The 57671-nt window shown below is 70.4% G+C and carries 48 protein-coding genes and 1 pseudogene (2 of these 49 only partly in view); 18 read left to right on the top strand and 31 right to left on the bottom strand.

Translation table 11 applies throughout. The features are described 5' to 3' along the window. From ABD987_RS33870 to lgt, 4 genes are all read left to right on the top strand, one after another. On the top strand, positions 1–25 hold the final stretch of the coding sequence (locus ABD987_RS33870) for an APC family permease (protein ID WP_345403619.1). The gene continues 1415 nt to the left of window position 1, outside the view; the window shows 25 of its 1440 coding nt (coding positions 1416–1440); its start codon lies off the left edge, out of view; its stop codon occupies positions 23–25. Then, on the top strand, positions 22–1164 hold the full coding sequence (locus tag ABD987_RS33875; protein ID WP_345403622.1) for an amidohydrolase family protein: 1143 nt from the start codon (positions 22–24) through the stop codon (positions 1162–1164). The genes ABD987_RS33870 and ABD987_RS33875 overlap by 4 nt, the downstream gene beginning before the upstream one ends. Then, positions 1161–2345, top strand: coding sequence for a M20 metallopeptidase family protein (locus tag ABD987_RS33880; protein ID WP_345403625.1), 1185 nt, complete (start codon positions 1161–1163; stop codon positions 2343–2345). The genes ABD987_RS33875 and ABD987_RS33880 overlap by 4 nt, the downstream gene beginning before the upstream one ends. A 94-nt stretch (positions 2346–2439) precedes the next feature. Further along, the gene (lgt, locus tag ABD987_RS33885; RefSeq protein WP_378214338.1) at positions 2440–3444 is read left to right on the top strand and encodes a prolipoprotein diacylglyceryl transferase; all 1005 of its coding nucleotides are present in this window, start codon (positions 2440–2442) and stop codon (positions 3442–3444) included. A 376-nt stretch (positions 3445–3820) separates the two neighbouring features. On the opposite strand, the gene ABD987_RS33890 is transcribed toward lgt, so the two are convergent. The 3 genes from ABD987_RS33890 to ABD987_RS33900 are packed head-to-tail and all read right to left on the bottom strand — an operon-like array spanning position 3821 to position 6378. Further along, on the bottom strand, positions 3821–4546 hold the full coding sequence (locus tag ABD987_RS33890) for a hypothetical protein (RefSeq protein WP_345403631.1): 726 nt from the start codon (positions 4544–4546) through the stop codon (positions 3821–3823). A gap of 26 nt (positions 4547–4572) precedes the next feature. Beyond that, entirely contained in the window at positions 4573–5946 is a 1374-nt protein-coding gene (locus ABD987_RS33895) for a hypothetical protein (protein ID WP_345403634.1), read from the bottom strand. Positions 5947–5967: 21 nt separating this feature from the next. Beyond that, positions 5968–6378 carry a hypothetical protein gene (locus tag ABD987_RS33900; RefSeq protein ID WP_345403637.1) on the bottom strand — a complete coding sequence of 137 codons (411 nt, stop codon included), beginning with the start codon at positions 6376–6378 and terminating at the stop codon, positions 5968–5970. Between the two features lie 412 nt (positions 6379–6790). On the opposite strand from ABD987_RS33900, the gene gltB reads away from it, so the two are divergent. The 6 genes from gltB (at position 6791) to ABD987_RS33930 (ending at position 18192) form a co-directional block, all read left to right on the top strand. Then, on the top strand, positions 6791–11350 hold the full coding sequence (gene gltB, locus ABD987_RS33905; protein WP_345403640.1) for a glutamate synthase large subunit: 4560 nt from the start codon (positions 6791–6793) through the stop codon (positions 11348–11350). Positions 11351–11418: 68 nt separating this feature from the next. Next, entirely contained in the window at positions 11419–12927 is a 1509-nt protein-coding gene (locus tag ABD987_RS33910; RefSeq protein ID WP_345403643.1) for a glutamate synthase subunit beta, read from the top strand. Between the two features lie 262 nt (positions 12928–13189). Further along, entirely contained in the window at positions 13190–14128 is a 939-nt protein-coding gene (locus ABD987_RS33915) for a trypsin-like serine peptidase (protein ID WP_345403646.1), read from the top strand. 92 nt (positions 14129–14220) lie between these two features. Further along, on the top strand, positions 14221–15618 hold the full coding sequence (locus tag ABD987_RS33920; protein WP_345403649.1) for an alpha/beta hydrolase: 1398 nt from the start codon (positions 14221–14223) through the stop codon (positions 15616–15618). Positions 15619–15706: 88 nt separating this feature from the next. Beyond that, entirely contained in the window at positions 15707–17098 is a 1392-nt protein-coding gene (locus ABD987_RS33925; protein ID WP_345403652.1) for a class II 3-deoxy-7-phosphoheptulonate synthase, read from the top strand. A gap of 308 nt (positions 17099–17406) precedes the next feature. Then, positions 17407–18192, top strand: a complete 786-nt coding sequence (locus ABD987_RS33930) for a transposase family protein (RefSeq protein WP_345404008.1) — start codon at positions 17407–17409, stop codon at positions 18190–18192. 123 nt (positions 18193–18315) lie between these two features. Here ABD987_RS33930 and ABD987_RS33935 read toward each other — a convergent pair whose 3' ends face one another. The 5 genes from ABD987_RS33935 to pknB all read right to left on the bottom strand — a co-directional run bounded on the left by ABD987_RS33935 (position 18316) and on the right by pknB (position 24386). Continuing rightward, positions 18316–19641 carry a wax ester/triacylglycerol synthase family O-acyltransferase gene (locus ABD987_RS33935; protein WP_345403655.1) on the bottom strand — a complete coding sequence of 442 codons (1326 nt, stop codon included), beginning with the start codon at positions 19639–19641 and terminating at the stop codon, positions 18316–18318. A gap of 141 nt (positions 19642–19782) precedes the next feature. After that, complete coding sequence (locus tag ABD987_RS33940) at positions 19783–20583, bottom strand: hypothetical protein (protein WP_345403658.1); 801 nt, start codon at positions 20581–20583, stop codon at positions 19783–19785. 5 nt (positions 20584–20588) lie between these two features. Next, positions 20589–22133 carry an SPFH domain-containing protein gene (locus ABD987_RS33945; RefSeq protein ID WP_345403660.1) on the bottom strand — a complete coding sequence of 515 codons (1545 nt, stop codon included), beginning with the start codon at positions 22131–22133 and terminating at the stop codon, positions 20589–20591. Between the two features lie 70 nt (positions 22134–22203). Next, positions 22204–22413, bottom strand: coding sequence for a hypothetical protein (locus ABD987_RS33950; protein WP_345403663.1), 210 nt, complete (start codon positions 22411–22413; stop codon positions 22204–22206). Continuing rightward, positions 22410–24386, bottom strand: coding sequence for a Stk1 family PASTA domain-containing Ser/Thr kinase (gene pknB, locus ABD987_RS33955; protein ID WP_345403666.1), 1977 nt, complete (start codon positions 24384–24386; stop codon positions 22410–22412). The genes ABD987_RS33950 and pknB overlap by 4 nt, the downstream gene beginning before the upstream one ends. Positions 24387–24489: 103 nt before the next feature. Here pknB and ABD987_RS33960 point away from each other — a divergent pair, with 103 nt between their 5' ends. Continuing rightward, positions 24490–24858: an Rv2175c family DNA-binding protein gene (locus tag ABD987_RS33960; protein ID WP_345403669.1), complete on the top strand. Its 369-nt coding sequence runs from the start codon at positions 24490–24492 to the stop codon at positions 24856–24858. A gap of 207 nt (positions 24859–25065) precedes the next feature. Here the strand turns inward: ABD987_RS33960 and ABD987_RS33965 are convergent, their stop codons facing one another. Genes ABD987_RS33965 through ABD987_RS33990 form a run of 6 tightly spaced genes read right to left on the bottom strand, consistent with a single transcriptional unit; the run spans position 25066 to position 30196 of the window. Next, complete coding sequence (locus tag ABD987_RS33965) at positions 25066–25668, bottom strand: energy-coupling factor transporter transmembrane component T family protein (RefSeq protein WP_345403672.1); 603 nt, start codon at positions 25666–25668, stop codon at positions 25066–25068. After that, positions 25665–26339, bottom strand: coding sequence for an energy-coupling factor ABC transporter ATP-binding protein (locus ABD987_RS33970; RefSeq protein WP_345403675.1), 675 nt, complete (start codon positions 26337–26339; stop codon positions 25665–25667). The genes ABD987_RS33965 and ABD987_RS33970 overlap by 4 nt, the downstream gene beginning before the upstream one ends. Then, a complete protein-coding gene (locus ABD987_RS33975) occupies positions 26336–27460 on the bottom strand; it encodes a thiolase family protein (protein ID WP_345403678.1) in 1125 nt (374 codons plus the stop codon). Before ABD987_RS33975 ends, ABD987_RS33970 begins: the two co-directional genes overlap by 4 nt. Continuing rightward, positions 27457–28764: an AMP-binding protein gene (locus tag ABD987_RS33980; protein WP_345403681.1), complete on the bottom strand. Its 1308-nt coding sequence runs from the start codon at positions 28762–28764 to the stop codon at positions 27457–27459. The genes ABD987_RS33975 and ABD987_RS33980 overlap by 4 nt, the downstream gene beginning before the upstream one ends. Then, positions 28764–29372 carry a biotin transporter BioY gene (locus ABD987_RS33985; RefSeq protein WP_345403684.1) on the bottom strand — a complete coding sequence of 203 codons (609 nt, stop codon included), beginning with the start codon at positions 29370–29372 and terminating at the stop codon, positions 28764–28766. Before ABD987_RS33985 ends, ABD987_RS33980 begins: the two co-directional genes overlap by 1 nt. 53 nt (positions 29373–29425) lie before the next feature. Next, entirely contained in the window at positions 29426–30196 is a 771-nt protein-coding gene (locus tag ABD987_RS33990) for an IclR family transcriptional regulator (protein ID WP_345403687.1), read from the bottom strand. Positions 30197–30338: 142 nt separating this feature from the next. Here ABD987_RS33990 and ABD987_RS33995 point away from each other — a divergent pair, with 142 nt between their 5' ends. Both ABD987_RS33995 and dhaL read left to right on the top strand, forming a co-directional pair. After that, complete coding sequence (locus ABD987_RS33995) at positions 30339–31343, top strand: dihydroxyacetone kinase subunit DhaK (RefSeq protein WP_345403690.1); 1005 nt, start codon at positions 30339–30341, stop codon at positions 31341–31343. An 11-nt stretch (positions 31344–31354) separates the two neighbouring features. Next, positions 31355–31960 (top strand): dihydroxyacetone kinase subunit DhaL, encoded by a 606-nt coding sequence (gene dhaL / locus ABD987_RS34000; protein ID WP_345403693.1) that lies wholly within the window; start codon positions 31355–31357, stop codon positions 31958–31960. Between the two features lie 243 nt (positions 31961–32203). Here dhaL and ABD987_RS34005 read toward each other — a convergent pair whose 3' ends face one another. From ABD987_RS34005 to merB, 5 genes are read right to left on the bottom strand one after another with little or no spacing between them, the layout of a single operon-like run. After that, positions 32204–32992, bottom strand: coding sequence for an LLM class F420-dependent oxidoreductase (locus ABD987_RS34005; protein ID WP_345403696.1), 789 nt, complete (start codon positions 32990–32992; stop codon positions 32204–32206). A gap of 15 nt (positions 32993–33007) precedes the next feature. Further along, entirely contained in the window at positions 33008–33925 is a 918-nt protein-coding gene (locus tag ABD987_RS34010; RefSeq protein WP_345403699.1) for a phytoene/squalene synthase family protein, read from the bottom strand. Further along, on the bottom strand, positions 33922–35409 hold the full coding sequence (gene crtI / locus ABD987_RS34015) for a phytoene desaturase family protein (RefSeq protein ID WP_345403702.1): 1488 nt from the start codon (positions 35407–35409) through the stop codon (positions 33922–33924). Before crtI ends, ABD987_RS34010 begins: the two co-directional genes overlap by 4 nt. Position 35410: 1 nt before the next feature. After that, positions 35411–36502 (bottom strand): polyprenyl synthetase family protein, encoded by a 1092-nt coding sequence (locus ABD987_RS34020; RefSeq protein WP_345403705.1) that lies wholly within the window; start codon positions 36500–36502, stop codon positions 35411–35413. Between the two features lie 60 nt (positions 36503–36562). Next, positions 36563–37243 carry an organomercurial lyase gene (gene merB / locus ABD987_RS34025; protein ID WP_345403708.1) on the bottom strand — a complete coding sequence of 227 codons (681 nt, stop codon included), beginning with the start codon at positions 37241–37243 and terminating at the stop codon, positions 36563–36565. A 116-nt stretch (positions 37244–37359) separates the two neighbouring features. On the opposite strand from merB, the gene ABD987_RS34030 reads away from it, so the two are divergent. Further along, positions 37360–38244: a methylenetetrahydrofolate reductase gene (locus ABD987_RS34030; RefSeq protein ID WP_345403710.1), complete on the top strand. Its 885-nt coding sequence runs from the start codon at positions 37360–37362 to the stop codon at positions 38242–38244. A 54-nt stretch (positions 38245–38298) separates the two neighbouring features. Further along, positions 38299–39984 (top strand): DUF885 domain-containing protein, encoded by a 1686-nt coding sequence (locus ABD987_RS34035; protein WP_345403712.1) that lies wholly within the window; start codon positions 38299–38301, stop codon positions 39982–39984. A 362-nt stretch (positions 39985–40346) separates the two neighbouring features. On the opposite strand, the gene ABD987_RS34040 is transcribed toward ABD987_RS34035, so the two are convergent. Beyond that, complete coding sequence (locus ABD987_RS34040) at positions 40347–41060, bottom strand: sigma-70 RNA polymerase sigma factor region 4 domain-containing protein (RefSeq protein WP_345403715.1); 714 nt, start codon at positions 41058–41060, stop codon at positions 40347–40349. A 154-nt stretch (positions 41061–41214) separates the two neighbouring features. Here ABD987_RS34040 and ABD987_RS34045 point away from each other — a divergent pair, with 154 nt between their 5' ends. Together ABD987_RS34045 and ABD987_RS34050 are read left to right on the top strand one after the other, a co-directional pair. Further along, on the top strand, positions 41215–44781 hold the full coding sequence (locus ABD987_RS34045) for a TIR domain-containing protein (protein ID WP_345403718.1): 3567 nt from the start codon (positions 41215–41217) through the stop codon (positions 44779–44781). A gap of 412 nt (positions 44782–45193) precedes the next feature. Then, positions 45194–46102 carry a DMT family transporter gene (locus ABD987_RS34050; protein ID WP_345403721.1) on the top strand — a complete coding sequence of 303 codons (909 nt, stop codon included), beginning with the start codon at positions 45194–45196 and terminating at the stop codon, positions 46100–46102. Positions 46103–46446: 344 nt separating this feature from the next. Here ABD987_RS34050 and ABD987_RS34055 read toward each other — a convergent pair. The 11 genes and pseudogenes from ABD987_RS34055 to ABD987_RS34105 form a co-directional block, all read right to left on the bottom strand. Then, positions 46447–46665 (bottom strand): annotated as a pseudogene (locus ABD987_RS34055) (transposase family protein); the annotation flags it as partial. A gap of 53 nt (positions 46666–46718) precedes the next feature. Beyond that, positions 46719–48026 (bottom strand): alkaline phosphatase family protein, encoded by a 1308-nt coding sequence (locus ABD987_RS34060; protein WP_378214339.1) that lies wholly within the window; start codon positions 48024–48026, stop codon positions 46719–46721. A 50-nt stretch (positions 48027–48076) separates the two neighbouring features. Next, a complete protein-coding gene (gene eboE, locus ABD987_RS34065) occupies positions 48077–49231 on the bottom strand; it encodes a metabolite traffic protein EboE (RefSeq protein WP_345403724.1) in 1155 nt (384 codons plus the stop codon). Between the two features lies 1 nt (position 49232). Next, entirely contained in the window at positions 49233–50090 is an 858-nt protein-coding gene (locus ABD987_RS34070) for a TatD family hydrolase (protein ID WP_345403727.1), read from the bottom strand. A gap of 2 nt (positions 50091–50092) precedes the next feature. Next, positions 50093–50701 (bottom strand): EboA domain-containing protein, encoded by a 609-nt coding sequence (locus tag ABD987_RS34075; protein WP_345403730.1) that lies wholly within the window; start codon positions 50699–50701, stop codon positions 50093–50095. Then, positions 50698–51558, bottom strand: a complete 861-nt coding sequence (locus tag ABD987_RS34080; protein WP_345403733.1) for a sugar phosphate isomerase/epimerase family protein — start codon at positions 51556–51558, stop codon at positions 50698–50700. The genes ABD987_RS34075 and ABD987_RS34080 overlap by 4 nt, the downstream gene beginning before the upstream one ends. After that, positions 51555–52382, bottom strand: coding sequence for an SCO3242 family prenyltransferase (locus ABD987_RS34085; protein WP_345403736.1), 828 nt, complete (start codon positions 52380–52382; stop codon positions 51555–51557). Before ABD987_RS34085 ends, ABD987_RS34080 begins: the two co-directional genes overlap by 4 nt. Continuing rightward, entirely contained in the window at positions 52379–53521 is a 1143-nt protein-coding gene (locus ABD987_RS34090; protein ID WP_345403739.1) for an inositol-3-phosphate synthase, read from the bottom strand. The genes ABD987_RS34085 and ABD987_RS34090 overlap by 4 nt, the downstream gene beginning before the upstream one ends. 37 nt (positions 53522–53558) lie before the next feature. Continuing rightward, complete coding sequence (locus ABD987_RS34095; RefSeq protein WP_345403742.1) at positions 53559–55157, bottom strand: tryptophan halogenase family protein; 1599 nt, start codon at positions 55155–55157, stop codon at positions 53559–53561. Further along, on the bottom strand, positions 55154–56482 hold the full coding sequence (locus ABD987_RS34100) for a cation:proton antiporter (protein ID WP_345403745.1): 1329 nt from the start codon (positions 56480–56482) through the stop codon (positions 55154–55156). The genes ABD987_RS34095 and ABD987_RS34100 overlap by 4 nt, the downstream gene beginning before the upstream one ends. A gap of 60 nt (positions 56483–56542) precedes the next feature. Continuing rightward, positions 56543–57106 (bottom strand): flavin reductase family protein, encoded by a 564-nt coding sequence (locus tag ABD987_RS34105; protein ID WP_345403748.1) that lies wholly within the window; start codon positions 57104–57106, stop codon positions 56543–56545. A gap of 358 nt (positions 57107–57464) precedes the next feature. Between ABD987_RS34105 and ABD987_RS34110 the strand changes: the two genes are divergently transcribed. Further along, positions 57465–57671 carry the beginning of an AfsR/SARP family transcriptional regulator gene (locus tag ABD987_RS34110; protein WP_345403752.1) on the top strand. The gene runs 1899 nt beyond the window's last position, so the window shows 207 of its 2106 coding nt (coding positions 1–207); its start codon is at positions 57465–57467; its stop codon lies beyond the right edge, outside the window.

Below are 57671 nucleotides of genomic sequence, written 5' to 3' on the forward strand. Positions count from 1 at the left end.
GGCGGTGGCCGGAGGGGAGCGATGACCGAACTGCTGCCGTTCGTGGCGGACCTGCCCCTGGTGGATCACCACTGTCACGGTGTGGTCACCCACGATCTGGACCGTATGGGGTTCGAGCGGATGCTCACCGAGGCCGACACCGTGTCCCCGCTGGGCACGAGCCTGTTCGACTCGCTGATCGGGCTCGCCGTGCGGGCGCGGTGCGCGCCGGTGCTGGACCTGCCCCGGCACGCGCCGGCCGACGACTACCTCGCCCGCCGCGCCGAACTGGGCGCGGCCGAGGTCAACCGGCGGTTCCTGCGGAGCACCGGGATCACCCGGTTCCTGCTCGACGGCGGGTTCCTGCCCGAGCCGCTCACCACGACCGGCGAGTTCGCGGCGCTCGCGGGGAGCCCGGCCGAGGACATCGTGCGGTTGGAACAGGTGGCCGAGGACGTCGTGCGCGCCGGGACCGGCGCCGAGGGGTTCGCCGCGGAATTCGCGGGCGAACTGGCGAAGCGCACCGCGAACGCCGTCGGGGTCAAGTCGATCGCCGCCTACCGGGTCGGCCTGGAACTGTCCGGCGAGCGGCCGTCGCCGGGCGAGGTCACGGCGGCGGCCGGGCGCTGGCTCGCCCGCGTCGAGGCGGGGGAGCCGGTCCGGCTCGCCGACGAGGTGCTGCACCGGTTCCTGATCTGGTCGGGTATCGACGCCGGGCTCCCGGTGCAGTTCCACGTCGGCTACGGCGATTCCGATGTGGACCTGCACCGCTGCGACCCGTTGCTGCTGACCGGGCTGCTGCGGGCGACCCGGGCGAGCGGGGTGCCGATCCTGCTGCTGCACAACTATCCGTTCCACCGCAACGCCGCCTATCTCGCGCAGGTCTTCGAGCACGTGTTCGTGGACACGGGACTGATCACGCACAACGCCGGGTTCCGCGCACCGGCCGTGCTCGCCGAGGTCCTGGAGCTGGTGCCGTTCGGCAAGCTGCTGTTCTCGACCGACGCGTTCGGGCTCGCCGAGCTGTACCATCTCGGCGCGGCACTGTTCCGGCAAGGGCTTTCGGACTTCCTGCACGGCGCGCTCGCCGCGGCCGCACTGTCCGAAGTGGACGCGATCCGGCTGGCGGCGCTGGCCGGCCATGAAAACGCCGCGCGTGTGTACGGTTTGGAGGGACGCGGGTGAGCGAGCTGTGGGAGCGGTGGCGGCGGGCCGTCGCGGACGAACTGCCCGCGGCGGTCGAGCTGCGGCACCGGGTGCACGCCGATCCGCGCGGCTCGGGCGACGAGGAGGACACCGCCAGGCTCGTCGCCGAGGCGCTGGGCGCCGGTGAAGGGATCCGGGTCGCGAAGACCGGGCGCGCGATCCCGGTGCCGGGCACGGGGGACGGCGCCGCGGTGGCGCTGCGCGCTGAACTCGACGCGTTGCCCGTGCTCGAACGCACCGGTGCCGGCTGGGCCGCGGAGAACGGCCTGATGCACGCCTGCGGGCACGACGTCCACCTCGCGGCGCTGGTCGCGGTGTGCCGGGCGGCGGCGCGGATCGGGGTCCCGCGGCCGATCCTGGCGGTGCTGCAGCCGCGTGAGGAGACCTCGCCGTCCGGGGCGCTGGACGTCGTCGGGTCCGGGGTGCTCGCCGAGTACCGGGTCGACGCGGTGATCGGCGCGCATGTGCAGCCGCGCCTCGCCGAGGGCGTGGTCTCGGCCGCGCCGGGCCCGGTCAACGCCTCGACCGACGAGTTCGAGGTGGTCATGCACGGTCAGGGCGGGCACGCCGGGTACCCGCATCTGCTGCGCGATCCGGTCCTGGCGCTGAGCCAGCTGGTGGTGAGCCTGCAGCAGCTCGCGAGCCGCCGGGTGGACCCGGTGTTCGGCGCGGTGTGCTCGATCGGCCGGATCCGGGCCGGGACCGCGGCGAACGTGGTGCCGAACCAGGCGAGCGCGTTCGGTTCGCTGCGGCTGATGCGCGCGCAGGACCGCGACCGGGCGCTCGACGGGCTCGCGGAGATCGTGCACGGGACCGCGCGGGCGCACGGCTGCACCGCGGAGCTGCGGATCAGCCCGTGCGAACCGGTGCTGCACAACGATCCGGCGCTGGCGGCCGGTGCCCGGCGGTGGCTGCTGCTCGGGCAGTCCGAAGTGGACGTCGAGTTCCGGTCCTTCGGCGCCGACGACTTCGCGCACTACTGTGCTACCGGGGACGGCGAGGGCACCAGGGGGCTGATGATGTTCGTCGGCCTCGGGGACACCGCCGGGGCGCCGAGCCTGCACGACGAGCGGTTCCTGCCCGGTGACGGCGCCGTCGCGCAGGTGGCGGGCGCGCTGGTCGCGGGGTACCTCGCCGCGCTGGACGCCCGCGAACCGTGACGCGTGGTGAACACCGCGTGACCGAACGGCGGCTCCTGGACGGCACCCACCCGGTACGCGCTACGGTGACCTCGTGTATTCCGCCTCGGCATTCGTGCTCGCCACCATCCCCAGCCCCGATCGGGGCGTCTGGCACCTGGGGCCCATCCCGATCCGCGCGTACGCGCTGTGCATCATCGCCGGCATCATCGTGGCGATCTGGTGGGGTGAGCGGCGCTGGGTGGCCCGGGGCGGCACGAAGGGCACGGTCATCGACGTCGCGGTGTTCGCGGTGCCGTTCGGCCTGGTCGGCGGGCGGTTGTACCACGTCATCACGGACAACCAGCTGTACTTCGGGCCGGGGAAGAACCCGCTCAACGCGCTGAAGATCTGGGACGGCGGCCTCGGCATCTGGGGCGCGGTCGCGCTCGGCGCGGTCGGCGCGCTGATCGCCTGCCGCCGCAAGGGGATCCCGCTGCCGGCGATGGCGGACGCGGTCGCGCCGGGCATCGTCGTCGCGCAGGCGATCGGCAGGCTCGGGAACTACTTCAACCAGGAGCTCTACGGCGCGCACACGACGTTGCCGTGGGGCCTGGAGATCTACCAGCGTTTCAACCCGGACAACCCCGACGACCTGCTCAACGGCGTGGCGGTGGGCCACATCCCGCTGCCCGACAGCCCGGTGCACCCGACCTTCCTCTACGAGCTGATCTGGAACCTCGGCGTCGCGCTGCTGGTCGTCTGGGCGGACCGGAAGTTCAAGCTGGGCCACGGCCGCGCGTTCGCGCTGTACGTCGCCGGGTACACCGCGGGCCGCTGCTGGATCGAGCTGATGCGGACGGACAACGCGAACCACATCCTCGGCCTGCGGGTCAACGTGTGGACCTCGATCCTGATGTTCGCCGGGGCCGTCATCTACTTCGTCGTCGCCGCGAAGCGGGGCCCGCGTGAGGCGCCGGAGGCCCTCGTGGGCAACCAGCCCGCTTCCGGCACGGACGCGTCGACGCCGGAAGGTGCCACTGAACGGGAACATGCGGACGTCGCCGCCGACAACGGGGACTCCGCGTCCCCGGCCGCGAGTTCGCCAGGGGACGAGAAGAAGCCCGAAGGCCAGTCCTAGCCGAGAGCATTCCCGAGGAGTGCCGTGAAGGCCCCCTTACCGGCACTGAGCGCCGGTAAGGGGGCCTTCACGGCATGTCGGGGAGTAGGGCCTTCGCGGGTCCACAAAGGACGGTTGGCGCGGTGTCCCGAACGCGTCGGTGGGGACCTGTCATTTGTGGGCGCGCTTCGTCAGCGTGGCGTGGTGCCCGAGGGACGCCCTGGTTGCGTTGGATGCACCAAGGGCGTCCCTCGCTGCGTTGGATGCACTGAAGGCGTCCCTCGGCACGACCGGGCCCAGCGGCAGGAGACTCGATGTTCCGAACGCTCCGTTCGGGAGGTTCGGCGTCTCGTACGCTCCGTTCGGGACACGCCGTGCCGCCGGAACGCCGGGAAGATCAGCCGCGCAGGTGATCGCCGCCGCTGAAGTAGTCGTCATCGTCGACCGGCGACGACTCGGACCGCCGTGGCGCGCGCCGCGGCTGCTCCGGCGCGGGACGGCTCGGCGGCGCCGGACGCGACGGCGGAGGCGGCGCGGGCTCCTCGTCGGCGAGCGGGTCGGCGTAGTAGTCCTCGTCCGCCACCGGCCTCGGCCGCGCGGGAGGTGCCGGGGGCGGCGGAGGCGTGGGCGGGCTCGGCGGCGGTGGCTCCCGGTGCGTGGCCGGGGGCGCGTCCTGGGCCGGGGTGGTGAGCGGCCCGGACAGCGGATCGCCGGTGGCGCCGCCGCTCCTGGCCTCGATCACCTCGTCCAGGGTGGCGCCCTCCTGGAACGCCTTGAAGGTCTCACGCGCGCCGCCGCCGAGTTTCGCCCCGGCGAGCCTGCGCACGTCCGGGTCGGCGAACGCGCGGCCCTCGGCGACGTCCTTCCAGGACAGTTCGCCCGCGTCCACCTTGCGCTTGACGAGCCGCAGTTCGGCGGGCGCGTCGGGCTTCGACGCGGCCGCCTTCAGCGCCTCCTGCTGTTCCGGCGAGGAGGTGAGGTTCGCGGGCGGGATCTGGACCTTGTCGATTTCCTTGAGCAGGTCCCGGGATTTCGCCAGCGAACGGTCCAAATCGGACTCCGCCTCGCGGATCTCCTTGGTCTTCCACGAATCTTCCGGCGCCACGCCGGACGGTGAACTCATCGGTCGCTCCTACTCGCCCGAGCCGGTCAGCGTTTGCATTTGGGGCACTTACCCGACTTGAGTGCCGAGCCGCATCTGGTGCACCTGTTCTTGGTGCGGCACGTGGGGCAGAGGTGGGAAGAGCCCCAGTCGCCCGTCTTGCCGCACTTGGTGCACTTGCTGGCCGACTTGTCGTTGGGCGGCGTCTTGTCGCACTGGGGACACTTGCCGTGGGACAGTTTGGTGCCGCATTTCCTGCATTCGCCACTCTGCGGAGGGTGACAGCGCAGGCACCTGCCCTTGCCGACCGGAGCGCCGCACCTCGAGCACCTGGGGCCGACATCGCAGTTCCCGCACTTGCCGTTGGCGCGCTTGCCGCCGCATTTGGGGCACTTTTCCTCGGTGTGCGGCGGTTTTTCGTCCGATCCGGACGGCGTCGTGTCGTCGCCACCACGGCTCGGCGGTGGATCGTTGTCCTCGCGCCGTTTCGGCGGGGGCTGCGGGTCGTCCCCGCCGCCGTCGCCGGAGGGCGCCGTGGTGCCTCCGTCGTCGCCGGACGGGGCCGTCGTGTCGCCACCCTTACCGGTGACAATGTCCTTGATCTGCTTCAGCTGCGAGCCGATGTTCTGGATCGACTCCCACAGCTGCTGGACCTTGCCGATGATGTCCTCGATCATCTGGATCACGCTGAGGATCAGGTTCAGCAGCTGGAACGCTCGCCAGACGGTGGTCACCTCGGCGACCCAGCCCACGACCGGGACACAGGCCTTGGCGGCGATTTCGAGCAGCGTGTCGATGAGCTTCGCCAGCAGGTCCAGTGCCTTCGCGGCGAGCTTGCGCGAGCCGTCGGCCAGTGCGTCGAAGCCCTTCCCGATGGCTTTGGCGATCCCGGCCTCGGCCATCAGCCCGGCTCGCCAGCCGACGTTCACGTACGTCGCGTGTGCCGTCGAGGACGGCCCTTCCCAGTGCTCGCCGACGATCTCGGCGTTGCGCACCATGACCTCGGAAAACTGCTTCATCGCGTCCGCGATGGTCCGCCACGCCTCGGCGTCCGAGGCGATCTTGGTGAAGTCGCCGGTGATCGGCTTGATGACGAGGTCGATCAGGCTTTCCCCGGCGATCTCCTGGAACACCCAGTCGACCATCCGGACCTTGACGTCGGCGTCGGCCAGCAGCGACTCGATGTCGCCCGAGGCGTCGGTCGCGGGTGGTTCCAGCAGGGCGATGACGCCGCTGCCGTCGTCGAGGCCGTACGCGCCCTGTCCGCCCGGCGGCGACTCCGGCTTCGGGGTCGCGTCGGGAAGCTGGGGAAGGTGTCTTTCCTTGCCCTTCTTGTCCTTGTGCTCGTCCTCGTGTCCTTTTTGCTGCTTCTTCCGGTCCGGATGCTTGTCGTGTCCCGGCCCTCCATGGTGTTTGGCCACGGACCCCCTCCTTAGCAGTACTTAGTAGACCGGCTCGTGTGAGCGACGGGACGGGCCGTCCTCCGGCGCGGCGGCGATCTGCTTGTCCAGCTCCCGCAGCAGGGCCTCGAGCCGCTTCACGACGCTGTCTTCGTGCACCTGGTAGCGCTGCGCGGCGTCGGTGATGCCGGCGGCCATCGAGGCCAGCCGCTCGTGCCCGAACCTGAGCGTCTCGTCGTAGAGCGAGCCGACCAGGTCGACCACCGGCCGCAGCACCATGAACAGCCCGGTGAAGCCGGACTTGTCGCAGGCGGTGGTGTGCAGGTATTCGCTGATGCTCGTGATGACCGAATGCAGTGCCTTGAGGTTCTCCGCGTAGGCACGCAACACTTCCGGGTCGATCCGGACGGGCTTCCCGCCCGCTCCACCGCCACTGGCCGGTCTGCTGGTCATGAAAGATCCCCTCGTATCTCCCGCCGTGCCGAACACGTGGACACACGGTCCGCGAACACTATGCCACCAGACGGTCACCGCTCGTGGGCGGTTCGGGGAAGTCGCTGATCGTGACGGTGCGGGAGCGCGTGGTACGGGCGGCTCCCGGCGGGCGGCCCGCGTGCCGCCGCAGTAAACTCGGGGTGGGCCTGCGGGCATATACTTAGCGGAGCCAACTACCGTGACGCCATCAGGAACTATGTCGTTCCGCGCAGCCAGATCGTTACCGTTCCTCGCTGTCCGGGGCACTCCGAACGGATGCCGGCATGTTTCCTAGGTGTTAAAGTCGCGTCAACGAGCGGGCCATCGTCGTCCCGTGCGCACCATTTCGGCCGGTTTTCCGGCCATCGCACGACGACGAAGGAGGTCCTTCATGATCTTCTCCGCCATTCCCGGCAAGCAGGGTCTTTACGACCCGGAGACCGAGCAGGACTCCTGCGGTGTGGCCATGGTGGCCGACATCCGCGGGCGCCGTTCGCACGGCATCGTCACCGACGGTCTCTCCGCGCTGACCAACCTCGACCACCGCGGCGCCGCGGGCGCCGAACCCACGAGCGGGGACGGCGCGGGCATCCTGGTGCAGCTTCCCGACGAGCTGCTCCGGGCCGAGGCGGGGTTCGCGCTGCCGGAACCGGACGGAACAGGGCAGCACCGCTACGCGGCGGGGATCGCCTTCCTGCCCGCGGACGACGACCAGCGCCGCAAGGCGGTGGCGCTGGTGGAACGCGTCGCCGCCGAGGAGGGCCTGGACGTGCTCGGCTGGCGCGAGGTGCCGGTCGACGCGGACCGGGCGGGCCTCGGGCCGACGGCGCGTTCGGTGATGCCGCACTTCTCGATGCTGTTCGTCACCGACCACGGCGCCGCCACGGCCGGGGTCGAACTGGACCGCCTGGCCTTCTGCCTGCGCAAGCGCGTCGAGCACGAGAGCCGCAACGCCGACTGCGGCACGTACTTCCCGTCGCTGTCCTCACGGACGATCGTCTACAAGGGCATGGTCACCCCCGGTCAGCTGCCCGCGTTCTTCGCCGACCTCACCGACGAGCGGCTGGCGAGCGCGATCGCGCTGGTGCACTCCCGCTTCTCCACCAACACCTTCCCGTCGTGGCCGCTGGCGCACCCGTTCCGGTTCGTCGCGCACAACGGCGAGATCAACACCATCCGCGGCAACCGCAACCGGATGCGGGCCCGCGAGGCGCTGCTCGAATCGGACCTGATCCCCGGCGACCTGACCCGGCTGTTCCCGATCTGCTCCGCCGACGCCTCGGACTCCGCCTCGTTCGACGAGGTGCTGGAGCTGCTGCACCTCGGCGGCCGGTCGCTGCCGCACGCGGTGCTGATGATGATCCCGGAGGCGTGGGAGAACCACTCCACAATGGACGCCGAGCGCCGCGCGTTCTACAAGTTCCACGCGAGCCTGATGGAGCCGTGGGACGGCCCGGCGTGCGTCACCTTCACCGACGGCAGCCTGGTCGGCGCCGTGCTCGACCGCAACGGTCTCCGCCCGGCCCGATGGTGGCGCACCGCCGACGACCGTGTCGTGCTGGCCAGTGAGGCCGGCGTGCTCGACGTCGCGCCCGAGGACGTCGTCGCGAAGGGGCGGCTCAAGCCGGGCCGGATGTTCCTGGTGGACACCGTCGAAGGCCGGATCGTCGACGACGGCGAGATCAAGTCCGCGCTCGCGCGCGAGCTCCCGTACGAGGGCTGGCTGCACGCCGGCCTGCTCAAGATCGCCGAGCTGCCCGACCGCGACCACGTCGTGCAGAGCCACGACTCCGTGCTGCGGCGCCAGCTTTCCTTCGGCTACACCGAGGAGGAGCTGAAGATCCTGCTCGCGCCGATGGCCGCCAAGGGCGCCGAGCCGATCGGGTCGATGGGCTCGGACACCCCGCCCGCGGTGCTGTCGAAGCGGTCGCGGCTGCTCTACGACTACTTCAAGCAGAACTTCGCGCAGGTGACCAACCCGCCGCTGGACGCGATCCGCGAGGAACTGGTCACCTGCATGGCGCGGATCATGGGCCCGGAGCGGAACCTGCTCACCCCGGGACCCGCGTCGTGCCGCCACATCAAGCTGCCGTACCCGGTGATCGACAACGACGAGCTGGCGAAGCTCATCCACATCAACGACGACGGGGATCTTCCCGGCTTCGCCTGCAGCGTCCTTTCCGGACTGTACGAAGTGGATGGTGGCGCGGAAGCGCTCGCCGACGCGATCGAACGGGTCCGGCGCGAGGCGTCCGAGGCCATCGCGGCGGGCGCGCGCACGCTGGTGCTGTCCGACCGCGACTCGGACCACCGGATGGCGCCGATCCCGTCGCTGCTGCTGGTGTCCGCGGTGCACCACCACCTGGTGCGCACCAAGGAAAGGCTGCGGGTCGCTCTCGTCGTGGAGACCGGCGACGCGCGCGAGGTGCACCACATCGCGCTGCTGCTCGGCTACGGCGCCGCCGCGGTCAACCCGTACCTGGCCTTCGAGACGATCGAGGACATGATCAGCCAGGGCGCCGTGACCGGCATCGAGCCCGGCAAGGCGGTCCGGAACTACGTCCAGGCGCTCGTCAAGGGTGTCCTCAAGATCATGTCCAAGATGGGCATCTCGACCGTCGGCGCCTACACCGCCGCGCAGGTCTTCGAATCCCTTGGCCTGCACCAGGATCTGCTCGACGAGTACTTCACCGGGACCTCGTCCAAGCTCGGCGGTGTCGGCCTCGGCGTGCTCGCCGAGGAGGTCGCGGTGCGGCATCGCCGCGCCTACCCGGAAAACCCGACCGACCGGGTCCACCGTGGACTCGACACCGGCGGTGAGTACGCCTACCGCCGCGAGGGCGAACTGCACCTGTTCACCCCGGAGACGGTGTTTCTCCTGCAGCACGCGACCAAGACCGGCCGCGAGGAGGTGTACCGCCAGTACTCCGACGAGGTGCACCGGCTCTACCGCGAGGGTGGCGCGCTGCGCGGGCTGTTCTCCTTCCGTGACGGCGAGCGCGCGCCCGTGCCGCTGGACGAGGTCGAGTCCGCCGAGTCGATCCTCAAGCGGTTCAACACCGGCGCGATGTCCTACGGCTCGATCTCGGCCGAGTCGCACGAGACCCTCGCGATCGCGATGAACCAGATCGGCGGCCGCTCCAACACCGGCGAGGGCGGCGAAGACCCGGATCGGTTGCACGATCCGCGCCGGCGCAGCGCGATCAAGCAGGTCGCGAGTGGACGGTTCGGGGTCACCAGCGAGTACCTGGTCAACGCCGACGACATCCAGATCAAGATGGCGCAGGGCGCGAAGCCCGGCGAGGGCGGCCAGCTGCCGCCGAACAAGGTGTACCCGTGGATCGCGCGCACCCGGCACTCCACGCCCGGCGTCGGGCTGATTTCGCCGCCGCCGCACCACGACATCTACTCCATCGAGGACCTGGCGCAGCTGATCCACGACCTCAAGAACGCCAACGAGCAGGCTCGCGTCCACGTGAAGCTGGTGTCCTCGCTGGGAGTCGGGACGGTCGCGGCAGGCGTGTCCAAGGCACACGCCGACGTGGTGCTCATCTCCGGCCACGACGGTGGCACCGGCGCCTCGCCGATGAACTCGCTCAAGCACGCCGGGACACCGTGGGAGATCGGGCTCGCCGAAACGCAGCAGACGTTGCTGCTCAACGGTTTGCGCGACCGGATCACGGTGCAGGTGGACGGCGCCATGAAGACCGGGCGCGACGTCGTCATCGCGGCGCTGCTCGGCGCCGAGGAGTACGGGTTCGCGACGGCCCCCCTCGTCGTCGCGGGCTGTGTGATGATGCGGGTGTGTCATCTGGACACCTGCCCGGTCGGGATCGCGACGCAGAGCCCCGAACTGCGCAAGCGCTACACCGGACAGGCCGAGCACGTGGTGAGCTTCTTCCGGTTCGTCGCCGAGGAGGTCCGGGAAACGCTTGCGGCGCTGGGCTTCCGCACACTGGACGAGGCGATCGGGCACGCCGAGCTGCTGGACACCGACGCGGCCGTCGAGCACTGGAAGGCCTCGGGCCTCGACCTGGCGCCGATCTTCGAGATGCCGTCCGAAACCCCTTACGGTGGCGCGAAGCGGCGCACCCGGGGCCAGGACCACGGGCTGGAACACGCGCTGGACCGCACGCTCATCCAGCTCGCCGAGGCGGCGCTGGAGGACGCGCATCCGGTCCGGCTGGAGCTGCCGGTGCGCAACGTGAACCGGACCGTCGGCACGTTGCTCGGCTCGGAGATCACCCGCCGCTACGGCGGTGAAGGGTTGCCCGAGGACACGATCCACGTGCTGCTGACCGGTTCGGCGGGGCAGTCGCTCGGCGCGTTCCTGCCGCGCGGCATCACCCTCGACATGGTCGGCGACGCGAACGACTACGTCGGCAAGGGCCTGTCCGGCGGGCGGATCGTGGTCCGGCCGGATCCGGCGGCGAAGTTCGCGGCCGAGCGGCAGACCATCGCGGGCAACACCCTCGCGTACGGCGCGACGAGCGGGGAGATGTTCCTGCGCGGCCAGGTCGGCGAACGGTTCTGCGTGCGCAACTCGGGCGCGCTGGTGGTCGCCGAGGGCGTCGGCGATCACGCGTTCGAGTACATGACCGGCGGCCAGGCCGTGGTGCTCGGGCCGACCGGCCGCAACCTCGCGGCCGGGATGTCCGGCGGCGTCGCGTACGTACTCGACGTCGACCGGGGCAAGGTCAACCACGACATGGTGGACCTGCTCAAGCCGGGCGCGGAGGATCTCGCCTGGCTCAGGAAGACCGTGCAGAAACACTACGACCTCACCCGGTCCGCGGTGGCCGCGTCGCTGCTCGGCGACTGGCCGCGGCGCTCGGCGGCGTTCACCAAGGTGATGCCGAGGGACTACCAGCGGGTGATGGATGCGGCGAAGGCAGCGAAGGCTTCGGGTCGCAATGTCGATGAGGCGATCATGGAGGCGGCTCGTGGCTGACAATGGGCGAAGCTCCGGCTACGACCGCCGACCGGGTGCGGGTGTCCCGCAAGACACGGAGGCGGCTCGTGGCTGATCCGACTGGGTTTCTCAATCACAAAAGGGAAGAACCGCAGAAGAAGTCCAAAGAGGACCGTCTGGCGTCGTGGGGTGAGGTCTACGCGGACCTCGAATCCGGCGAGCGCAACGAACAGGTCCGGACGCAGGCTTCGCGCTGTATGGACTGCGGCATCCCGTTCTGTCACTCCGGTGGTTCCGGTTGCCCACTGGGCAATCTGATCCCGGAGTGGAACGACCTGGTCCGCCGGGGCGACTGGTCCGCGGCCAGCGACCGGCTGCACGCGACCAACAACTTCCCCGAGTTCACCGGGAAGCTGTGCCCGGCGCCGTGCGAGGCGGGCTGCGTGCTGTCCATCTCGCCGCTTTCCGGCGGGCCGGTCGCGATCAAGCGCGTCGAGGCCACGATCGCCGACCAGTCCTGGGAAGCCGGTTACGTGCAGCCACAGGTGTCCGAAGTGGCCAGTGGGCAGCGCGTGGCCGTGGTGGGGTCCGGCCCGGCCGGGCTCGCCGCCGCGCAGCAGCTGACGCGGGCCGGGCACGAGGTCACCGTGTTCGAGCGGGACGACCGCCTCGGCGGGCTGCTGCGCTACGGCATCCCCGAGTTCAAGATGGAGAAGAAGGTCCTCGACCGGCGGCTGGCGCAGCTGAAGAAGGAGGGCACCCGGTTCGTCACCGGCTGTGAGGTCGGCGTCGATCTGACGGTGGAGGAACTGCGCGAGCAGTACGACGCCGTGGTGCTCGCGGTCGGCGCGCTGCGCGGCCGCGACGACCGGACCACGCCGGGCCGCGAGCTGTCCGGGATCCACCTGGCGATGGAACACCTGGTGCCCGCCAACCGGTACGTCGAGGGCGACGGGCCGTCGCCGATCGACGCCGAGGGCAAGCACGTGGTGATCATCGGCGGTGGCGACACCGGCGCCGACTCCTACGGCACCGCGACCCGGCAGGGCGCGCTTTCGGTGACCCAGCTGGACCAGTACCCGACCCCACCGTCCACAAGGGACGACGACCGGTCGCCGTGGCCGACCTGGCCCTACATCCTGCGCACCTACCCGGCGCACGAGGAGGCCGGTGAGCGTCGCTTCGCGGTGGCGGTCAAGCGGTTCGTCGGCGACGACGAAGGCCGGGTGAAGGCGATCGAGCTGCAACAGGTGCGGGTGCACAAGGACCGCGAGACTGGGCGGCGTGAGGTCGTCCCGGTCACCGACGAGGTCGAGACGCTGCCGGCCGACCTGGTACTGCTGGCGATCGGCTTCGAAGGTGTCGAGGAGATGCCGCTGCTCGACGGGCTCGGGCTCGGCCTGTCCCGGCGGGGCACGCTCTCCTGCGGTGCCGACTGGCAGACCTCGGCCCCGGGCGTGTTCGTCTGCGGCGACGCGCACCGCGGCGCGTCGCTGGTGGTGTGGGCGATCGCGGAGGGCCGTTCGGTGGCCCACGCCGTCGACGCCTATCTGACCGGCGCGTCGGACCTGCCCGCCCCGGTGCACCCGACCGCCCTGCCCCTGGCCGTCGTGTAGGTCCGGCTCGCAAACGCCCCAATGTGGCATTGGGTGCGTTGGACGCAGCGAATGTGGCGTTCGGTGCGTTGGACGCACCGAACGCCACATTGGGGCGCTCGTCCGCCGCGAGAACCCCGCCGTGTTGGACCGGATGCCGGGGCCGGTGCCGCCGAACGGCGGCTGCCCGTTTGTGAACCGGGAACTACTTTCGAGTAGCTGTGCCTTTCCGTGGAAAGTGTCACAGCGGCCACAGTTCACTTTCGCGGGAAGTGAGGCGTCCATGAAACGAACCGTCCGAGCAGCAGTTCTCACCGCGATCACCGGCCTGACGATGACCGTCCTCGGCGCACCCGCCGACGCGACGCCAGGGCCCGCCGTCCACGCGGCGGCCGACACCCCGGCCAAGGCGAAGGCCGTCGCCGGGCGCTGGACCGCCGAGGCGATGCGATCCGCCATCCCGCTCGACAAACTCCTCCAGGCACCGACCGGCGTCTTCAAGGACGTCGCGAAGGGACTCGGCACCGTCATCCCGCGGAGCGTGCCGAACGGCGGCGGCGCGTGGACCGGCGGCGGCAAGGTGACCAAGACGGCCGGACGCGTGTTCTTCACCTTCAACGGCCGCAAGGCATCCTGCTCCGGCGACGCGGTCACGAGCGCGAACGCCAGTGTCGTGGTCACCGCCGGGCACTGCGTGAAGTACCAGGGCACCTGGCACACCGACTGGGTCTTCGTGCCCGGCTACGACAACGGCAACGCGCCCTACGGCCAGTGGACCGCGAAGAAGACGCTCACCACCCCGCAGTGGGAGGCGAGCGAGGACATGAACTACGACGTCGGCATGGCGGTGGTCAACCCGCTCGACGGTAAGCGTCTCACCGACGTCGTCGGGGCCCAGGGCATCGCGTTCAACCAGGCACGCAACCAGACGATGTACACCTTCGGCTACCCGGCGGCGGCGCCCTACGACGGCACGAAGCTGATCTACTGCAGCGGGCCGACGATCACCGACTTCCTGCTGACCCAGGACCACGGCATGTCGTGCAATATGACCGGTGGGTCGAGCGGAGGACCGTGGTTCCTGAACTTCGACGAGGCCACCGGCACCGGCGTGCAGGCCTCGGTGAACAGCTTCGGCTACACCTTCCTGCCCAACACGATGTTCGGGCCGTACTTCGGCGCGGACGCGCAGACGCTGTACGGCAAGGCACAGGCGGCCTGACCGCCGAAGCCGCGGTTCAGCCCACGGGTTGAGCCGCGGCTTCATGCCGGGGTCCGACGCGCGGGCAGGGCCGGTGCGCGACGCTGAGGGGCATGCGAAAAACGTTGGTACTACTGGCCTTTGTCCCGCTCGTGACGGCCGTTCCTGTCGCGAACGCCGAGGTGTCGAGTCTCAAGTGGACAACGCCGTGCCCGGACTACGGCCTGCCCCAGTCCCCGACCGCCGGGCTGGAATGCGCGAAACTGCGCGTTCCGCTCGACTACGCCGATCCCGGCGGGCGGACCATCGAACTCACGATCTCCCGTCACGCCGGCCCCGACCCGGCGAAACGACGTGGTGTCCTGCTGATGAACCCGGGAGGTCCCGGCGGGCCCGGACTGCCGATGCCCGCGCAGCTGATGGCGCGGCTCGGCTCCTCGGGGCTGCCCGAGGCCTACGACGTGATCGGGTTCGACCCGCGTGGCGTCGGCTACAGCACCCCGGTGACCTGCGGCATGGCTGCGGACCAGCGAGGGGCGATCATCGGCCCCTACGCGAACGGGCCGCGGGACGTCGCCGAAACCGCCGTCAAGGCCAGGGCGGTGGCCCGCCAGTGCGCCGCCGCGCCGACGGCGGACCTGCTGCCGCACATGACCACCGCGAACACCGCGCGTGACCTGGACCGGATCCGGGCGGCGCTGGGCGAGCGCACGATCTCCTACTACGGGTCCTCCTACGGTACGTATCTCGGCGCCGCGTACGCCTCGATGTTCCCCGCCAAGACCGACCGGTTCGTGCTGGACAGCGTCACCGGGCCGCACGGGGGCGTGCGGTCGCAGCGGCGGTTCGCCGAGGGTTTCGACGACCGGCTGCCGGACTTCGCCGCGTGGGCGGCGGCCCGCGACGACGTCTACCACCTCGGCCGGACACCTTCGGCGGTGATCGCGAAGTTCGACGAACTGGCCGCCGTCCGCGGCCCGGAGTTCCGGGCGCGTACCTGGACCGCGTTCTACGACGACGCGAACTTCCCGGCGCTGGCCGCGGACTGGGCGGGGGAGGCCGCCGTCCGGGCTGGCGGCCCGCTCGACGGGGACAACCACGCGGCCCTGCAGTTGCAGGTCGAGTGCAACGACACCGACTGGCCCGCCGACGTCGGCTACTACCAGCGGGCGGTCGAGCGGGAGCGGGTGACGCACCCGAGGTTCGGGCCCGCGGCGGCGAACGTGAACCCGTGCGCGTTCTGGCCGGTGGAGCGCGCCGAACCGCCGGTGCGCGTCGGCGGGCCGGGGCCGAGGAACCTGCTGCTCGTGCAGAACCTGCGTGACCCGGCGACGCCGTTGTCCGGTGCGCAGGACATGCGCGTGGCACTGGGCGGCCGGGCCACCATGACGACCGTGGACCAGGGCGGGCACGGTGTGTTCCCCAAGCGCAACGCCTGCGCGAACGAGGTCGTGCTGCGTTATCTGCTGCGTGGCGTGCTCCCGGCGCGCGACGGTTCCTGCCCGGCCTGATCCGGCGGGGGCACGCCGGAGGTCACCCGGTGTGTCCCCCTTGGCGGGTTCCTCCCCGGTGACGCGGGCCCCGTCTTATGCTGGTCGGGTGAACTGGACTGTGGATGTTCCCGTCGACACGCTCCCCGAACTGCCTCCGCTGCCGCCGGAGCTGCGTGCGCGGCTGGACACCGCACTCGCCCGGCCCGCGGCCCAGCAGCCCGAGTGGCCCGACCCCGAGCTGACCAACCGGGTCCGCGGCGTGCTGGAGAGTGTGCCGCCGATCACCGTGCCCGCCGAGATCGACCGGCTCAAGAGCAGGCTCGCGATGGTCGCCCGCGGCGAGGCGTTCCTGCTCCAGGGCGGTGACTGCGCGGAGACGTTCGAGTCCAACACCGAGCCGCACATCCGCGCCAACCTCCGCACGCTGCTGCAGATGGCCGTCGTGCTCACCTACGGCGCGAGCCTGCCGGTGATCAAGGTCGGGCGCATCGCCGGGCAGTACGCGAAGCCCCGCTCGGCCGCCACCGACGCGCTGGGCCTGCCGGTCTACCGCGGCGACATCATCAACTCGCTGGTCGCCAAGCCCGAGCTGCGCGTGCCGGACCCGGGCCGGATGATCCGCGCCTACGCGAACGCGGGCGCCGCGATGAACCTGGTCCGCGCGCTGACCGGCGCGGGCATGGCCGACCTGCACCAGGTGCACGACTGGAACAAGGACTTCGTGTCCTCCTCGCCGGCGGGGGAGCGGTACGAGGCGCTGGCCGCCGAGATCGACCGCGGCCTGCGGTTCATGAACGCCTGCGGCGTCACCGACACCTCGCTGCACTCGACCGAGATCTTCGCCAGCCACGAGGCGCTGCTGCTCGACTACGAGCGCTCGCTGCTGCGGCTGGACAACGCCGACGCGACGAACCCGAAGCTGTACAACCTCTCGTCGCACTTCCTGTGGATCGGGGAGCGCACCCGCCAGCTCGACGGCGCGCACATCGCCTTCGCCGAGCTGCTGTCGAACCCGATCGGCCTCAAGATCGGCCCGACCACCACGCCGGAGATGGCCGTGGAGTACGTCGAGCGGCTCGACCCGCGCAACGAGCCCGGCAGGCTGACGCTGATCTCGCGGATGGGCAACGGCAAGGTCCGCGAGGCGCTGCCCGGCATCGTGGAGAAGGTCGAGGCCACCGGGCACAAGGTCATCTGGCAGTGCGACCCGATGCACGGCAACACGCACGAGTCGTCCACCGGCTACAAGACCCGGCACTTCGACCGCATCGTCGACGAGGTCCAGGGCTTCTTCGAGGTGCACAACAAGCTGGGCACCTACCCCGGCGGCATCCACGTCGAGCTGACCGGCGAGGACGTCACCGAATGCCTCGGCGGCGCCCAGGAGATCTCCGACGTCGACCTGTCCGGCCGCTACGAGACCGCGTGCGACCCGCGGCTCAACACCCAGCAGTCGCTGGAACTGGCTTTCCTCGTCGCCGAAATGCTCCGCGGCTGAGTTTCCGGCCGTCATGCGCCCCAATGTGGCGTTCGGTGCGTTGGATGCACCGAACGCCACATTGGGTGCGTTGGACGCACCCAATGCCACATTGGGCTTTTTTCATCCTGTTGGTGCTGGTGGGGTGGGGTTGATGGTGCTGGGAGTGGTTGTGCTGTAACGGGTTTGCTGGGTTGCCTGCCGGTGGTGTGGGAACGTGGTGGAGCCCCCCGGATGTTGATCAAGTCGTGACTCAAGAATCCACGTCCGGGGGCTCCGCTCCCACTGTCTCACAGCAGGTCGTCGCTTCTTATCGCAGTGCGTTGCCGGTGTCGGCGGCCACGATCGCGATGTTGACCGGGTTGATCAGCCGGCGTCGTCGTGTGATCGGGTCGCGGTGGCGCAAGGTGTCGGCGGCCGAGCAGGCGGTGCTGGTGCTGGCGATGCTGCGCCATGACCAGCGGCTGCTGGACTTGTCCCGCGCCAACGCGGTGTCGGCCTCCACGATCCGTCGCTGGCTGCTGGAGACCATCCGGCTGCTCGCGGACCGGGCGCCCCGGCTGGACCGGGCGCTGCGGCGGTTGGTCGCCCGGGGTGCGGTGGTGGTGCTGGCCGATGGCACCCTGATCCGCACCCGTCGCCGCACCGGCACCGACAATCGCCGCAACTACAGCGGTAAACACAAACACCACGGCCTCAACGTGCAGGGCCTGACCGACGAGCACGGACGGCTGGTGTGGGTCTCGGCGGTGCTGGAAGGCAAGACCGCCGATATCCGTGCCGCCCGCCACCACCGGCTACGCGACCGCATCCACGCCCACGGCCTGACCCCCGCCGCCGACAAGGGATACCAGGGCTGGCACAAAGACGTCCGTGACACCCCCGACTGCGAGCATTGCGACGGTCCGTGTGAGCAGGTCGTGCTCACCCCCTACAAGGCTGAGGCGAACCGGCCGTTGACCGACGCGCAGAAACGCGCGAACAGCGTGTTCAACGCGATGCGCTGCCAGGTTTTGAGGGCGGCTTCGCCGCCCTCAAAACCTGGCGCATCCTCGACAAACTCCGCATGGCACCCCGCCACGCCACCACCCTCATCCGCGCCATCCTCGTCCTGACCCAGCACGAACACCACGTCCGCGACACCACAACCTGACCACTACCACACCCTGTCAAACCACCCCCGACCAGCCAAAACCCAGGATGAAAAAAGCCCATTGGGGCGTTTGAGGCCCGGACGGTCAGGAGGCGTCGACGAGGCGGGCGGCGGACTTGAGGACGGCGTCGCGCAGGGAACCGACGTCGGAGACCTCCGCGCCGTTCGCCTGGAGTCCGATGTGGACGGTGTCGCGGTAGGTGGCGACCGCGACACCGACCGCGTGCCGGGGCGCCAGCGGGACGAACGGGTACACCTCGGTCATCCGGGCGCCGTCGAGCGTCAGCCGCGCGGGCGGCAGCGGGACCGTGGTCACCACGAGGTCGAACAGCATCGGCGCGGCTAGCCCCGCGGTGCGGGTGCCGAGCCGGTGCAGCACGCTCGGTACCCGTTCGGCCAGTAGCGGGAACGCGCCGGCGCCGCGGGAGGGGCCCGCCGCCTTGTTGCGGCTCATCGCGCGGCGGACCTGACGCAGCCGGGCCACCGGATCGTCCACGCCCACCGGGAGCTCGCACAGGTATCCGGACAGCTTGTTCCCGCCGAGCTGCTCGGTGGCCCGGCCGCGCACGCTGACCGGGATGAGCGCGCGCAGGGACCGGCCGTCGGCCCGTTTGCCGCGGTTGACCAGCCACTCCCGCAGCGCGCCGGCGAGCACCGCGAGCACGACGTCGTTGGTGGTGCCGCCGTGTGCCCGCCGGACGCGGCGCAGATCGGCCAGCGGCAGCCGGACGAAGCCGAGCCGCCGTTCGGCCGAGGGCGGCGCGGACACCGGGGACAGCGGCGGGCGGGCCGCCCGCATCACCGAGGACGCGATCCCGGCCGTCTCACCCGCCTGGCTGAGGGTGGTGCCGAGCATGTCCTTGACCGTGTCCAGCGCGGAGCGCGGTTCGGGTAGCCGCGCCGGACGTGCAGTGGTTTCGGGTGCGCGCCGGGGCGCCGTGACGTCGTCGAGCAGGCCCACCGCGACCGCGTAGGCGCCCGCGCCGTCGGTCAGCGCGTGGTGCAGTTTCAACAGCAGGGCGAACTTCCCGTCCGGGAGCCCGGTCACGATCGTCAAGTCCCACAACGGTTTCCCGGTGTCGAGCGGCTCGGCGATCCAGCGCGCGGCGAAGGCCGACAGCGGGTCCGGTTCGTAGAGGGTACTCACCCGGTGGTGCCGGATGTGGTCGGCCGCAACGAAATCCGGGTCCTCGGCCCAGCCGGCGGCGCCGGGCGGGAACAGTGCCGTGCGCACGTGCTGACGCAGCTTCGGAATCCCGTTCGCGCGCCGGGCCAGCAGCGCGGTCACTCTGCCGGGATCCACCGGCTCCCGCGGGCTGAAGGTGAGCACCGCGCCCATGTGCATCGGGGCGGTTTCGCTTTCCAGGCAAAGGAAAGCCACGTCGAGCGCGCTGAGCGGGGAGCCTGCCATCGGCATCCTCTCCTTGTCCGGCGGAAACGGGAAGGGGGATGAGCGACACTGCATCATCAACACTGCATCATCGGGATATGACGGGTGTGTGTTCTCGGTGTTTCACCCGCGACAACCATGGTGACGTTCACCCGAACGTGTTCAGGACTCGGGGTGCCCTTCCGGCATAGCCGAGTTGGTTCCCGGGGTAAACCCGTTGGCGGGATCGCGCCGCGAGAAGGTGGCGCCGGGGCCTCTGCTGGGCAACGGCGACGGGGTACCCGGGCCGGCGCTCGTCTCGCCGGTGACGGTCTGGTGCGTGATCGCGACCTGGGCGCCGACGCGGCGCGCGGGGAGCTCGTTCGCCGTGCGGCGCGGCAGGCCCGGCCACAGCTCGCCCGCCTCGGGAGCCGCGCCCCGGATCGCACCGCCGTCCAGCCGGGTCTGCGTCTCGGCGATGCCGCGGTCGATCCACTGCACGATCAGTTTCATCGGCCCCGGCGGCGGCAGCGGCCAGACGAACACGTCGTGGTCGAAGTGGAACGCGGTCCCGCCGCGGCCCTGCGCCCGCAGCACCGGCGCGTCCGGTTCGGTCGCCGAGGGCACCGAGATCGTCTCGGAGCTGGCGCGGCTGCCGTCGGCGAACAGCACGCCGATGAGCAGCGCGTGGTAGTCCGGCACCCGGCGGTGGTCGATGAGCGTGCCGCGGGGCGCGTCGGTGAGCAGGTTGTCCCGTGAGTAGACCGACAGGCGCAGCGTCGCGGCCTCCGGCCACACCTCGACACCGCGCAGCGCGACCACCGTGCGCTCGGACCGCGCCAGCTGGATCACCCACGGCAGGACCGCCGGCACGATGTGCTCGGTGGGCGGGCCCGTCCACGGACGGCCCTCGTAGCTGTAGAGCTCCTGCTCCGGCACGGGGAACAGGGGCCGCTCGCGAGGACCGTCCGTGAAGAAGTTCATCGCCGTTATTCGCGGGCCGTCAGGTCGCCTTGCCGCTGCGCGGCCTCGCCGGCGGGCTGTGCCGACGGGCCCTCGGCGGGAGTACGTGCCTCGGGCCGTGCCGACGAGCCGCCCATGGCGTCCATCAGCTGCCGGGCCAGGCCGAGGCCGGTCCCGCCCAGTGACAGCGCCTTGGTGAACATGTCGGACATCCCGTCCGCGCCGTTCAGCACCACCATGTGGTCCACGTTACCGAATGCCTGGGCTCCCGCCTGCACGATCTCGGGCCAGCGTTCGGCGAGTTGCTGGGCGACCACGGCCTCCTGGTTCTCCGCCAGCGCCGTGGCCCGCGCCTTGATGGCCTCGGCCTCGGCGAGGCCCTTCGCGCGGGCCGCCTCGGCCTCGGCGAGCCCCTGGGCCTTGGCTGCCTCGGCGGCGGCCAGCCCGCGGGCCTTCGCCGCGGACGCCTCCGCCTCCCCGGTCGCCCTGGTCGCGCTCGCGGTCGCCTCCGCACGCGAGCGGGTGGCCTGCGCCTCGGCCTCCGCCGCGGTCTTCACCCTGGTGGCGTCCGCCGCCGCCCGCAGCTCGGTCTCCTTCGCCTCGGCCTGTGCCCTGGCGATCTGCGCGTCACGGGCCGCGTCGGCGGTGGTCCGCGTGTCGTACGCCTTCGCGTCGGCGGGCTTGCGGACCTGCGACTGCAACCGCTGCTCGGCCAGCGCGGCCTCCAGCTCGGCCGCGCGGGTCTCCTGGACGACGACCTCCTGGCGCGAGCTGGCCTCGGCGAGCGGGCCCGCCTGGCCCGCCTTCGCCCTGGCCTCGTCCACCTCGGCCTGGTACCCGGCCTGCTGGATCTGGCTGGCCCGCACCGCGGCCGCCTTCTTCGCCGCGGCGATCTGCTCGGCCTCGGCCGCCTCCTGGTCGCGTTCGGCCTCGGCGATCCGCGCGCTGGCCGCGACGGCGGCGGCGTGCGGCTTGCCGAGATTGAGGATGTAGCCGGTCTCGTCCTCGATCTCCTGGATCTGCAGCGAGTCCACGATGAGCCCGAGCTTGATCATCTCGGTGGCCGAGGACTGCCGGACCTCCCCGGTCAGCGCCTCGCGGTTGTGGATCATGTCCTCCAGCGTCAGGCCGCCGACGATCGAGCGCAGATGTCCCGAGAACAGCTCGTGGATCGTGTCGTTCATGCCTTTTTGCTGGTCGAGGAAGCGGCGGGCGGCGTTGGCGATCGAGGCGAAGTCGTCCCCGACCTTGTAGATGACCACCGCGCGCACGGTGACCGGCAGGCCCTGCTTGGTCACGCAGGAGACCTGGAGGTTGACCCCGCGCGTGTCCAGCGAAAGCCGTCGCGCGGTCTGGAAGCCGGGGATGACGTTGACCCCGCGCCCGGTGACGATCTTGAAACCGAGGCTGTCGGCGGTCTCGTGGCGCTCGACGCGCACGCCGAGCCCGGAGATGATGAGTGCCTCGTTCGGCTCGGCGACCTTGTACAGCAGCCGCAGCACTCCGAAGACGATGATCAGGAACGCGATCAGTCCACCGCCGGAGAACAGCAGGATTTCTCCGATGCCCATAGCCGCGCCACCCCCGCTCTCTTCTGTTGTACGGGCCGGGACGGCCCGGGGTTGTGCAGATCTGACGCCGTCACCGGCCCAGTGGTTGCCACCGCTGGACGTAGACGGTACGCGGCGGCTCGAAATCCACCACCAGGATCTGCGTGCCCGACGCGATGTTCTCCTCCGGATCCGCCGGATAGGCGTAGAACGCTTCGGTCCCGCCACGCACGTTGAGCAGCACCTCGCCGATGAGGCCCGGCCCGATCGCGCCGGTCACCCGGCCCCGGTTCCCGATCAACCGAACACCCGCAACTGGATCTCGCTGCCCTTCTTCACCCGTTCGCCGGGCTTGGGGTCCTGGTCGATCACGAACTGGAATCCGCCGTGGCCCTTGCCCTTGCGGTCGGACTTCAGCCCGGCCGCGGCGAGGATCTTCTCCGCGTCGTCGAGCTGTTTGAGCCGCACGTCCGGCACCTCGACGGCGTTGGACACGTACACGCCGACCTGGCGGCTGGTCGCGGAGGATCCACCGGCCGGGTTGGTCCGGGTGACCGAGCCTGCCGCGACCTCCTTCTTGAACTCCTCGCCGGCCAGTACCGGTTCGAACCCGGCCTGCTTGAGCATCTTGAAGGCCTCGTCCTGCGTGCGGCCGGTGACGTCGGGGACCGGTGGCAGCGGTTCGGGGCCCTTGGACAGCACGAGCGCCACCTGGCTGCCGATGTCGAGCGGGCTGCCGGGCTGGGGATCGGTGCGGATCACCGCGCCCTGCGCGACCTCGTTGCTGTACTCCGGGGTGCCCCGGGACGAGGTGAGCTGCACGGCCTGCAGCGCGCGCTCGGCGTCGGCGGCCGGGGTGCCCGGCTTGATGTCGGGGACCACCGGCCTGCCCTTGGACAGCGAGACGGTGACCGTCGAGTTCGGCGCCAGGGTGGTGCCGGCGGCCGGGTCCGACCGGATCACCGTGTTGGCGGGCGCGGTGTTGTCGAAGACCTGGTTGAACTGCGGGACCAGCTTCGCCGCGCGCAGCGCGTCCCCGGCGTCGGCCTGGTTCTTCCCGGCGAGCATCGGCACGGTCACGGTGTTCGGGGCGGAGTCGGTGAGGATGAAGGCGAACGCGCCGATCAGCCCGCCCAGCACCAGCACCGCGGCGGCGATCAGCGCGATCGTCCGCTTACGGTCGCGCGGCTGCCGGGCCTCCTCCGCGGGCATCGGCGGCTCGGCGGGCGGCGGCGGGGGTGGCGGGGCCGCGGCGGTCCGCGTCAGCGCGCGGGTGCCCTGTGGCCCGGTCACCGGCAGCGTCTGGTCGGTGACCGGCGCGATCCGCGTGGTGCGCTCGGTGTCGGACTCGGCCGCGTCCGGCGGTGGGGGCACCGGGATCGGCACCACCGGCAGGCCCAGCTCGGCGCGGACGGCGAGCAGCTCGGACAGCAGCACGCCCGCGTCGGCCGGGCGCTGTTCCGGGTCGCGGCGGGTGGCGCGCAGGACCAGCTCGTCGAGCGCGGGCGGCAGCTCCGGCCGCAGCTCACCCGGCCGGGGGACATCGTCGTTGACGTGGCGATAGGCCACCGAGATCGCGGTGTCCCCGGTGTAGGGGGCCTGGCCGGTGAGCATCTCGAACAGCAGGATCCCGGCCGAGTAGACGTCCCCGCGCGCGGTGGTCACGCCGGTGGTGACCTGCTCGGGGGACAGGTAGCCGACGGTGCCGAGGATGACGCTGGAGCTGGTCGTCCCGGCGCTGGCGACGGCGCGGACGAGCCCGAAGTCGGCGACCTTGACCACGCCGCCGGAGCCGACCGTGGCGCCGCGGCCGATGAGCACGTTCTCCGGCTTGACGTCGCGGTGCACCAGCCCGGCGGTGTGCGCGGCCGCGAGCGCGGTGAGGGCCTGCTCGGCGATGGTGAGCGCGAGGGAGAACTCCAGCGGCCCGTTCGCGTCCATCAGGTCGCGCAGGGTGCCGCCGTCGACCAGCTCCATCACGAGGAAGGCGTATCCCGGCTCGTCGCCGGCCGGGCCGTCGAAGCCCTGATCGTGTACCGCGACCACGTGTGGGTGATGCAGCTGGGCCGCCGAGCGGGCCTCCCGGACGAACCGGTCCACGAACGAGCGGTCGTCGGCGAAGCGCGGGTCCATGATCTTGATCGCGACCTGCCGGTCCAGCCGGGTGTCGGTGCCCCGGTAGACCGATGACATCCCGCCGCGCGCGAGCAGCCGATCCACCCGGTATCGCTGTTCGAGCAGCGTTCCGACCAGGCTGGCGTGGGTGCTTGTCACAGCCATGGATCGTACGGACTGGCGTACGCGCGGTGGGGGCGCCCTCGCCGGTCACCCGAGCGCACTAGCGGGAAAAGCGACGGAATGTGGCACAGTGTCACGTGTGAGTGGGATTCCTGTCGCCGATGACATCCTCGACACCGCCGTCTCCGTGCTTCCGTTGTCGGAGGTCGCGGACGTGCTGGGGATCTCGGCCAGCAAGGTGCGGCAGATGCTGCGCGATGGTCACCTGATCGCGGTACGCCGGGGTGGTGAACTCTGCGTGCCCGGGGACTTCTTCGTGAAGGACGGGGTCGTGAAGGGGCTCGCGGGCACCATCACGGTGCTCGCCGACTCCGGGTTCAGCCGGACCGAGATGCTGCGGTGGCTGTTCACCGCGGACGACACGCTGCCGGGGAACACCCCGGTCAACGCGCTGCGCACCAGCCACGGCACCGAGGTCAAGCGGCGCGCGCAGGCAATGGCCTTCTGATCACGCGAGATCTCCACCTGATCACGCGAGTTACGCCCCGAATCACGCGAGTTCCGTGCCTGATCACGCGAGTTCCGTCTCATGCTCCGGTGACCTCACCGGCGGGGATGGGGCCTCACGTGACGGGATGGAGAACTCGCGTGCGGGAAGGCGCGTTTCGCGTGATTGGAGGCGTGTCTCGCGTGATTGGGGGCGTAACTCGCCGGGTCAGGGGGTGTCGCCTTCGCCGCGGGCGGCCAGTGCTTCGCCGAGTTCGTCGGCGTGACGGATCGTGCGGACCAGGAACGGGACCGCGACGGCGATCGGCGAGTGTTCCGCGCCGCGGGCTTTGGCGGCCTCGCGGACCTGCGCGGCGATCGTGGACAGCGCCGCCACGGCCTGCACGGTCAGCCCGGCGAGCAGGCCGATCCGCTCCGGGCGCAGGCCGAACCGGCGCAGCGGGCCCGCCGCCCGTTCGATCGCGGCCACCAGGTCGCCGACCCGGGTGACGGCGGTGAACAGGTTCGCGGCGGCCAGCGCCGCCACCAGCCGCAGGCTCACCAGCCACGCGGCGTCGAGGCTCACCAGCCACCACTGCACCGCGAACACGACGAGCGCGAACAGCAGCAGTGCCCGGAACATGCGCAGGCACCGGCGGAACGGGACGCGCGCGAGCCCGTACCCCGCCACCACGGCCACGCAGATCCCGCCGAGCCACCATGGCGAGCCCAGCAGGAACACCGCCGTCGCGAGTACGAGCAGTGCGCACAGTTTCGGCCCGGCGGGCGCGCGGTGCAGCGGGCTGCTGCCCGGCTGGTAGCCGCCGTTCACCCGATCAGCTCCCGGTAGCGGCGCAGCGCCGCCTCCGGCCGGTCGTCGGCCACCACCCGCCCCCGGTCGAGGACGACGACACGGTCGAACCCGCCGAGCAGGTCGAGGTCGTGGGTCACCAGCACGACCTGCTGCGGGAGTCCTTCGAGGCGTTCGGCGAACCGGCGTTTGTTGCGCAGGTCGAGCAGGGTCGTCGGTTCGTCGCAGACGAGCACGTCCGGTTCGGTGACGAGCATCGCGCACAGCGCGAGCAGCTGCTTCTGCCCGCCGGACAGGTCGTGTGCCGGATGGTCGGCGTAGCCGTCGAGGCCGAATTCGGCGAGCAGCTCCGCCGCACGAGCCGCGCGGTCCGGTTTGGACAGTCCACTTCGGCGCAGCGAGAAGGCGACGTCCTCGCCCGCGGTGGGCATGACGATCTGGCTGTCCGGGTTGGTGAACACGAAACCGACGCGCCGCCGGACCGCCCTGCCCTCGCGCACCGGGTCCCGGCCGTCGACCCGGACCCGGCCCGCGCTCGGGTGGACCAGCCCGTTGATCATCCTCGCCAGCGTCGACTTTCCCGAGCCGTTCGCGCCGACGAACGCGACGCGCCGCTCGGGCAGCCGCAGGTCCACGCCGTCGAGCACGACGCGGTCGCCGTAGCGGTGGCCGACACCTTCGAACTCGATCACGGCACGCTCTCCCACCTCGTCGCCACTCCGACGCCGCCGCCCGCCGACAGCGCGGCCAGCCCGGTGCGCCCGGCCCGCCGCCGGACCAGGGTGCCGAACAGGCGCACCACGAGCACGGCGCCCGAGGCACCCCACGGGTGACCCAGCGCGATCGCACCGCCGTCCGGGCTGACCGTGTGCTCGTCGATGCCCGCCGCGTCGAGGCAGGCCAGTGCCTGACCGGCGAAGGCCTCGGTGAACTCCACCACGCCGGGTACGCCGTCGAGGACCTTCCGCATCGCGGGCACCGCGCCCAGCCCGAGCCGGTTCGGGTCGACGGCCGAGGTCGCCGAGGCGGTCAGCCGGAGCCCGGGCAGCCCGAGCCGTCGGCGGACCGCCTCGCTGGTGATCACCACGGCGGCGGCGCCGTCGCTGATCCCGCACGAGTTCGCGGCGGTGGCGGTGCCGTTCTCGGTGAAGGCGGGGCGGAACCGGGCCAGTCGTTCGGCGGTGAACCCCGCGCGCGGGCGCTGGTCGCGGTCGGCGGCGCCGAGCGGGACGAGTTCGGCGGCGAAGCGCCCGTCCCGCTGGGCTGCGATCGCGCGCTCGTGACTGCGTGCGGCGAAAGCATCCTGGCGTTCCCGGGAAATCCCGGCCTCCGCGGCGACGAGATCCGCGGCGGGCCCCATCTCCGGGTCACCGATCTCCGCGGGCGCGAACGGCGCGCGGGTGTAGGCCCGCGGCGGCGCGGTCGCGGATTCGGGACGCCAGAAGCGATAGGGCGCGGTGGACGCGCTTTCCACGCCGCCCGCGAGGTATGTTTCGCCCTCACCCGCGCGGATCAGCGCGGCGGCCGTGACGATCGCGGCGAGTCCGCTGGCGCACTGCCGGTCGATCGTGGCGCCGGGCACCGCCTCGCCGAGCCCGGCGCGCAGCGCGCTCACCCGCGCGGTGTTTCCGCCGGGCCCGAAGGTGTTGCCGAGCAGGACATCGTCCACAGTGTCCAGTCCGGAGTCCGCGAGTGCCGCGCGCAGCACGGGCGCGGCGAGTTCGTCCACTGTGTACCGGCGCAGCGCGCCCCCCGCGTCGCCGATCGGGGTCCGCCGGGCGGCGACGACCACCGGGACACGCTCGTTGCTCACAGTGTCTCCACGGCGAGTGTGCCGTCCCGCAGCATCGCCGCGACGGTGGCGCGTGCCGGTTTCCCGGCGGCGGTGCGGGGGAGTTCCTTGACCGCGAGCCAGCGCCGGGGCCGTTTCCCCGGTTCGAGTTCCGTGCGCGCGGCCGTCCGTAGTGCTCGCACGACGACGCTGGATGTGTCCGTGGTTTCGACGACGGCCGTCACGAGCGAGCCGAGTGTCCGATGTGGAGTCCCGGTCACGAGGACGTCGGTGACGCCGGGAACGGCGCGCAGCACGGTCTCGACCTCCTCGGCGGCGACCAGTTTCCCGCCACTGGAGACCATCGACGCCGTCCGCCCGCGCACCACCAGCGCGCCGGTGCCGTCGAACTCGCCTCGATCGTCCACAGTGGAGAACCCGGTGTGGACATACCGGGGAGTGCCGCCGTCCAGCCGCGCGCTGTGTGCCAGCGGCGAATCGACCCACAGCACGCCGTCCCGGATCTCGACGGTCACGCCGGCGACCGGGCGCAGGCCGCCGTCACCGCGCTCGACGGCGATCAGCGAGTGTTCCGCGGACCCGTAGTAGTACAGCGGCTCGGTTTCCGGCAGCAGCTCGGCGAGCCGCGCGCGGTCCCCGGCGCCGAAGTGCGCCCCACCGCAGACGATCGTCTTCAGCGCGCAGGCGGCCCTGAGCCCCGGCTCGCGGTCCAGGACGGCGAGCAGGGCGGTCAGCATCGCGGGCACCAGGTGCACCGACCTCGTCCGCGTCGCGGCCCGCGCCGCCGCGGCCGGGGACCATTTCGGCAGTAGTTCGACGTCCTGTCCGCACCAGAACGCGTGCAGCGCGCCGAAGAGGAACAGCGAGGAGCCGAGCGGTCCGGGGATGAGCACCGGCCCGTCGAGCGGGCCGAGCGCGGCGAAGCTGTCCAGCCACGAATCCCGGGTCCTGGCCAGCACCTTGGGCGTGCCGCCGCTGCCGGACGTCGTCGGCAGGTAGAACCAGGTTCGCCCGTCGCCCGCCGGGGTCACGCCTTCGGTGGCTTCCCCGGGCGTGCCGGTCACCACCAGATCCGGGGTCGCGTCGGCGAGCACCGCGGCCCGCTCCCGCGTCGTCCAGCCGGGTTCGACGATCAGCGCGGCGGCGCCCACGAGGTCCGCGCCGAGGAACCAGGCCAGGGTGTCCGAAGACGCCACGGTGTCGATCGCCACCCGCGCGCCCGCGCCGACGCCCTGGGCGGTCAGCCGCCGCGCCGCGCCGTGCGCCCGCGTCAGCAGCGCGGGTGGCACCGACCCCGGGCCGATGATCGGGGGAGTGGCGAGCATCAGCCCGCCCGTCGCGAGGACCCGGCGAGCCTGCCGGGCAGGGCCCGGTGCAGGACCGAGGTGATCAGCGCGACGGCCACCACCTTGATCGCGTCCCCGGGCAGGAAGACCAGCGACTGCACCACACCCGCGCGCAGGTCGCCCAGGTAGAAGGCGAGGTAGGGGACGCCGATCAGGTAATCCGCGGCCAGTCCCAGCACGGCGGCGAGCAGCAGGACCGGCAGTCCGGCCCGCTTCGCCCGCGTCACGACCGCGCCCGCGACGAGCGCGGAGAGGATCCAGCCGAGCAGGAATCCGCAGCTCGGGCCCAGGAACGGCGCGATCCCGCCGCGTCCGCCGGACAGCAGCGGCAGGCCGATCGCGGTGAGCGCGAGGAAGAGCACGACGGCGGCGGTGGCGCGGCGGGCGCCCAGCACGCAGCCGGCCAGCAGCGGCCCGGCGTTCTGCAGGACCACCGGCACACTCCCGCCGGCCAGGTACAGGCCGGGGAAGACGCCGAGTACCGCGATGAACCCGGCGAACACCACGGTGGTCGCGAGGTCGGCCGCGGGCAGGGTGCGGCGCGGGCCCGGCTCGCCCTCGCCCGTGGGGTTCTTCTCCTCGTGCACAGGGGGAATCTAGTACCGGGTGCCGAAGGGGGTGGGGCGCGTGGTGGTGAGGGTCACCCCTGACCGGGGTCCGGCGGCACCGGCCAGCGCGTCGCCCCGAGTTCGCGGGAGATCGCCCGCGCCGCGCCGCGGACCGCCCCGGCGACGGTCTCGTAGGCGTCCCCGGCGGGCCAGTCCGGTGCCGGGACGACGACGCCGAGCGCGCCCACGACGGTGTCGTAGCCGTCAAAAACCGGCGCGGCCAGGCCGCATTCGCCGATGACCGCCTCCTCGCGTTCGGTCGCGACGGCCTGTTCGCGGACCTCGTCGAGCTGGGCGCGCAGCCGCTCCGGGGTGGTCACCGTGTCCCTGGTCATGCTGCGCAGCTCGCCCGCGCAGTCGGTCGCTTCCGGAGAGAACGCGAGGATCGCCTTGCCGAGCGCGCACGCGTGGGCGGGGATGGTGATGCCGACCTCGGGCATCTGCCGGGACCCGTCTGGGCGGGGCTCGTGGTGCACGATCAGCACCTCGCCGGGCAGCGGGACGCCGGTCCGGGTCGCGTACCCGGTGCCGCGGGTCAGCTCGGCGGCCCAGGAGACGGCGCGGGAGCGCAGCTCCAGGGTGTCGAGGTAGACGTTGCCCAGTTTGAGCGCGCCGGGGCCGAGCCGGTAGTGCGCCGAGGCCCGGTCCTGCAGCACGTATCCGTGCGCCTGCAGGGTTTTCACGATTCCGTGCACTGTGGACGGTGCCAGTTCCAGGCGCCCGGCGAGTTCGGACAGGGACAGCCGCCGTGAGGACCGCAACACGCCGAGGATGCGCATCGCCCGGTCGACGGACTGGATCATCGTCCGTCCCTTCGCCTGGTCACCGTCCGCACTTTACAACAGCGGCGGGGCGTCTTAAGGTCGCCGCAGATTCGATAATGTCGAATGTGATGCGGCGATATCGTTGGTGAGAGGTCGCTCAGGCAAGCGCGAGGAGGCGCCCGTGGTGGTACGGCAGCTGATCAACGACCCGGCCGGGTTCGTGCCGGAGGCCCTGGAAGGGCTGTCGCGGGCGCATCCGGACCTGATCCGGTGGCACGAGGACCCCGCCTACGTCGTGCGCGCGGGTGACCGGGCGAAGCCGAAGGTCGCGCTGGTGTCCGGCGGCGGTTCGGGGCACGAGCCGCTGCACACCGGGTTCGTCGGCGAGGGCATGCTCGACGCGGCCGTGCCGGGCGCCGTCTTCGCCAGCCCTACCGCGTTCCAGGTCAAGGCCGCGATCACCGCCGCCGACCGGGGCCGGGGCGTGCTGCTGATCGTCAAGAACTACACCGGTGACGTGCTGAACTTCCGCATCGCCGCCGAGCTGGCCGCCGACGAGGGTGTCGAGGTCGCCACCGTGCTCGTCGACGACGACCTGGCGACCGACGGCCAGGAGGAGGGCGGTCCGGGCAGGCGGGGGACCGCGGCGGTGGTCGCGGTGGAGAAGATCTGCGGCGCGGCGGCCGAGCGCGGCGCGACGCTGGCCGAGCTGGTGAAGCTGGGCACCCGTGTCGCCGGGTCGGCCCGCACCCTGGCGCTCGCGCTGGAGTCCTGCACGCAGCCGGGCCAGTCGCGGCCCTCGTTCGAACTGCCCGGCGACGAGGTCGAGTTCGGGGTGGGCATCCACGGCGAGCACGGCATCGGGCGGCGTCCGTTCGGGCCCGCGCGGGAGCTGGTCCCGCAGCTGGCCGCGCCGATCGTCGAGGCGCTGGGTCTCGGGCGGGGTGACGGTGTGCTCGCGATCGTCAACGGGCTGGGTGCCACGCACGCGCTCGAACTGTCGGTGGTGCACCGGGAACTCGCGGCGTTCCTCGACGGCGCGGGCATCCGGCTCGACCGGTCGCTGGTCGGCTCCTACGTGACGTCGCTGGACATGCGCGGGTGCTCGATCACGCTGGTGCGGGCCGACGAGGAACTGACCGGGTTGTGGGACGCGCCGGTGCGGACCCCGGCGCTGACGTGGTGAAGGAGCGGGACATGTTCGGAACGGCCGAGACGCGGGCCTGGATCGACACGTTCATCGGCGCGGTACGCGACCGGGGCGACGAGCTGACCGAGCTCGACCGGCGCGCGGGCGACGGCGACTACGGGACGAACCTGCGTTCCGCGGTCGAGCGCGCGGCGGCCAACCTGGCGGCGGACGCGCCGGGGACGCCGGGCGCGGTGTTCGGCGCGGTGGCGAACGCCTTCCTGCACACCGGTGGCACCAGCGGCCCGCTGTTCGGGATGTGGTTCCGCGAGTTCGCGAAGACCGTCGGCGCGGAGGTCTCCTCGGACGTCCTCGCCACGGCGGCGGACCGGGCGCAGGCCGCGGTGCGGCGGCTGGGCAACGCCGAGGTCGGGCACAAGACCATGGTCGACGCCATGGTGCCCGCCGCGACGGCGCTCACCGCCGCGGCCGCGCGCGGGGACGACGTCCGCGTGGCGCTCGCCGCGGCGGCCACCGCCGCCCACGAGGGCGCCGCGTCCACGGAGGACCTGCTGGCCAAGCGGGGCCGGGCCAGCTACGTCGGCGAGCACGCGCGCGGGGTGGTCGACCCCGGCGCCCTCACCGTCGCCTGGTTCTTCGACGCGGCCGCCTAGTCCGCGCCGACGGTCCGTGGGGGCCTCCTTGAGGGACCTAGAGTCCCTCAAGGAGGCCCCCACGGACCTGGTGCCGCGCGTCCGTGCACGGTCCCGAAGCTGTCGGCCCCCGCGGCTAGGCTCGTATTCGGGGGCTCTCGGAGTGTCTCGAATCTTCCGTTCGCGGTCGGACAAGCCTCTGAAGGCCACCTTGAGGGCGTTAGAGTCCCTCAAGGTGGCCTTCAGAGCACGTCCGCCGGGAAATCAGCCGTTCTGCTTGTCCCGCCAGGCGATCCACGACTTGAGGGTCTCGAAGTCGTAGTCGGGACCGTTGGCGTCGATGGTGAACAGGGAGACGCCGAGGTCGCGCAGCCGGGGGCCCAGCTCGCCGGGGTCGCCCTTCACCGCGACCGAACGCTCGATCTCCGCCGGGTCCCGGCCGACGTCGGCGCAGTGCCGGTCGAGGATCCCGGACTTGCGCTCGACGACCTCCGGGTCGCCGAAGCTGTGCCAGATGTCCGCGTGCTTCGCGACCAGCCGCAGCGTCTTCTTCTCGCCGCCGCCGCCGATCAGCGTCGGGATCTTGCGGGTCGGCGCCGGGTTCAGCTTGCCGAGCCGGTCTTCGATGCGGGGCAGCGCTTCGGCGAGGTCGTCGAGCCTGCCGCCCGCGGTGCCGAACTCGTAGCCGTACTGGTCGTAGTCCTTTTCGAACCAGCCGGAGCCGATGCCCAGGATGAGCCGCCCGGCCGAGATGTGGTCGACGGTGCGGGCCATGTCGGCGAGCAGTTCGGGGTTGCGGTAGCTGTTGCAGGTCACCAGCGCGCCGATCTCGACGCGGGAGGTGGATTCGGCCCAGGCGGCGAGCATGGTCCAGCACTCGAAGTGCTTGCCGTCGGGGTCGCCGTAGAGCGGGTAGAAGTGGTCCCAGTTGAACACGATGTCGACACCGAGGTTCTCCGCCTCGGTGGCCGCCCGCCGGATGTCGGCGTATTCGGCGTGCTGCGGCTGGATCTGCACGCCGATGCGGACGGGCCTGTTCGATGCTGTGGTCATGATCCCGAGCCTAGGTCACGATCCGCGTGTCCACATCCTGATCAGCTCGGGCAGCGCGACGGCGAGCCGACGTCGTTTCGGGACCACGGCACGCCGGTTCAGCACGTCGTAACCGAGGTGTTCGATCTCGTCGAGGATGCCCTCGTACAGCGTGATCGCGACGCGCACGCACGGGCGGGATTCGGGGCGCAGCAAGGGAATCCCGGCCTCGGCGCGCCGGTAGACCGCCCGCGCCCTCGACACCGCGACCGCGAGCGCGCGGCGGATCCGCGGATCGGGCTCGCCGTGTTGTCTACAGTGGACCAGCAGCTCCCGGTCGACGTCGAACGCGGCGAGTTCCCCGGTGGGCAGGTAGAGCCGGCCGCGGTCGAGGTCCTCGCCGATGTCGCGCAGGAAGTTCGTGAGCTGGAACGCCTCGCCCAGCGCGGCCGCGGCCGGTTCGGCCTCGGCGCGCGGCACGACCGTGCCGAACACCGGCAGCAGTTGCAGCCCGATCACCGCGGCCGAACCGTGGACGTACTCGGCGAGGTCGGCGTAGGTGGCGTATTCGGTGACGGTCAGGTCCATCCGCATCGAGTGGAGGAAGTCGTCGAACAGCTCCCGCCGCAGCGCGTACCGCGCGACGGTGTCGGCGAGCGCCGCCAGCACCGGGTCGCCGGGCGCGCCACCGTCGAAGACCACCCCGACGAGGTCGGCGACCTTGTCCAGCGCGATCGCGGGATCGGTGCCCGGCTCGGGGTTGTCGACCAGTTCGTCGGCCATGCGCGCGAAGCCGTACAGCGCGTGCGCCGCGGGACGGGCGTGGGCGGGCAGCAGCCGGGTGGCGAGGAAGAACGTCCGCCCGTGATACGCGTTGATCCGCTTGCACGCGAGGTAGGCCGCGCGCAGGTCCTCCTCGCGAATCCCGGCCGCGTCCAGCTCCCGCGCGCTCATCGGCCGCCGTTCCGCCCGGTGATCCGTTCGGCGGCCAGCCGTCCGGAGATCAGCACCGGCGGGATCCCGACGCCCGGGGTCGTCCCGCATCCGGCCAGCACGACGTTGCCCGCGGCCCGCACCAGGTTGGCCGGGCGGAACGGACCGGTCTGGGTGAACGTGTGCGCCAGCGAGAACGGCGTGCCCTCGGCCAGCCCGCGCGCGGCCCAGTCGTCCGGCGTGAGCATCTCGTCCAGCCGGAAGTCCGTGGCGAACCCGCCGAGCCCGCGGGCCTCCAGCGTGCGCAGCAGCTCGTCGCGGTAGGCGTGCCGGACGCGGGGCCAGTCGATCCGCCCGCGCCGCAGGTTGGGCGCCGGGGCCAGCACCGACACGATCTGGCCGCCGTCCCCGGCCAGCCCGGGGTCGGTCGCGGTCGGGCGGGTGACCAGCAGCGATGGATCGCTCATCAGCCTCCCCTCGCGGATGATCTCGGCGAAGGTCCGCTCCCACTCCCGCCCGAAGAAGATCGTGTGGTGGCCGAGTTCCGGCCAGGCGCGGTCGGCGTGCCCGTGCAGCACCACCGCCGAGGGCGAGAACCGCAGCGGCAGCGGGCGCCGGGGCCGCGCGCCGAGCAGCCGGTAGGCCGTGGTGAGCTCGGTGGCGAGCACGACGGCGTCGCACGGGATCCGCTCGCCGGAGCGCGTCCGGACCGCGCGCACCCGCTCGGACACCCGCTCCAGCCACGCGGCCTCGGTGCCGAACCGCAGGTCGGCCCCGGCCCGCCCGGCGGCCTCGGCCATCGCGCGCGCGAGGGCGCCCATGCCGCCCGCCGGGTAGTACACGCCGCCGACGGTGTCCATGTACGCGATGACGCCGTAGGCGCCCAGCGCGCGGGCCGGGTCGAGCCCGGCGTAGAGCGCCTGGAACGAGAACAGCCGCCGGACGCGCTCGTCCCGCAGGAACTCGCCGATGCGCGGGCCGAGCCTGCCGAACCCGCCGAGCGCGGCGAGTTTGACCAGCTCCGGGCGGAGCAGGTCGAGCGGGGAGTCGAAGTTGGCGCCGATGAAGTGGTCCCGCTGGGCGGCGTACAGCTCGGTCAGCCAGCGGCGCAGCCGCCGGTAGCCCGCCGCCTCGGCCGGGCCCGCGAACGCCCGGATCTCGGCCTCCATCGCCTCGCCGTCGGTGTGCAGCGCCAGCGAGCTGCCGTCGGCGTAGCGCGCGCGGTAGGCCGGGTCGAGCTTCGTCAGCGCGACGGTGTCCGCGAGTGACTCGCCGACCGCGGCGAAGGCCTCGTCGAGCAGCTCCGGCATGGTCAGCACGCTCGCGCCGGTGTCGATCGCGTTGCCGCCGAAATCGTGCTGGCCCGCGCGTCCGCCGGGGACCTTGTCCTGTTCGAGCAGGGTGACCCGGCGCCCGGCGCCGAGCAGGTGCAGCGCGGCCGAGAGTCCGGCCAGCCCGGCGCCGATCACCACCACGTGCTCACCGGAACCGGTGATGGTGCGCATGTCAGTACGTCCGCTGGGTCGCTTTGACGACGAGTCCGGTGAGCGCCGCGGGCGCGGGCTCGGCCAGGTGGGCCCGGTCGAGCGCGGCCATCGCGGTGGCGGTGAGTTCGTCGATGCGCCGCTCGACGGCGGCGACGGCGCCGACCTCGGTGAGCACCTCGCGCACGGTGTCGACCTCCGCGTCGCGCAGCCCGGCGTTCCCGATCGCGTCGGCGACCACGCGCGCGGCGGCGGTGTCGCCCCGCTCCGCGGCGAGCCGCTGCCCGAGCGCGACGAGCAGCGTGCGCTTGCCCTCGCGCAGGTCGTCCCCGGCCGGTTTCCCGGTCACCGACGGGTCGCCGAACACACCGAGCAGGTCGTCACGCAGCTGGAAGGCGACGCCGAGGTCGCCGCCGAACTCCAGCAGCGTGGCGATGAGCTGTTCGCCGGCCCCGCCGAGCGCCGCGCCGAGGTGCAGCGGGCGCTGCACGGTGTACGCGGCGGTCTTCAGCTTGTCGATCTTCAGCGCGGCCTCCGGGGAGGCGTCGCCGGTGGCCTGGGTGCGGACGTCGAGGTACTGCCCGGCCAGCACCTCGGTGCGCATCGCCCGCCACGCGGGCCGGGCGGCGGCCATCGTCGCGGCGGGCAGCGGGGCGTCGGCGAACATGTCGTCGGCCCAGGCCAGCGCGAGATCGCCGACCAGCACGGCGGTGGCCAGCCCGAACGTCGCGGGCGAGCCGAGCCAGCCGCGGTCGGCGTGCAGCTTCGCCGAGGCGATGTGCACGGTGGGGGAGCCGCGGCGCGAGTCGGAGGAGTCGATCAGATCGTCGTGGATCAGCGCGCACGCCTGGATCAGCTCCAGGCTGGAGACGGCCTGGAGCACGCCCTCGGCGTCCGGGCCCGCCGGGTCGCCGCCCGCGCCGCGCCAGGCCCACCAGGCGAACGTCGGGCGCAAACGCTTGCCACCCCCGAGCACGAACCCGCTCAACGCCTCGATCCCGGCGCGCACGCTCGGCTCGGTGCGCACGATCTCCTCGCCCGCGCGGCCGAGGAACCCGGCCAGCGCACGCTCGACGTGGGCGGGCAGATCGGCGTCGGGCACGAGCGCGTTCATGTCGACATCCTCACCGACGGGTGTGACGAGGGCCGCGCCGGGTGCCCCCGGATGTGGCCCTCACCGCTCCCAGAACGCGCCGCGCAGCCCTGCCCCGGCGAAGTATTCGGCCGCCTTCGCCGGTTCACGGCGGCGGTACCCGTACTCGAGGCGGCCCGCGTACCAGCCCTTCGCCAACCGCCACAGTGTCGCGAGATCCATGACGTATCCCTTGGCGTTGCCGGTTTCCGCGAGCCATCCGTCCACACAGGACTCCGCGCAGAACAGCCGCTGGTGGCCGCAGGTGCGCAGCACGTCGTCCCACATCCGCGCGACCGGGACCAGGAAGTGCGCCACCTGATCGCCCGGCGGCGGCGCTTCGCGGCCGACGACGAGCGCGTGCGGCGTCCCGCAGGCGGGACACCGGGTCGCGATCAGCACCTCCGGCTCGCCGGGCACCAGATGCGGGATCGCGAAGGAGTCCCACGCGCAGCCGCCCCACCACAGCGTGTGCCCGCCCATCACGGAGAACCCGAGGGGAGCGGCGGCGAAGGGGTGCGCCAGCACGACGTGCTCGCACTCGTCCAGTACCAGGTGGCGGGCGTCGGCGAGGCGGTGCAGCGCCTGCTTGGCGACGGCGAGCGAACCGCCCGCCGCGTCGGCCAGTTCGGGAGCCGTCGGCTGGCGGCCGTACGCGGCGAACGCGCGGTAGACGGCCACCCGTACGTGCTCGTCCCAGCTCTCGTCATCCGTGCTGCTCATGCCTCACTCCTCACGGCGAGCGTAGTCCAGCGCGGCCGTGGAGGAGACCCGGAAACGGGTCCAGTCGCTGGGAGGGGACTCCCAGGAGGCGGACATTTCCCTCTACCATTCCCGATATGACGTCGGTGATCGAGCGGCTGCAGGGCGACGGCCCCGCCTTTTCCATCGAATTCTTCCCGCCACGGGACATCGCGGACGAGGCGGTGCTGTGGCGGGCGATCCGTGAGCTGGAACCGCTGGACCCGGCGTACATGTCGATCACCTACGGCGCTGGCGGGTCGAGCCGGGACGGCACGATCCGCAGCATCGCGCGGGTCGCCACCGAGACGACGCTGGTGCCGATGGCGCACCTCACCGCGGTCAACCACTCGGTCTCGGAACTGCGGAACGTGATCGGCTGGTACGCCGCCGTCGGCGTCCGCAACATCCTGGCGCTGCGCGGCGACCCGCCCGGCGACGTGTACGGCGACTGGGTGCCGCATCCGGAGGGGCTGACCTACGCCGAGGAACTCGTCGAGCTGGTCCGGTCGCTCGGCGACTTCTGCGTCGGGGTCTCGGCCTTCCCGTACGGGCACCCGCGTTCCCCCGACCTGGAGTCCGACACCAAGTACCTGATCCGGAAGTTCCGCGCCGGGGCCGACTTCGCCATCGCCCAGCTGTTCTTCGAGGCCGAGGACTTCCTGCGGCTGCGGGACCGGGTCGCCGCCGCGGGCTGCGACGCGCTGGTGCTGCCCGGGATCATGCCGCTGACCACGCCGCGCACCCTGCACACCCAGATCAAGCTCTCCGGCGCCCCCGCGTCGCAGCGGCTGCTCGACCGGCTGGAGCCGCTGTCCGGCGACGCGAAGGCGTTCCGCGCCGCCGGGATCGACGCGATCACCGAACTGTGCGAGCGGCTCATCGCCGAAGGCGTACCCGACCTGCACTTCTACACCTTCAACCGGTCCAAGGCCACGCGCGAGGTGGTGGCGCGGCTCGGGCTGGTCCCGGCCCGGGCGTAAGCACCGACGTAACTCCGTACCGCGGCTCCGTGCCCGGCCGGTAGCGTGCCGGGCATGGCTTCCAGCGAACAGGGCGTGCACCGGATCTGCGACCGGTACGTCGACGACTACGCGGCCGCGGACCCGGTCCAGGCCACCTTCCTCGGCATCGACGGGTACGACGACCGGCTGACCGACTATTCACCGGACGGGTACGCGGCCAGGGCGGCCCTCGCGGCGACGGCGCTGGCGGCGGTGGAGGCGGCCGAGCCCGCCGACGCGGGGGAGCGGGCGGCGAAGGCCGTGTTCACCGAGCGGGTCGGGCTGGAGCGGGAGATCCACGCGGCGGGTCTGGACGTGGCGTCGCTGAACGTCATCGCGAGCCCGGTGCAGGAACTGCGCATGGCGTTCGACCTGATGCCCACCGACACCCCGGAGCAGTGGGCGAACATCGCGGCCCGGCTGCGCGCGGTGCCGGAGACACTGGCGGGCATGCGGCGGTCCCTGCTCGCCGGGGCGGACGCCGGGCAGGTCGCGGCGCTGCGGCAGGTCGGCAAGGTCGCCGAGCAGTGCGAGACCTGGGCCGGGCTGAAGGACGAGGACGGTTTCTTCGACGGGCTGGTCGCCGGCGCCGGCGAGCCGGGCGAGGCGCTGCGGGCCGATCTCGGCCACGGCGCCCGCGTCGCCCAGGAGGCGTTCGCGGAGTTCGCCGGGTTCCTGCGCGCCGAGCTCGCGCCGCGGGCCCCGGTCAAGGACGCCGTCGGCGAGGACGTCTACAAGCTGTGGTCGCGGTTCTTCATCGGCGCCGAGCTCGACCCGCGCGAGGCCTACGAGTGGGGCTGGGCCGAGTTTTCCCGCATCGAGGCCGAAATGCGCGAGGTCGCCGGCCGGATCAAGGCGGGCGCGACCGTGGCCGAGGCCGCCGACGTGCTCGACGCCGAGCCCCGCTACCGCGTGCGCGGGCGCGCCGAGTTCGAGGCGTGGATGCAGAACCTGTCCGACGAGGCGCTGAACTCGTTGCGGGGCAAGCACTTCGAGATCCCCGACGCGCTGATGGGGCTGGAGTGCAGGATCGCCCCGCCGGGCGGCGGGGTCGGCGCCTACTACACCGCGCCGAGCGCGGACTTCAGTCGTCCCGGCCGGATGTGGTGGTCGGTGCCCGCGGGGCGGGAGGAGTTCATCACCTGGCGCGAGGTCAGCACCGTCTACCACGAGGGCGTGCCGGGGCACCACCTGCAGATCGCGACCGCGGTGTACCAGTCGGCGTCGCTGAACAAGTACCAGCGGCTCATGGCCTTCACCTCCGGGCACGCGGAGGGCTGGGCGCTCTACTCGGAGCGGCTCATGCAGGACCTCGGCTACCTCGCCGACGACGGCGACCTGCTCGGCATGCTCTCCGAGCAGCTTTTCCGTGCCGCGCGGGTCGTGGTCGACCTCGGCATGCACCTGGAACTGGAGATCCCGGCGGGCACCGGGTTCCACGAGGGCGAGCGGTGGACCCCGGAGCTGGGCCTGGAGTTCATGCTCACCAGGACCGTCACCGACCAGGCCCACGTGCGCGACGAGATCGACCGTTACCTCGGCTGGCCGGGCCAGGCGCCGGCGTACAAGCTCGGCGAGCGGCTGTGGCTCGCCGCCCGCGACGAGGCCCGCGCCCGTCAGGGAGCCGCCTTCGACATCAAGCAGTTGCACACCCGCGCGCTGCGGCTGGGCGGCATGGGCCTGGACACCCTCCGCACCCAACTGGCCACTTTGGACTGACGTTCCCCGCTCCGAAGTGCCGTAAGGTGGCCTTAGCGGCACGTCCGTCCTTTGTGGCCAGACGCTGAGGTCTCGAACGCTCCGTTGCGGACGGTGAACGTCTCGAACGGAGCGTTCGGGACGTTCACCGCCGCGCCCGTCGCCACGGGTTTCGTGGCGCGGAGGCGCCCACGAGTCAGCCTACACAGACCGTTTCTGCCGTACGCGCAAGCCCTCGCCGCTTCGGGACTCAGTGCCTGGTCGACCCTCCCAGGGCGGCATCGGCCGGCTGGCTAAGTATTCCGGCGCCGGGCGTGGCAAACAACGGCCCGTTTCATGGAATCCGTCCTGACTCGCCCAGCGGTGTCGATGTTAGCGGTCGGTCAGCGGCCACTTCGGCTCAAGTACTCGAGCAGTTTTCGTTCAGCGTGCTCGCGGGCCACGGCACCGTGGCCTGGCGGGAACCCGAGTTCACGCGCGACCACGGATATGGCAAGCCCCTCGATCCGGGTTCGCGCGATAAGTTCGGACTCGGCCCGGGTCAGGAAATTTTGGGCGATGGCATCAGCGAGGACCATATCCACGTGCCCAGATCGCGGCGCCAACGGTACTGCTCGCATAGGCTGGTCACTGTGGTAGTTGGTTTCGCGCATTGACGAGGTGTACATCGCACGGGTGCGTGCGACTCGTTTCAGATGGGCGGCCAGCCCCCGCATGCTGGGGTCGGCGGTCTGTGCTGCCTCGAGGAGGCCCACCACGAGGTCACCTTCTGCGTCATCGGCATCGACTCCGAACTCCTCGGCGACCTGCCGAGCCATGTTGACAAGCGCGGGTGCTGCCAGTATTACGACCACCGGTCGCCAGAGTTGGGGGTCTGTCTGGGCCAACCGCACGACCTCGGCCCAGATGGCGGCCTTGGCGTCCGGAGATGTTGTTTTCAGCTGAGCCAGATCGACGACCTCGGCCAGCGAAAGCATCTGATCAGGAAGATCACTGGACAGGGACCAGCCGTCGAAGGCTATCGATGAGGTGCTGATCGTCAGGCTGAGTCGTCGTTGGATTTCCCGCAGTGGCCGGGGCTGGAATGTCGAACTCATGACGGGCCTCCTGAGGAGCGGATTTATTTTGATTTTCACGCTCCCATCGGATAGGAAAGTAGGGGTTTCCCGTTGCCTACTCGTCGGTAGTAATGGAGTCTGAGGAGTTTTTGTGAACTATGGATGTCGGCGTAACTACTTACAAAGGACAGATATGAGCGTGTTCCAAGGAACGGTCTTCGTGAACTACCGAGTGGGCGATGAGGCAGTGGGCGCCGCGATGCTCGTCGAGCAGCTAAAGGTGAAGCTGGGGCGTGCCGAGGTGTTCCACGTGTCGCAGGATGCTGTGGCAGGGAGCCTTTTTGCTGAGGAGATCGAAGCCGCCATCCGCCAGTGCTCGGTCGTGATCGTGGTGATCGGAAAGAAGTGGCTGGACGATGACTGCCGCTGGCGATTGCACGAACCGGGAGACTGGGTGCGTCGGGAGATCCGGCTCGCGATCGCCCTGGGGAAGCGGCTCGTCCCCGTGCTGATCGACGATGCTTCTCTGCCTCGCCCAGAATGGCTTCCTAACGACATAAGGGCTCTACTAGGCCATCAGTACCGTCGGCTCAACCCGCGTAGCATGCCTCAGGACATCGAACGGATCGTCGCTGAACTCATTCACGAGGTCCCGGAACTGGGTGCTGTCCGGTTGCCGGGAACGTGGGAGCTTGATGTCTGGTGGGATGACTGGGCCCATCACACGAACCCGGCGCTACCCGCCGGTGTGCTGCTGGCCGGGCGTGCCGAGGTCGCTGAAGCGATTCTCCGGCTGACTGGGAACGCCGCGACATGCACTGTAGTCCAGGGCGAATCCGAGGAACTGGCCTTGGCGTTCCTCGCAGCCGTCTTCGTTACCAGTCCACCGGATCAGCTGCGGACATTCGTGGTGTGTGGCGCGGATGCCTGGTCCCGGTGCGTGGCGATTGCGCGCCCTTGCGTCCTGATTCCTCGCCACGAGGACCCGGACATCGCTGAGGCGCTTCGGCAGGGGCATCACGTTCTGCTGCCGGCCGGGCCCGATCGGCAGTTGAAATCGGAGCCGGTGCGGCTTCCGGAACTCAGGCTCGACGAAGTCCGTTCGGCATTGGAATCGACTGGGACGGCATTGGCTTTCGCGCAGCCCTATGCTGTCGCGATCTGTCGTTCCCTGCCGGGATTTCGCAGCAGGTTCGCGGCGGATCGGCAGCCCGCCGCCGAGGCTGAGCCGTTGTCGAGCACAGAGCGCGACGTCTTGAGTAATGCTGTCAACCGGGGGCCGATGCGGCACCTCGGGGTCGACCGGATCAACGCCGAGGCTAACGCCGCAGCGGAGACGGACCCGGCCGGGGCGGCGGGGCAGTATGGGGAAGTAGCCGATGCCCTGCTAGATGCGGGCTTCGACTTGCACGCTCGCGAAGTCCGATCGAAGCAGGCGCAGGCGTTGATCCGGGCCGGTCAGGTGCTCGAAGGTGTCGAGATCCGACTTGAATTGATGTGGGCTGCGATGAATGGGACCGGTGAGCCCACCGAGCGCCTTTCGGTGATCGATCGGCAGAACGAGGTACGCCCTGAGGAGCGTGGGTTCGGCCGCGCACTCGCCTTCGCGCGGGCGGCCGAACGCGTCCTCTCCGGCCTGACTGGAATCCGAGAGGAACTCGTGGGCCCATTCGATGAGCTCCGCGGCGACGATCCCTATTTGCTCGACGCCGCGGTTTTCCTGGCCGAGCATGCTCTTGCAGAGGCGCAGGAGGAAGTGCTCGAAGAGCGTGTCGACCGATTGACGAGGTTGGCCCTGGCGCTCGAAGACAGTGGCTCGCGTGAAGAGGACCTGGTGGTCCGGCTGAGCATGTGCGTAGCGGATTGCACCGGTGAGTGGGCCGAACTGCGTTTCCGGGCGCAGAGCCTGTTCGGTCCGGTCCATCGGATATGGATTCGGGCTCGCCAGGCGCGGTATCTTTCCTTCACTGATGATTTTCTTGAGGCAGCCTCAGATTATCGGGAGGCCATCGAGTGGGCGCTCACTGAGCGCATGAACGATGAAGCGGCGGATTGGCTGTATGCGCTCAGAGCACTCCGGATGCGTCACGGCATGTTCTCTGCTGCTGGGGACACGGAACACCCGTTCGCACAACACTTGCGGAACGGGACTTGGTCGCACCGGCTTCCCGGTAGCCCGACCATTGAGGAGCGGGCGCTTCGAAGTCTTGGCGAAAAGAATGGTCGCAGGTCGGTTCGGCTGTTGTCCGAGTGGCGCTGGAAGGCCCGTGTCCGGGCCGACCTCGCGGGGGAGCAAGAAGCCACGCTCGCGCTCGCTTCGGTGCTGACAGAGAACAGCGAACCGCTGGCGGGCTTGGTGAACTACGTCCGCGCCGAGTCCGGGAAGACTGCGGCAGATGCTGCGGCGGCTCTTCCAGAAGAGCCGTTGAACTGGCCGGCGCCCGTGGTGAGCGGTACCGCAGGACAACTCGGCGCCGCGCTCGCGGTCGCGGCGGCCACGGCAGACCTACTCGACGATACGGACGCCGCGGCCTGGGTTTCTGTCGCTCTCGACGTGATTGAGGGCGGCGGTCCGCCGCCGACGCTTTTCAGTCAATTGGAGCTGCGTGGGGTCAAAGCACTCGTCGGACTCGCGCCGTGCCTGGACGAGGCACAGGCTCGCCGGGCGATGGTTGCGACGGCCCCCTGGCTTCCAAGAGATTCGAAAACGGGTTGGCAAACGGACGCCTACCACGCGCGACTACTGGTCGGAATCGCAGACCGACATCCCGCGCTGGCCTGCGAGGCAGCCCGGGAACTGCTCGCCGGGGCTGTTTTCAACGACAGATTCGGCAGTACGGTTCTGCACTCGGGCTTGGCGCTCGTCGAGCAGCACAAGGCTTGCGCTGTGGCAGTGCTGACCGAGCCGGCCGAGGCCGGGAACCGCATGGCGTGCTCGGTGCTTGCGGTGCTCGGCGCGGCCACGGAAAGAATCCGTGAACACGCGGAGGAGGCCGCGCGAGCGGTGATCGCGCGTGAGGCGCCGCAGCCGGGTGTCATGTCCGTCTGGGGCTTCGACACGATGGTGGTCACCACGGCTGGGGTGCTCGACGACAACCTCAGGGCAGAGCTTTTGTCGTCATTACTGCACCGAGCTCTCGATCCTGCGGATTCGATCGTCAACCGAAGGACTGCGCTTGGCGAACTCGCTGGCATTGCCACGGTCCTGTCGCCGGACGAGCGAAGGCGTGCCTTCGCTGTCGTGCTTCCGCTGGCTGGCAGAGACCAGTCGCTGAGCGGCCATGACCTGCTCATGGCCGAGATGCGGCATCCACTGAGTTTCTTTCGGTCTGACATGGGGCCGGCTACCACGGCGGACGCGGCGGTCGAAGCTTGTGCGAATCTGGCGGAGACGGATGAGGATCGACAAGTTGTGCGGAGTCACGCGGTCCGGCTGCTCGGCTGTCCTGACGAGATCGAAGTCCCGAATATCGTGAGGGCGTTACTGGTGCTGAAGTCCTCGACGGACGATCTGCCGCCCGGTCTGCTGGCCGCGCACGCGCATCCGGACGTGCGATCGCTTGCTGCCCTCCTCTGGGCCCAGGACCCGGCGGTGCCCGAGCCTGGTCTGTCTCTGGCCCGCGATCCGGCGCCGATTGTCCGAGCCAGCCTGGCCGACGCGATCACCCGGCGACCGGAACACCGTCAGGTATGGGAAGTCTTAGTGGCCGACCCGCGTCGGAGTATTCGCGGCAGACTGGCGAAGCGTGAAAGGCTATGAGCTGTCCGGCTGGGTGCCCACACCGTCCTGGCAGCCGACATAGCACACCGTTTGTGAGCTTCGTGAAGGCTAACCGGATGTTATCGGATGGCCATGCGTCTGTCTGAGCGTGGCAGGCGGGCGTTCAGCGAGACTGAATCATTTGTGGGGATGGCGTTTCTGGGTGACCACCGGCACAGGAAAATCCCTGGTCGCGTCCGGTCGCGGCGGTTAGAGTCCCCGCCGTGCATCGGATCTTTCTCGTCACCCCACCTCCCGCCTCCTGAGCGGGGTGTGTGAGCCCCGCGCGGCGCCAGGCCGCGCGGGCGGCCGGTGCTGCCCACCGGCCCTGCCGAACCCGGCCGTTCCGGCCTGACGCCACACGTCCCGCGTCGTCGAGTCTCCCTTTCCTTCGACGCTGGAGCGTTTTCCGATGTCCGTCTCCGTTGTCCTGCCCGCGCGTGCCCGCTCCTCGGCCGCGCTCCTGCTCGCCGGTGTCCTCTGGGGCACCGGCGGCCTCGCCGGTTCGCTGCTCGCCGCGCGGGCCGAGCTGCCGCCGTTGTCGGTCGCGGCCTACCGTCTGCTCGTTGGCGGTCTCGCCGGCGGGCTGTACGTCGCGCTGACCGGTGGGGCGCGTGGCATTCCCCGCACACCCGCGGTGTTCCGCAGGCTGCTCGCCGTCGGTGGCCTGTTCGCGCTGTTTCAGACCAGCTACTTCGCCGCGGTGTCCCTGAGTTCGGTCAGCGTCGCCACGATGACCACGATCGGCGCGTCGCCGGTCCTGCTCACCCTCGTCGGCGCGCTGCGCGCACGGCGGTTCCCGCGTGGCTGGACGCTCGTTTCGGTCGGCGGCGCCGTCGCCGGACTGGTCCTGCTGCGCTGGTCGCCGGACGGGATCGCGAGCCTGGCCAGCACGGCGGCCGGCATCGGGTGCGCGCTCGTGGCCTCGGCCGGGTTCGCCGCGCTGACACTGGTCACCGCCCGCCGCGTCGACGGGCTGGAACCGTTGCCCACCACGGTGTTCGGCTGCCTGATCGGCGGGGTGCTGCTCGGCCCGGCCGCCGTGTGGTCCGGGATGGGCCTGCCCCCGCGCGTGGACGTCCTCGCGCTGGCGTGTTTCTTCGGGATCGTGCCGACGGCACTGGCCTACGCGGCCTACTTCCGCGGGCTGACCGGCGCGCACCCGGTGCTGGGCGCGCTGTCGGCGCTGCTCGAACCGCTGACCGCGTCGGTGCTTTCGGTGCTGTTGCTGGGCGAACGGCTCGGCGTCGTCGCGTGGTGCGGGGCCGCGCTGCTGGCCGGTGCGCTGGTGGTCGGCTACTGGCGGCCCGAACCGCGCTGAACCGGGCCACCGGCGCGGCAGGTTCGCCGGGGTGACTCTCCGGGGTCATGCGCCCGAATGTGGCGTTCGGTGCGTTGGACGCACCGAACGCCAGGCGGATTCATGTGGTGGTTGCAATGAGGTTCCCCTGTTCGCCGGACAGGGGGGTGGGCTTGACCCGTTTTGGCGGACATCAGTGATCAGGGGGCGCGGTAGCGCGCCCCCTGGGAAGGATGTTCATCATGGTGTCCATGGGCAAGAAGAAGCCTCAGCGGCCTCGGCGGGTGTTCACGCCGGAGTTCAAGGCGCAGATCGTCGGGATGTGCCTGCGTGGTGAGCGGTCGATACCGCAAGGTCCCGGCCCCCCCGATCTGGCGCATCGTCAGGTTCGTTCGCCAGTACGTCGCGACCAGCAGCACCCGGTCGGCCAGGTCAAGTCGCCACTGCCGGCCCGGACGACCATCCGCGATCTCAACACCACCACGCTTGGCCACCACTCGTACCAGCTTCCGGAACTGCCCCGGCTCCAACCCCGTGAACGGGACGATCCACTCCGGCCGCGACGCCGAGATCACCTGTACCACACCATGATCAACCACCAGCCAGCCCAACCCGCCACCGGGTTACGAGACATCCCTTAGGAGGTGAGAGTGAGGAGGAGGGATTTGACTTGGGTAGCGTCGAGCCTGTCGCACGCGGGGCGTGGATCGGAGCACAGCAGCACAGGGCCGTCCTGCGCGGAGTCCGGCAGTCGCCCGTGGCTTCCGCGCACTGGTGAGGGGTCTAGCGGGACGATGCGCGCCGAATAGCGCAGGCCCAGCTTCTTACGGGCCAACGTGGCGGCCGCGCGAACCTTCACCAAGGGGTCGCCTGGGTCGAAGAACAGCTCGGCCGGGTCATAGCCCGGCTTTCGATGGATTTCCACGGTGCGGGCGAAATCCGGAGCGCGGTCGTCGTCGAGCCAGTAGTAATAGGTGAACCACGCGTCGGGATCGGCGATCGCGGTCAGTTCGCCCGAGCGCTCGTGATCGACACGAAGAACGGCCTGGCCTTCACGATCGAGCACGGAGTCGACCCCGGGGAGTTCCCTGATCAGGTCCCGTGTCCTCGGCACATCATGGGAATCACGAACGTAGACGTGCGCGACCTGGTGGTCGGCCACCGCGAACGCACGGGACGTCCACGGGTCCAGGTATTCCATCCCCGCTTGTGAGTACACGGTCAGCAAGCCGTCCTGACGCAGCGCGCGGTTGATGTCCACCGGCCGATGAGCCGGTGTGATGCCGTACTCCGACAAGGCGACAACGGTGTGTCCACCGGCCGCTGCGTCGTCGAGCAGCGGAGCGAGTTCGGCGTCCAGCGCGGCGGCCGCGGCGACTGCCGCGGATCCGTCCGGGCCGAAACGCTGGAGGTCGTAGTCCAGATGCGGGAGGTAGGCCAGTGTGAGGTCGGGCTTGTGCATCGCCAGGATCCGTCGCGTGGCGGCGATGATCCATTTCGAGGACTTCAGCGACGCGGTCGGTCCCCAGTAGGTGAACAGCGGGAACTCGCCCAGCGAGTCGGTGAGCTGATCGTGCAGCTCGGGTGGATCCGTGTAGCAGTCCGCGGACTTTCTGCCGTCCGCGTGGTAGACCGGCCTGGGGGTCACAGTCAAATCGGTGCCGGCGCCCATGGCGTACCACCAGCAGACGTTTGCCACCCGGCAGCCGGGACGTGCGCGTCGCGCGGCGTCCCAGAGCTTGTCGCCATGGACGAGCTTGTTGTGCTGACGCCACAGCAATACTTCGCCGAGATCCCTTAAGTACCAACCGTTTCCCACGATTCCGTGCCCCGCCGGCGGCAGGCCGGTGAGGAACGTGGACTGCACCGGGCAGGTCACCGCGGGGAAAACGGTGTCGAGAGTCGCGGTGAAGCCCGGTGCGGCCATCCGGCGCAGGTGAGGCATGTGCGGCAGCAACCGCGGAGTCAGTCCGACGACGTCGAGTACCAGCAGGCTCACCAGGGTTCCTCCTCCAGACCGATGTCGATCAGCTGCCGACGGGTCCAGTTCAGCTCGGCGGCGAGGCCCGCGACCAGCCCGGCGGCGTCCGCGGGCGGGTGTGGCAGGACCTGCCAGGTGTAGGTTTCCACTTCGAGGTGATCGACACGGGCGCTCGGCCCGCCAAGCAGCTCGGTCAGGGTCTGCGCGAGAACCCCGCGAGTCGACCGCAGCGGCGGGGGTGGGTCGGTGTGCAGGGGAACGTGGAAGTGGACGCGCCAGGGGCGGTGGCCGGGGAGCTCCCCGGCCACCGCGGCATCGAGATCGTCCGTGCCGGGAGGTGCCGCCTCGGTGCACTGATGCAGGAATCGGGGTTCGGCGAAGGAGCGCAGCGCATTTCTGACGACCTCATCGGAAGGGTTGTCGGCTTGCAGGGCGCAGGAAACCTGGAGTTTGATGACGCTCAGCCCCGCTTCGGCCAGGTTGGCCACCGCGGCTGCGGGGTCCTCGAAACCGACGGCGAGGTGACAGGCGTCGAGGCAGACACCAAGCCACCTTTTGTCCACATCGGACAAAAGTGTCGCGGCCTGTGCGCTGGTTTCGATAACGCATCCGGGTTCCGGTTCGAATCCGACGCGCACCACGCGCCCGGTCTCCGCGGCAAGTTCGGCCAGCTCCAGACCCAGCCGGTCGAGATGTGCGTGGGCGGCTTCGCGCGAGCCGGGTGACCACTCGGTCCTCCATGCCAAGGGCAATGTGGACACGCTTCCCCGAGTGATGTCGTCCGGGAGCAGCGCGGCCAACAGCTTCGCCAGGTCCAGCGTGTACCGGGCACGTTCGGCTGTGGACCAGTCGGGGTGGTAGACCTTATGCTTGACGACCGGATCGTGGAAGCCCTGATAGGGAAAGCCGTTGAGCGTCACGACTTCCAGGCCGCGGGAAGCGAGTTCGGTACGCAGCCGCGACACTGCGGCCGGGGTGGTGAGCAGTTCGTCCGCGACCGGCCGGGCCAGCCATAGCCCGAGCCCGAGCCGGTCGGCGCCAAGCCGGTCGCGAACGGGTTCGGCGTAGCGTGCGAGCTGATCGAGAACGCCGTCGAAGTCTTCCGCGGCGTGGACGTTGGTGCAGTAGGCGAGATGGACGAGAGTTCCGTCGCGATGCCGAAAACGCACGCTACTCCTTCCGAACGCCACGCGACACGGAGTTGCCGGCGTACTCGGTGGCCGTCGTCTCCACCTCGCCGGATCCGAGGCGGCCGCTCTGACCGTAGAACTCGGTGGGGTTGCGCCAGAGCACCCTGTCGACGTCGTCGGTGTCGAACCCGGCAGAGTACATCGCCTCGCCGGTGTGCAGAGTCTTGAGCGGGTCGCTCTCGCCCCAGTCGGCCGCGGAGTTCACCAGCATGCGGTCTAGGCCGTACTCACGCAGGATCGCGACCATCCGGTGTTCGTCCATTTTGGTGTGCGGATAGATCGAGAAGCCCAGCCAGCACCCGGAGTCTTCGGCCATCCGCACGGTGACCTCGTTGAGGTGGTCGAGCACCACGCGTTCCGGTGCGATGCCGGACTCGCGGATCAACGCGATACTGCGTTCGGTGCCCCTGGCCTTGTCCCGGTGCGGGGTGTGCACCAAGGCGGGAAGATCGTGCTCGACGGCCAGGGCGAGCTGTGCGGCGAAGGCCTCGTCCTCCGCGTCGGTCATCGAGTCGTAGCCGATCTCACCGACCGCGACCACGTTGTCCTTTTCGAGGTAGCGAGGCAGCACCGCCAGTACCGGCAGGCAGCGAGGATCGTTCGCTTCCTTGGGATTCAGTGCGATCGTGCAGTGGTGCCGAATCCCGTACCGGCTCGCCCGGAACGGCTCCCAGCCGATCAGTGAGTCGAAGTAGTCGGTGAAGCTGCCGACGACGGTTCGGGGCTGTCCCTGCCAGAAGGCCGGTTCGACCACGGCGCGGACCCCGGCGTCACGCATGGCCCGGTAGTCGTCTGTCGTGCGTGAGCTCATGTGGATGTGCGGGTCGAAGATGCGCATCGTCAGTCCTGTCGGTGCGAGTCGGGGACGAAGGTGAGGAGATCCGCGGGAACAGGCCTTCCCGCGGCCGCGCGCTCGGCCGCGAAGGAACGCATCATGCGCATGAGTTCCTCGTCGGCACGGTGGGTGAGGCCGCTGACCTCCCGCAACGGAATTCCCATGAACACGCACTTGAGCACACCCTGCCGATAGGACAAGTCGTCCAGCCACGAGGCCCCGTACTCGCCGAGCGCGGCGACGACGAGCCGAGGATCGTTGCCGCGCAGCGCGTCCGTGATCAGGGGGAGGCCGGCGCCCCCGATTTTCAGGTAGGGCAGCCCGCGCAGTATCGCGCGCTTCTCGGCGACATCGCCATGCCGGTACAGCACCGACAGTTCTTCCGTGACCGCCGGCGACGCGGCGAGCAGCAGGACCCGCGCGCCGTCGTCGATCGTCCACTGAGGATCGTAGGCTCCCAGTGGGTCACGGCCGCACCGACGGCCGACACGGGGGAACACCGTGTGGATCGTGCGGGCGACCGTGGTCACCTCGGCGACCGCGGCCGCCAGCCATTCGGCGGCGGCCGGTGTCAACGCGTGCCGTATCGCTTCGCGGAGCCGGGGCAGGGTCACGGGGCATCAGCCGACCCGGCCGCCCGGCGCAGGAATCCGATCGAGTCTCGTGCGAGCGAGGGCGCGCGGTGGCTGTCCCTTGGCAACTCGACGGCGATCAGCCCGCCGTAGCCGGACTCCGCGAGCGCGGCCAGTACCGGTGGGAAGTCGATCTCACCGGCACCGAATTCGAGATGCTCGTGGACGTTCCGTCGCATGTCGTCGATCTGCACGTAGGTCAGCCGCGGAGCGGCCTTGCGGACGCAGTCGGCCACCGGCAGTGGTTCGGTGCACTGGCAGTGCCCGATGTCCAGCGTCAGACCGAGACGATCGGCAGAGTAGAGGCGGGTGCACAGCCGGTCGTAGCTGGCCAGATCGGACACGAACATACCGGGCTCGGGTTCGAAACCGAGCCGGACGTCGTGCCGCTCGGCGATGTCGAGGACGGCCGCGCAACCGGTGACGAGATGGTCCCATGCGAGCGAATCGGGCAGGTCCGGCGGTTTGTTCCCGCTCCAGAACGACATCGCCTCGGCGCCGAGGTCGGCCGTGACCCGTACCGCGCGGCTCAGAAAGTCGATCCGGTGCTCGCGATCAGGGTCCAGCAGCGTCGGTGCGTGTTTGCGCCAGGGGTCGAGCAGAAACCGGGCCCCGGTCTCGACCACGACGGCGAGGCCGAGACGGTCGAGGAGAGCGCCGATCTCGGCCACCCGCCGGGGGAGGTTCCCGGCGAACGGGTCGAGGTGGTGGTGGTCGAGGGTCAGTGCGACTCCCTCGTAGCCGAGATCGGCCAGCACACGTAACGCGTCGGAAAGCCGGTGGTTGGCGAATCCGTTGGTGCCGTAGCCGAAGCGTGGTAGCCGGTCATTGGTGGTCATGTCGGTGACACTCTCCTGCTCAGCCGCCGGGCCAACGGGAACGCCGAGGCCACGGCGAGTGCCACCCGCCACGCCCTGGTATGTGCGATCAGCCCCGCCTGCAGGGGGATCATGCCGTGGATCCCTGCGCCGACCGCTGCTCGGACATGGTTCGCGTCAGGATCGCGCAGTGCGGCGAGCTGAGCCCGTCCGGTCGTCATCGCGTACAGGCCGCGCAATGCCGTGGCCAGCAGGCCGCTCCGTCCCGGTGCGAGGAAGACGCCCGCGGTGGTGGCGGCCGCCGCTGCGGGGAGTACCGGGTGCGCACCGCTCACCTCGGCGCGGGAAAGCGCTGTCACCGCCAAGGTGTGCGCGCCAACGGTCAGCGCCGCGGGCAGCGCCCGCCGGGCGCCACCCGCGCCGAGCAGGACGTCGAGGGCACGGGCACCGGCCATGGCGGCCACACCGAGCGGGCGCTGCTTCAGCACGAAGTCGTAGGCCCAGATCGTCGCGGCGAGCGGTACCGCGACCTTCAGCGCCTGCCGTCCCCCTGCCGCCGCCGCGATGCCGAGCCCGCCCGCGGTCAGTCCGGCGGCCACGCCGAGCGCCGTACCGGCGCCGACCCGGCCGGACGGGATCGGGCGTTCCGGCCGCTCGATCGCGTCGAGATCCCGGTCGGCGTAGTCGTTCAGCGCCATTCCCGCCCAGTACAAGCACACGGATGCGGCGGCCAGCGCGAAGGTACGGCGGCCGAAGGGCCAGCCCGCGGTGGCGGCCCCGGCGAGGGTGTCTCCCGGAACCGTCAGCGCGGCGGGTGCGCGAACCAGCTCGGCGAGCGGGATCATCGCAGCGCCCAGGCGCGGAGCGCGGCGTACTGACCCACCAGATCGTGCGGGCCGTCCCCCGCCGGGTCCTTGAAGAAGAAGCCGAGTTCGGGAACCGGGCCCGCGACACCGTCCCGGCACGCCTTGGCAGTGAACCGGGCCAAGTCGAGCACGAGTGGCGCGGCGAGCGCGGAATCGCAACCCTGCCAGGTGAACTGCAATGTCATCCTGGCGCCGAGGAACCCCTCGAACAGCACGTGATCCCAGGCCGTCTTCCACTCGCCCAGCTGGGGGACGTAGTCGATGTGCACGTCGCCGTCGACGGGACGGCCCAGGTTCCGGCTCAGCACACGCTGTTTCGACGCGTTCTTGCTCGCCGCTGCGTCGGGGGCGGCGAGCGTCGCACCGTCTCCTCCGCCGAGCAGATTGGTCCCGGACCAGGCGAGCACGTCGAGCGCGCGCCGGGCGAACATCGGGGCGAGTGCCGATCTCAGCAGTGTTTCGCCGGTCTTCCCGTCGCGGCCGCCGACGGGTTGCCCCGTCCGCCGTGCGAGGGTTTCGAGGGCGGGCAGCCGGGCACCGGTCGACGGAGTGAAGTCGACAAATCCACATCCCGCCAGGAAGGCAGCGTAGGCGTAGAGAGAACTCGGTGGCAGGACGGGGGCAGGGCCGCGAAGCGCGTCGTCGAGTTCGGCCAGGCTCCGATGCGCGGAATGCGGCGTACCGGGCGGCTCCGTGGAGGCGACGTTGACGACGACCACGTGGTCGAGACCATTGCGGGTACGGAAGCCGGTGAGGTCGTCCACGATTCGCGCGATGGAGGCCGCCTGGTTGCCTGTCCGGCCGCTGTCGCGATCCGCGGGCCGCAGTTCGGACTCTGCCTCTTCGAGGTCGGCGGCCACCAGTCGCGGCATCGATCTCGGGAGTACTCCCGCGTGCACCAGCTGTTCGGCGCGCTTCGCCAGCGGTGTGTCCACGATGTCGTGGCCGCCGAAGACCAGTTCGGACAGGCCGGGTAGCTCCGCCGCGGCGAAATCGGGGAGTTCGGCCACACACCCGGTGGTCGGCGCGGCTCCCGCCCGGATCGCGGCGGCGCCGACGATGGTGGTGGTGGCCACCGAACCGCGGGCGCCGATCAGCCAGACGCCGGTGTTGCCCATGGAACCTCCAGGTCGATGCGGTTGGGTGCGCGGGGGGTCAGTGCCGGCCCGCGTGCAGCTTCTCGAGGAATTCGTGGTGGGACGGCAAGGTATCGAGGAGGTACCGCTGCCGCTGCTGGATCGCTTCGAACAGCGGACCCGCGCTCGACCGGGACGCGGTCATGTGCGAGAGCCGGGGCAGCGGTCTTTCCGGGAGCAGGCCGAGTCCGGCGAGGACGCAGTAGTAGTTGCTGTTGTTCCAGAAATTACGGAACTCCTCCTCGAAGGTGCCGTAATAGTGCGCCGCGTCGTCCGACGCCGGCATGCTCACCGGCAGCCCGGCCAGATAGTCCCGGACCTTCTCCTGGATGGCGGGCCCGAGTGTGAGTTCCTTGTTGGCCTTCCAGAACGGGGTGTCGGCGCGTGGTGCGAAGTGGAAGTGTGCCTGGATGAAATCGCGAGTGTCGTCGAACATCGTTTCGATCTCACGGTTGAACCGGTCCGTGAGCGCGGCGGGGAAGGTCTTGTCCGGGAAGTGTTTGACCAGCTGGAAGAGCGCGGCGTAGATGAAGTAGATGCCGGTGGATTCCAGCGGTTCGACGAAACAGGACGACGTGCCGATGCTGACGCAGTTGCCCGCCCAGGCCCGCCGGTTGCGCCCGACCCGGAACCGGATTCGATTCAGTGGGGTGCGATCCGGATCGAGTTGCCACAGCCCGCAGAATTCCTTGACGGCCTCGTCCTCGGCGGCGAACCGGCTGGAATAGACATAACCGGATCCGAACCGCCCCGGCATGGGGATCTTCCAGGTCCAACCGGATTTCATCGCGATGGCGGAGGTGTACGGTTCGACGCCGTTGCTCTCGTCGTCGTGCGGGATCGTGGTGGCGATCGCGCTGTCGTTGAGCAGGTGGTCCCGCATGTCGATGAACGGCTCGCCGAGGGCCTTGTTGATGAGCAGACCGCGGAAGCCGGAGCAGTCGATGAACAGGTCGCCCTCGACGGTCCGTCCGGCGGCGGTTCGCAGCCCGGTGATGTGCCCGCGTGAGTCGACCTCGACGTGGTTCACCCGGTCCTGGATGTGACGGACGCCGAAGCGCTGGACGGACACCCGTCGCAGGAAGGCGGCGACGAGCTTGGCGTCGAAGTGCCAGGCGTAGTTGGTGGCGCGGCTGCCGTCGAGGTGCAGGGGAGCGCGCTTCGCGTCCAGCGCCGCGGGTTCGGCGTAGCAGGCGTAGTCGAACGGCAGCTCGGTGTTGCCGTGGTGTTTGTCGTAGTGCCAGTACTGGGACAGTGGCAGGCGGTCGTGGTTCTTCAGCAGACCGAAAGAATGGTAGAAATGGTCCGGTCGCCCGTCGAGCCGGCGGGGCTCCGGTGTGCTGTCCCCTTCGGTGCGCCAGTTGATGAACCGCACGGCCATCTTGAAACTGGCGTTGCACTCCCGCATCCATTCGGTCTCATCGATTTCGAGAAAGTCGAAAAAGGCCGTTTGCAGATTGGGGATGGTGGCTTCGCCGACTCCGATCGTGGGAATATCCGGAGCTTCGAGCACGGTTACTCCGGCCGTGTCGGCCAGTGCCTTGCCGAGGTATGCTCCCGCCATCCAGCCGGCGGTACCGCCGCCGACGATCACGACGTGATCGATCTTGTCACTCATATCTTCCTCATGTCAGAAATCGGATCGGTCCGCAATGCGCGAATTCTCAGCAGCGGCCCGGCGAGCGCGGTGGTCATCAGTGCGACAAGGACGAGCAGTGTGTAACCGAATTCGTTCACCAGGTGCAGGCGCAGGCCGATGGAGGCCACGATCAGCTCGGTGACGCCGCGGCAGTTCATCAGGGTGCCGATCCGGAGCGCCTGCCGCCGCCCGAGCCCGCCGAGCATGGCGCCGCCCGCCGCGCCGAGCACCTTCGTGACCATGGCGGCCAGGAGGACCACGGCCAGCAGCAGCCAGGCATGCGGGTCGGTGCCGAACGACTCGAACGACGTCTTCAACCCGACCGTGGCGAAGAAGAGCGGTAGCAGGGCCACCGAGGTGAACCCACGGAGGTGTTCGTTCGCGGCGCCGACGGCCGGGCTGTGCCGGGGTAGCAGGAGCCCGAAGACGAAGGCGCCGATGATCGGGTGCAGGCCGAGTGCCTGTGTCGCCGCGGCGTAGGCGAGCGCGCCGAAGACGAGCACGGCGGGCAGGACTGTTCCGCGCCGGTTTCCCTGGCCGGCCGCACGCGCCGCCAGTGCGGCGAGCGCGGGACGTACACAGACGATACTGAGAACGGCCAGCGCGGCGGTGGCCGTGACCAGGATGAGCAGGTCGGCCGTCCGCCCGATCCCGGCGGACACCAGTATCGCGCCGAGCCCCAGCCAGGCCACGGCGTCGCCGACGGCGGCGCTGGTCAGCACGAGGGCTCCGGTGGGAGTCGACGCGAGATCGAGTTCGGTGAGGATCCTGGCCAGCACGGGCAGCGCCGTGATGGCCAGCGCCAGCCCGAAGAACAGCGCCGAAACGGGATGGCTCACCAGCATCGGGCCGGCCGGTACGGTGATCAGGACGCCTACGGCGAACGGCAGCAGCAGAGAACCGGTGGTCACCAGCCCCACCGCCTTGCGCTGGTTCCGGAGCCCCGCGCCGTCGAGGTCCGCGCCGAGCAGGTACACGAAGAACACGAGTCCCAGCTGGGCGATGGTGTCCAATGAGGAGACGACGTCGGGCGTCAGTACCGCGTGCCGCAGTTCCGGCCACCACTGGCCGAGCAGCGAGGGGCACAGCAGTAGTCCGGCGAGGATCTCCCCGACGACCTTGGGCTGGCCGACACGGGTGGCGAGGGCGCCGAGCAGATGGCTCAGCAACACGATCGCGCCCGCGGCGAGCAGGAACCGGGCGAGCGGGTCCCGGACGGCCTGCGTGAGCGCGCCGTGGTGAGCCGCCAGCAGCCCGATGACGCCCGCCGTGGTGAGCGCGGCCGTCAGAATGCTGAGCGTCAAGGGCAGGGATCTCGTCGACGAGGTATCGGCGGGTTCGTCGTTCGCGGGTGCGGCCACTCCTCACCGCCGGATGCCGGAGCGCTCGTCGAACGACCAGTCCGCGAATTGTCGGAAGCCGTACATCAGCGGCCGGTCCGGCTGGTGGTCGATGACGATGTCGACGTCGCCGAGGACGACCTGGTGGTCGCCCGCCGTGGTGGCGTTGCGCACGGTGCAGGACGCCACCGCGAAGGCGTGGTCGACGAGCCGCGGCGGCCTGCCCGCTCCGAGGGGCGCCCACTTCACCCGGTCGAACCGCGGCACACCCGGCGTCGAGAAGATCTCGGCCGCAGCCCGGCCGCGGGAATGCAGGAAGTTGACCGCGAACCGGCCGGTGGCGAGTGCCGCGGCGAGGGTCTGGCCGGGGGTGAGGCAAACCAGCAGCATCGGCGGAGTGAGACTGACGCTGGTAACGGACGTACAGGTCATCCCATGGGGACGGCCGTCCGTGTCTGTCGCGGTGACGACCGTGACGCCAGTGGGAAACGCGCTCATCAGGTCGCGGAAGTGAGCTTCGGCCAGCTGCGCGGCCAGCGTGGCGGTGCTGTGCGCGACCGAAGCGCGGCTTGGTGGCGGAGTGCCCATGGCCGTCTCCTGTTCGGTAGCGCCAGTCCGGATGGTCCACAGTCAATGAAGAGCCGCTATATTCCGGCTATACGCGTCTTTCTGTGCTTGCGTTCGCGGTGTCGCGGAGACACTGCTCCATTTGGTGGTCATGCCTGCTGATCATGTTTCGGTGTACACTCCGTATCGGTGTGGGCGCTTCGGGGAGGGGTGCTGTTGCGGTAGTCCGGGCGACTGCTGGAGTTCGTGGGACGGTAAATCGTTTCACGCTCACGACTCGGCGTTTTCCGCGGAACTCGACGCTTTCGCGGAAATAGCGGCATCGGGCTGGTTGTCACGCATTCTCCTCGGCAAATGTGATTTCGAGCTAGGGGGATGGATGGAGTTCCGCATTCTCGGGCCGATCGAAGTGTGCTCCGCAGACGGAGAGATAGACCTGGATGGCGCGAAGCAGCGGACAATGCTGGCAGCCCTGCTGCTCGCCGATGGAAGGGTGCTTTCCGATGCGCAGCTGAGCGAGTTGCTCTGGGGTGAGAATCCGCCCGCGACGGTGAACGCGCAGATCTACACTTATGTGTCCCGGCTG

The organism is Amycolatopsis samaneae (assembly GCF_039541975.1).
Taxonomy (GTDB): domain Bacteria; phylum Actinomycetota; class Actinomycetes; order Mycobacteriales; family Pseudonocardiaceae; genus Amycolatopsis; species Amycolatopsis samaneae.

Bases quoted from the DNA above. Each gene is read 5' to 3' on its own strand.
- ABD987_RS33900 (WP_345403637.1), bottom strand. From the start codon at position 6,378: ATGACCAGCAGACCGGCCAGTGGCGGTGGAGCGGGCGGGAAGCCCGTC.
- ABD987_RS33945 (WP_345403660.1), bottom strand. From the start codon at position 22,133: ATGGGCATCGGAGAAATCCTGCTGTTCTCCGGCGGTGGACTGATCGCG.
- ABD987_RS33940 (WP_345403658.1), bottom strand. From the start codon at position 20,583: ATGAACTTCTTCACGGACGGTCCTCGCGAGCGGCCCCTGTTCCCCGTG.
- dhaL (WP_345403693.1), top strand. From the start codon at position 31,355: ATGTTCGGAACGGCCGAGACGCGGGCCTGGATCGACACGTTCATCGGC.
- ABD987_RS33935 (WP_345403655.1), bottom strand. From the start codon at position 19,641: ATGGCAGGCTCCCCGCTCAGCGCGCTCGACGTGGCTTTCCTTTGCCTG.
- ABD987_RS34045 (WP_345403718.1), top strand. From the start codon at position 41,215: ATGAGCGTGTTCCAAGGAACGGTCTTCGTGAACTACCGAGTGGGCGAT.
- ABD987_RS34035 (WP_345403712.1), top strand. From the start codon at position 38,299: ATGGCTTCCAGCGAACAGGGCGTGCACCGGATCTGCGACCGGTACGTC.
- merB (WP_345403708.1), bottom strand. From the start codon at position 37,243: ATGAGCAGCACGGATGACGAGAGCTGGGACGAGCACGTACGGGTGGCC.
- gltB (WP_345403640.1), top strand. From the start codon at position 6,791: ATGATCTTCTCCGCCATTCCCGGCAAGCAGGGTCTTTACGACCCGGAG.
- ABD987_RS33980 (WP_345403681.1), bottom strand. From the start codon at position 28,764: ATGCTCGCCACTCCCCCGATCATCGGCCCGGGGTCGGTGCCACCCGCG.
- ABD987_RS34050 (WP_345403721.1), top strand. From the start codon at position 45,194: ATGTCCGTCTCCGTTGTCCTGCCCGCGCGTGCCCGCTCCTCGGCCGCG.
- ABD987_RS34005 (WP_345403696.1), bottom strand. From the start codon at position 32,992: ATGACCACAGCATCGAACAGGCCCGTCCGCATCGGCGTGCAGATCCAG.
- ABD987_RS34105 (WP_345403748.1), bottom strand. From the start codon at position 57,106: ATGGGCACTCCGCCACCAAGCCGCGCTTCGGTCGCGCACAGCACCGCC.
- ABD987_RS34080 (WP_345403733.1), bottom strand. From the start codon at position 51,558: ATGACCACCAATGACCGGCTACCACGCTTCGGCTACGGCACCAACGGA.
- ABD987_RS33875 (WP_345403622.1), top strand. From the start codon at position 22: ATGACCGAACTGCTGCCGTTCGTGGCGGACCTGCCCCTGGTGGATCAC.
- ABD987_RS34020 (WP_345403705.1), bottom strand. From the start codon at position 36,502: ATGAACGCGCTCGTGCCCGACGCCGATCTGCCCGCCCACGTCGAGCGT.
- crtI (WP_345403702.1), bottom strand. From the start codon at position 35,409: ATGCGCACCATCACCGGTTCCGGTGAGCACGTGGTGGTGATCGGCGCC.
- ABD987_RS34040 (WP_345403715.1), bottom strand. From the start codon at position 41,060: ATGAGTTCGACATTCCAGCCCCGGCCACTGCGGGAAATCCAACGACGA.
- ABD987_RS34030 (WP_345403710.1), top strand. From the start codon at position 37,360: ATGACGTCGGTGATCGAGCGGCTGCAGGGCGACGGCCCCGCCTTTTCC.
- ABD987_RS34010 (WP_345403699.1), bottom strand. From the start codon at position 33,925: ATGAGCGCGCGGGAGCTGGACGCGGCCGGGATTCGCGAGGAGGACCTG.
- ABD987_RS34090 (WP_345403739.1), bottom strand. From the start codon at position 53,521: ATGGGCAACACCGGCGTCTGGCTGATCGGCGCCCGCGGTTCGGTGGCC.
- ABD987_RS33920 (WP_345403649.1), top strand. From the start codon at position 14,221: ATGCGAAAAACGTTGGTACTACTGGCCTTTGTCCCGCTCGTGACGGCC.
- ABD987_RS34060 (WP_378214339.1), bottom strand. From the start codon at position 48,026: ATGCCTCACCTGCGCCGGATGGCCGCACCGGGCTTCACCGCGACTCTC.
- ABD987_RS34085 (WP_345403736.1), bottom strand. From the start codon at position 52,382: ATGATCCCGCTCGCCGAGCTGGTTCGCGCACCCGCCGCGCTGACGGTT.
- ABD987_RS33990 (WP_345403687.1), bottom strand. From the start codon at position 30,196: ATGATCCAGTCCGTCGACCGGGCGATGCGCATCCTCGGCGTGTTGCGG.
- ABD987_RS34070 (WP_345403727.1), bottom strand. From the start codon at position 50,090: ATGCGCATCTTCGACCCGCACATCCACATGAGCTCACGCACGACAGAC.
- ABD987_RS33890 (WP_345403631.1), bottom strand. From the start codon at position 4,546: ATGAGTTCACCGTCCGGCGTGGCGCCGGAAGATTCGTGGAAGACCAAG.
- ABD987_RS34095 (WP_345403742.1), bottom strand. From the start codon at position 55,157: ATGAGTGACAAGATCGATCACGTCGTGATCGTCGGCGGCGGTACCGCC.
- ABD987_RS33915 (WP_345403646.1), top strand. From the start codon at position 13,190: ATGAAACGAACCGTCCGAGCAGCAGTTCTCACCGCGATCACCGGCCTG.